51 protein-coding genes and 2 tRNA genes (2 of these 53 cut by a window edge) are annotated in these 56,705 nt (G+C 71.2%); 20 read left to right on the forward strand and 33 right to left on the reverse strand.

Features of this window, described 5'->3' with window-relative positions; all coding sequences use genetic code 11:
• On the forward strand, nt 1–354 hold the 3' portion of the coding sequence (locus OG322_RS11025) for a helix-turn-helix domain-containing protein (RefSeq protein WP_123461555.1). The gene continues 621 nt to the left of window position 1, outside the view; only the last 354 of its 975 coding nucleotides appear in the window; the start codon falls outside the window, past its left edge; its stop codon occupies nt 352–354.
• Between the two features lie 103 nt (nt 355–457).
• Nucleotides 458–2,368, forward strand: a complete 1,911-nt coding sequence (locus tag OG322_RS11030) for a family 20 glycosylhydrolase (protein WP_329306364.1) — start codon at nt 458–460, stop codon at nt 2,366–2,368.
• Nucleotides 2,369–2,420: 52 nt separating this feature from the next.
• On the opposite strand, the gene OG322_RS11035 is transcribed toward OG322_RS11030, so the two are convergent.
• The 9 genes from OG322_RS11035 to OG322_RS11075 form a co-directional block, all read right to left on the reverse strand.
• Nucleotides 2,421–3,152, reverse strand: a complete 732-nt coding sequence (locus OG322_RS11035) for a D-Ala-D-Ala carboxypeptidase family metallohydrolase (protein ID WP_123461553.1) — start codon at nt 3,150–3,152, stop codon at nt 2,421–2,423.
• Nucleotides 3,153–3,320: 168 nt separating this feature from the next.
• The gene (def, locus tag OG322_RS11040) at nt 3,321–3,959 is read right to left on the reverse strand and encodes a peptide deformylase (RefSeq protein ID WP_123461552.1); all 639 of its coding nucleotides are present in this window, start codon (nt 3,957–3,959) and stop codon (nt 3,321–3,323) included.
• A 106-nt stretch (nt 3,960–4,065) separates the two neighbouring features.
• Entirely contained in the window at nt 4,066–5,058 is a 993-nt protein-coding gene (locus OG322_RS11045; RefSeq protein ID WP_123461551.1) for a tetratricopeptide repeat protein, read from the reverse strand.
• Nucleotides 5,059–5,149: 91 nt separating this feature from the next.
• Complete coding sequence (locus tag OG322_RS11050; RefSeq protein WP_398911558.1) at nt 5,150–6,409, reverse strand: HD-GYP domain-containing protein; 1,260 nt, start codon at nt 6,407–6,409, stop codon at nt 5,150–5,152.
• On the reverse strand, nt 6,406–7,830 hold the full coding sequence (locus OG322_RS11055; RefSeq protein ID WP_329306365.1) for an HD-GYP domain-containing protein: 1,425 nt from the start codon (nt 7,828–7,830) through the stop codon (nt 6,406–6,408). Before OG322_RS11055 ends, OG322_RS11050 begins: the two co-directional genes overlap by 4 nt.
• Nucleotides 7,831–7,934: 104 nt before the next feature.
• Nucleotides 7,935–8,255, reverse strand: coding sequence for a mycothiol system anti-sigma-R factor (rsrA, locus tag OG322_RS11060; protein ID WP_123461549.1), 321 nt, complete (start codon nt 8,253–8,255; stop codon nt 7,935–7,937).
• The gene (locus OG322_RS11065) at nt 8,252–8,908 is read right to left on the reverse strand and encodes a sigma-70 family RNA polymerase sigma factor (protein WP_018105559.1); all 657 of its coding nucleotides are present in this window, start codon (nt 8,906–8,908) and stop codon (nt 8,252–8,254) included. Before OG322_RS11065 ends, rsrA begins: the two co-directional genes overlap by 4 nt.
• Nucleotides 8,909–9,181: 273 nt before the next feature.
• Nucleotides 9,182–9,832 carry an alpha/beta hydrolase family protein gene (locus OG322_RS11070; RefSeq protein WP_123461547.1) on the reverse strand — a complete coding sequence of 217 codons (651 nt, stop codon included), beginning with the start codon at nt 9,830–9,832 and terminating at the stop codon, nt 9,182–9,184.
• Nucleotides 9,833–9,882: 50 nt separating this feature from the next.
• Nucleotides 9,883–10,698 carry an SOS response-associated peptidase gene (locus OG322_RS11075; protein WP_123461546.1) on the reverse strand — a complete coding sequence of 272 codons (816 nt, stop codon included), beginning with the start codon at nt 10,696–10,698 and terminating at the stop codon, nt 9,883–9,885.
• Nucleotides 10,699–10,763: 65 nt separating this feature from the next.
• Here OG322_RS11075 and OG322_RS11080 point away from each other — a divergent pair, with 65 nt between their 5' ends.
• From OG322_RS11080 to OG322_RS11095, 4 genes are all read left to right on the forward strand, one after another.
• The gene (locus OG322_RS11080; protein WP_123461545.1) at nt 10,764–11,477 is read left to right on the forward strand and encodes a M50 family metallopeptidase; all 714 of its coding nucleotides are present in this window, start codon (nt 10,764–10,766) and stop codon (nt 11,475–11,477) included.
• Nucleotides 11,478–11,567: 90 nt separating this feature from the next.
• Nucleotides 11,568–12,908: a 3-phosphoshikimate 1-carboxyvinyltransferase gene (gene aroA, locus OG322_RS11085; protein WP_123461544.1), complete on the forward strand. Its 1,341-nt coding sequence runs from the start codon at nt 11,568–11,570 to the stop codon at nt 12,906–12,908.
• A 3-nt stretch (nt 12,909–12,911) separates the two neighbouring features.
• A complete protein-coding gene (rsgA, locus tag OG322_RS11090; RefSeq protein WP_123461543.1) occupies nt 12,912–13,928 on the forward strand; it encodes a ribosome small subunit-dependent GTPase A in 1,017 nt (338 codons plus the stop codon).
• Nucleotides 13,929–14,025: 97 nt separating this feature from the next.
• On the forward strand, nt 14,026–14,349 hold the full coding sequence (locus tag OG322_RS11095) for a DMT family transporter (protein ID WP_123461542.1): 324 nt from the start codon (nt 14,026–14,028) through the stop codon (nt 14,347–14,349).
• 11 nt (nt 14,350–14,360) lie between these two features.
• Here OG322_RS11095 and OG322_RS11100 read toward each other — a convergent pair whose 3' ends face one another.
• Complete coding sequence (locus OG322_RS11100) at nt 14,361–14,990, reverse strand: TetR/AcrR family transcriptional regulator (RefSeq protein ID WP_329306366.1); 630 nt, start codon at nt 14,988–14,990, stop codon at nt 14,361–14,363.
• 122 nt (nt 14,991–15,112) lie between these two features.
• Between OG322_RS11100 and hisN the strand changes: the two genes are divergently transcribed.
• On the forward strand, nt 15,113–15,913 hold the full coding sequence (gene hisN / locus OG322_RS11105; RefSeq protein WP_123461540.1) for a histidinol-phosphatase: 801 nt from the start codon (nt 15,113–15,115) through the stop codon (nt 15,911–15,913).
• Between the two features lie 253 nt (nt 15,914–16,166).
• Nucleotides 16,167–16,568, forward strand: a complete 402-nt coding sequence (locus OG322_RS11110) for a CBS domain-containing protein (protein ID WP_123461539.1) — start codon at nt 16,167–16,169, stop codon at nt 16,566–16,568.
• 114 nt (nt 16,569–16,682) lie between these two features.
• On the opposite strand, the gene OG322_RS11115 is transcribed toward OG322_RS11110, so the two are convergent.
• Nucleotides 16,683–18,152: a catalase gene (locus tag OG322_RS11115; RefSeq protein WP_123461538.1), complete on the reverse strand. Its 1,470-nt coding sequence runs from the start codon at nt 18,150–18,152 to the stop codon at nt 16,683–16,685.
• A 151-nt stretch (nt 18,153–18,303) separates the two neighbouring features.
• Between OG322_RS11115 and OG322_RS11120 the strand changes: the two genes are divergently transcribed.
• The 4 genes from OG322_RS11120 to OG322_RS11135 all read left to right on the forward strand — a co-directional run bounded on the left by OG322_RS11120 (nt 18,304) and on the right by OG322_RS11135 (nt 21,769).
• Nucleotides 18,304–18,723 carry a Fur family transcriptional regulator gene (locus OG322_RS11120; protein ID WP_123461537.1) on the forward strand — a complete coding sequence of 140 codons (420 nt, stop codon included), beginning with the start codon at nt 18,304–18,306 and terminating at the stop codon, nt 18,721–18,723.
• A 177-nt stretch (nt 18,724–18,900) separates the two neighbouring features.
• Nucleotides 18,901–19,725 carry an ABC transporter ATP-binding protein gene (locus OG322_RS11125; protein ID WP_123461536.1) on the forward strand — a complete coding sequence of 275 codons (825 nt, stop codon included), beginning with the start codon at nt 18,901–18,903 and terminating at the stop codon, nt 19,723–19,725.
• Entirely contained in the window at nt 19,722–20,591 is an 870-nt protein-coding gene (locus OG322_RS11130) for an ABC transporter permease (protein ID WP_123461535.1), read from the forward strand. The genes OG322_RS11125 and OG322_RS11130 overlap by 4 nt, the downstream gene beginning before the upstream one ends.
• Before the next feature lie 32 nt (nt 20,592–20,623).
• A complete protein-coding gene (locus tag OG322_RS11135; RefSeq protein WP_329306367.1) occupies nt 20,624–21,769 on the forward strand; it encodes an ABC transporter substrate-binding protein in 1,146 nt (381 codons plus the stop codon).
• 69 nt (nt 21,770–21,838) lie between these two features.
• On the opposite strand, the gene OG322_RS11140 is transcribed toward OG322_RS11135, so the two are convergent.
• The 4 genes from OG322_RS11140 to OG322_RS11155 form a co-directional block, all read right to left on the reverse strand.
• Nucleotides 21,839–21,912: transfer RNA gene (locus OG322_RS11140), tRNA-Met, on the reverse strand.
• A 202-nt stretch (nt 21,913–22,114) separates the two neighbouring features.
• Nucleotides 22,115–24,172 (reverse strand): tetratricopeptide repeat protein, encoded by a 2,058-nt coding sequence (locus tag OG322_RS11145; RefSeq protein ID WP_185095393.1) that lies wholly within the window; start codon nt 24,170–24,172, stop codon nt 22,115–22,117.
• 213 nt (nt 24,173–24,385) lie between these two features.
• Nucleotides 24,386–24,459: transfer RNA gene (locus OG322_RS11150), tRNA-Met, on the reverse strand.
• Nucleotides 24,460–24,511: 52 nt separating this feature from the next.
• Nucleotides 24,512–27,445, reverse strand: coding sequence for a UPF0182 family membrane protein (locus tag OG322_RS11155; RefSeq protein ID WP_206432401.1), 2,934 nt, complete (start codon nt 27,443–27,445; stop codon nt 24,512–24,514).
• A gap of 128 nt (nt 27,446–27,573) precedes the next feature.
• On the opposite strand from OG322_RS11155, the gene OG322_RS11160 reads away from it, so the two are divergent.
• Nucleotides 27,574–28,143 (forward strand): PPA1309 family protein, encoded by a 570-nt coding sequence (locus OG322_RS11160; protein WP_241200130.1) that lies wholly within the window; start codon nt 27,574–27,576, stop codon nt 28,141–28,143.
• Nucleotides 28,144–28,173: 30 nt separating this feature from the next.
• Here the strand turns inward: OG322_RS11160 and OG322_RS11165 are convergent, their stop codons facing one another.
• From OG322_RS11165 to OG322_RS11180, 4 genes are all read right to left on the reverse strand, one after another.
• Complete coding sequence (locus OG322_RS11165; protein ID WP_123461531.1) at nt 28,174–29,262, reverse strand: YlbL family protein; 1,089 nt, start codon at nt 29,260–29,262, stop codon at nt 28,174–28,176.
• A 145-nt stretch (nt 29,263–29,407) separates the two neighbouring features.
• A complete protein-coding gene (locus OG322_RS11170; RefSeq protein ID WP_123461530.1) occupies nt 29,408–29,596 on the reverse strand; it encodes a hypothetical protein in 189 nt (62 codons plus the stop codon).
• A 128-nt stretch (nt 29,597–29,724) separates the two neighbouring features.
• Entirely contained in the window at nt 29,725–30,186 is a 462-nt protein-coding gene (locus OG322_RS11175) for a molybdenum cofactor biosynthesis protein MoaE (RefSeq protein WP_123462458.1), read from the reverse strand.
• 123 nt (nt 30,187–30,309) lie between these two features.
• Complete coding sequence (locus tag OG322_RS11180) at nt 30,310–31,452, reverse strand: SDR family oxidoreductase (protein WP_124284992.1); 1,143 nt, start codon at nt 31,450–31,452, stop codon at nt 30,310–30,312.
• Between the two features lie 190 nt (nt 31,453–31,642).
• Between OG322_RS11180 and OG322_RS11185 the strand changes: the two genes are divergently transcribed.
• Nucleotides 31,643–33,127, forward strand: a complete 1,485-nt coding sequence (locus tag OG322_RS11185) for a zinc-dependent metalloprotease (RefSeq protein ID WP_329306368.1) — start codon at nt 31,643–31,645, stop codon at nt 33,125–33,127.
• Complete coding sequence (locus OG322_RS11190) at nt 33,124–33,672, forward strand: NUDIX hydrolase (protein WP_329306369.1); 549 nt, start codon at nt 33,124–33,126, stop codon at nt 33,670–33,672. The genes OG322_RS11185 and OG322_RS11190 overlap by 4 nt, the downstream gene beginning before the upstream one ends.
• A 118-nt stretch (nt 33,673–33,790) precedes the next feature.
• On the opposite strand, the gene OG322_RS11195 is transcribed toward OG322_RS11190, so the two are convergent.
• The 4 genes from OG322_RS11195 to OG322_RS11210 all read right to left on the reverse strand — a co-directional run bounded on the left by OG322_RS11195 (nt 33,791) and on the right by OG322_RS11210 (nt 37,615).
• Nucleotides 33,791–34,546, reverse strand: coding sequence for an AIM24 family protein (locus OG322_RS11195; protein WP_124284990.1), 756 nt, complete (start codon nt 34,544–34,546; stop codon nt 33,791–33,793).
• Nucleotides 34,547–34,563: 17 nt separating this feature from the next.
• Nucleotides 34,564–35,244: an AIM24 family protein gene (locus tag OG322_RS11200; RefSeq protein ID WP_123461525.1), complete on the reverse strand. Its 681-nt coding sequence runs from the start codon at nt 35,242–35,244 to the stop codon at nt 34,564–34,566.
• 11 nt (nt 35,245–35,255) lie between these two features.
• The gene (locus tag OG322_RS11205; RefSeq protein WP_329306370.1) at nt 35,256–36,884 is read right to left on the reverse strand and encodes a TerD family protein; all 1,629 of its coding nucleotides are present in this window, start codon (nt 36,882–36,884) and stop codon (nt 35,256–35,258) included.
• Between the two features lie 107 nt (nt 36,885–36,991).
• On the reverse strand, nt 36,992–37,615 hold the full coding sequence (locus tag OG322_RS11210; RefSeq protein ID WP_123461523.1) for a M48 metallopeptidase family protein: 624 nt from the start codon (nt 37,613–37,615) through the stop codon (nt 36,992–36,994).
• Between the two features lie 186 nt (nt 37,616–37,801).
• Between OG322_RS11210 and OG322_RS11215 the strand changes: the two genes are divergently transcribed.
• Together OG322_RS11215 and OG322_RS11220 are read left to right on the forward strand one after the other, a co-directional pair.
• Nucleotides 37,802–38,947, forward strand: coding sequence for a ThiF family adenylyltransferase (locus OG322_RS11215; RefSeq protein WP_124284988.1), 1,146 nt, complete (start codon nt 37,802–37,804; stop codon nt 38,945–38,947).
• 41 nt (nt 38,948–38,988) lie between these two features.
• Nucleotides 38,989–40,509 carry an ABC1 kinase family protein gene (locus tag OG322_RS11220; RefSeq protein ID WP_266410994.1) on the forward strand — a complete coding sequence of 507 codons (1,521 nt, stop codon included), beginning with the start codon at nt 38,989–38,991 and terminating at the stop codon, nt 40,507–40,509.
• Nucleotides 40,510–40,521: 12 nt separating this feature from the next.
• On the opposite strand, the gene OG322_RS11225 is transcribed toward OG322_RS11220, so the two are convergent.
• From OG322_RS11225 to OG322_RS11245, 5 genes are all read right to left on the reverse strand, one after another.
• On the reverse strand, nt 40,522–40,725 hold the full coding sequence (locus OG322_RS11225; protein ID WP_123461520.1) for a hypothetical protein: 204 nt from the start codon (nt 40,723–40,725) through the stop codon (nt 40,522–40,524).
• A 211-nt stretch (nt 40,726–40,936) separates the two neighbouring features.
• Entirely contained in the window at nt 40,937–41,260 is a 324-nt protein-coding gene (locus tag OG322_RS11230; protein ID WP_123462456.1) for a hypothetical protein, read from the reverse strand.
• A gap of 32 nt (nt 41,261–41,292) precedes the next feature.
• Nucleotides 41,293–41,661 (reverse strand): WhiB family transcriptional regulator, encoded by a 369-nt coding sequence (locus OG322_RS11235; RefSeq protein ID WP_123461519.1) that lies wholly within the window; start codon nt 41,659–41,661, stop codon nt 41,293–41,295.
• A gap of 172 nt (nt 41,662–41,833) precedes the next feature.
• Nucleotides 41,834–42,169: a hypothetical protein gene (locus tag OG322_RS11240; RefSeq protein ID WP_123461518.1), complete on the reverse strand. Its 336-nt coding sequence runs from the start codon at nt 42,167–42,169 to the stop codon at nt 41,834–41,836.
• 166 nt (nt 42,170–42,335) lie between these two features.
• On the reverse strand, nt 42,336–44,525 hold the full coding sequence (locus tag OG322_RS11245; protein ID WP_329306371.1) for an ATP-dependent DNA helicase UvrD2: 2,190 nt from the start codon (nt 44,523–44,525) through the stop codon (nt 42,336–42,338).
• Nucleotides 44,526–44,744: 219 nt separating this feature from the next.
• Here OG322_RS11245 and OG322_RS11250 point away from each other — a divergent pair, with 219 nt between their 5' ends.
• Entirely contained in the window at nt 44,745–45,002 is a 258-nt protein-coding gene (locus tag OG322_RS11250) for a mycoredoxin (protein ID WP_123461516.1), read from the forward strand.
• A gap of 224 nt (nt 45,003–45,226) precedes the next feature.
• Here the strand turns inward: OG322_RS11250 and nudC are convergent, their stop codons facing one another.
• From nudC to OG322_RS11265, 3 genes are read right to left on the reverse strand one after another with little or no spacing between them, the layout of a single operon-like run.
• Nucleotides 45,227–46,171, reverse strand: a complete 945-nt coding sequence (nudC, locus tag OG322_RS11255) for an NAD(+) diphosphatase (RefSeq protein WP_123461515.1) — start codon at nt 46,169–46,171, stop codon at nt 45,227–45,229.
• Nucleotides 46,172–46,214: 43 nt separating this feature from the next.
• Nucleotides 46,215–47,609 carry a dipeptidase gene (locus tag OG322_RS11260; RefSeq protein WP_329306372.1) on the reverse strand — a complete coding sequence of 465 codons (1,395 nt, stop codon included), beginning with the start codon at nt 47,607–47,609 and terminating at the stop codon, nt 46,215–46,217.
• Nucleotides 47,610–47,619: 10 nt separating this feature from the next.
• The gene (locus OG322_RS11265) at nt 47,620–51,102 is read right to left on the reverse strand and encodes a UvrD-helicase domain-containing protein (protein WP_329306373.1); all 3,483 of its coding nucleotides are present in this window, start codon (nt 51,100–51,102) and stop codon (nt 47,620–47,622) included.
• A gap of 291 nt (nt 51,103–51,393) precedes the next feature.
• Between OG322_RS11265 and OG322_RS11270 the strand changes: the two genes are divergently transcribed.
• The gene (locus tag OG322_RS11270) at nt 51,394–52,326 is read left to right on the forward strand and encodes an SAM-dependent methyltransferase (RefSeq protein ID WP_123461512.1); all 933 of its coding nucleotides are present in this window, start codon (nt 51,394–51,396) and stop codon (nt 52,324–52,326) included.
• 42 nt (nt 52,327–52,368) lie between these two features.
• On the opposite strand, the gene OG322_RS11275 is transcribed toward OG322_RS11270, so the two are convergent.
• A complete protein-coding gene (locus tag OG322_RS11275) occupies nt 52,369–55,764 on the reverse strand; it encodes an ATP-dependent helicase (protein WP_266410996.1) in 3,396 nt (1,131 codons plus the stop codon).
• 236 nt (nt 55,765–56,000) lie between these two features.
• Nucleotides 56,001–56,408: an MGMT family protein gene (locus tag OG322_RS11280; RefSeq protein ID WP_123461510.1), complete on the reverse strand. Its 408-nt coding sequence runs from the start codon at nt 56,406–56,408 to the stop codon at nt 56,001–56,003.
• 222 nt (nt 56,409–56,630) lie between these two features.
• Here OG322_RS11280 and OG322_RS11285 point away from each other — a divergent pair, with 222 nt between their 5' ends.
• Nucleotides 56,631–56,705, forward strand: the 5' end (the start) of a protein-coding gene (locus OG322_RS11285; protein ID WP_123461509.1) for a lysylphosphatidylglycerol synthase domain-containing protein. Its footprint extends 2,655 nt past the window's final position; only the first 75 of its 2,730 coding nucleotides appear in the window; the start codon lies at nt 56,631–56,633; the stop codon falls past the right edge of the window.

Raw genomic sequence — 56,705 nt, forward strand, 5'->3', positions numbered from 1 at the left:
CGCGACCGCTGCGACACGGTCGGCGACACCCTCGCCTGGATGGAGCGGCACCTCGACCGGGAGATGACCGTCGAACAGCTGGCCGCCCAGGCGCACATGTCGCCGCGCACCTTCGCCCGGCGCTTCCAGCAGGAGACGGGCACCACGCCGTACCGCTGGCTGTTGCGCCAGCGGGTGCTGCTGGCGCAGCATCTCCTGGAGACATCGGATGAAACGATGGACACCATCGCCGGGCAGACCGGCTTCGGTAACGCTGCCGCGCTGCGCCATCAGTTCGTACGTTCGTTGGGCACCACGCCACATGCGTACCGGCGGACCTTCCGGGGCCCTTCCGCCATCACCGAAGTCGCCTGATCCTCCATGGAGACGACCTCCGATCATTCGTCCAACGGTTTCCCTCACCTGTCCATGGACCGGGCCCCGGCGAGGCACCAGGGTCTGACGCATGGACATCCGGATGGCAAGACGAAGGACCATCGGAGCCGTGGTGGCCGCGCTCGCCGCCGCTCTGCTGCCCTGGCAGAGCGCCGCGGCGGTGGACGGAGCCGCGGCGGCGCCTGGGCCCGAGGTGCTGCCCTCGCTGCGGCAGTGGCAGCCCGGTGAGGGGGAGTTCACCCTCACCGACCGGGCCAGGATCGTGCTGGACGGGGTGCGGGAGCAGCGCACCAGCGCCGACGCGAAGAGGTTCGCGGGTGAGCTGAACGGGCACCCCTCGGTGTCGCGGGGCCGGTCCACCGCCCGGTCCGGGGATATCGTGCTGCGCCAGGACGCCTCCCTGAGGGGGTCGTTGGGCGCGGAGGGCTACCGGCTCGAAGTCGGCGACCGGATCACGGTCACCGCCGCGACCTCCACGGGGGTGTTCTACGGTTCGCGCACCGTGCTCCAGCTGCTGAACGACGACGGCCGCGCGGCACGGGGCTCGGCGACCGATGTGCCCGCGTACCGCGAGCGCGGGGTCGGGGTCTGCGCCTGCTACATCAACGTCTCGCTCCCGTGGTTCGAGCGGCTGATGAAGGACATGGCCTCCCAGAAGCTCAACCAGCTCTGGATCGAGGCGAAGGTCAGGAGCGACACCGACCCGGAGTCGGCGTTCTGGGGCTACTACACCAAGCCGCAGATCCGCACCCTGGCCGCGATGGCGAAGAAGTACCACATCGACCTGGTGCCGGAGATCAACTCCCCCGGCCACATGGACACCTACCTGGAGAACCACCCGGAGCTCCAGCTCAAGGACAAGGACGGCGTCGCCTCGCCGCCCCGGCTGGACATCTCACGGCCCGAGGCGCTGACGTACTACACGTCCCTGGTGGACGAGGCCCTGAAGGTGTGGGACACCCGCACCTGGCACATGGGCGCCGATGAGTACATGATCGGCTCCTCGTATCCGGACTACCCGCAGCTGCAGACCGCCGCGACCGCGAAGTTCGGCGCGTCGGCCACCCCCGACGATCTCTTCGTCGACTTCATCAACCAGGTCAACGCGCAGGTGAAGGCCGGCGGCCGGTCGCTGCGGATCTGGAACGACGGGCTGGTCGGCCACAACGGCATCGTGCCGCTGGACCGCGACATCGCTGTCGAGCACTGGCTGGGCGGCGGCGCCATCCAGCAGCCGTCCGAGCTGCTGGCCGAGGGCCGTCCGGTGATGAACTCCGCGTACTCCCTCTACCTGGTGCGCGGCGGCTACACGACGCAGACCCAGAAGCTGTACGAGAGCGACTGGACGCCCCTGCGCTTCGAGGGCCAGACGCTGCCCGCCACCGCGGCGAACCTGACCGGCGCGAAGATCAGCCTGTGGCCCGACAGCGCGGCGGCCGAGACCGAGAACGAGGTCGAGGCGAAGGTCTTCATGCCGCTGCGCTTCATCGCACAGGCCACCTGGGGCGGCCCGAAGCCCAGTGGGACGTACGCCGGTTTCGAGGCCCTGGCCCGTCGGATCGGTCACGCGCCCGGCTGGGAGAACACCGACCGCACCCCGCTCGCCGACGGCACCTACCGGCTGACGGCCGGCGCGAAAGCGCTCGCGCCCGGCGCGGACTCCGGGGTGTCCCTGACCCGGGGCCGGGCGGCCTCCTGGACGCTGACGGCGACCGCCGACGGGTACTACACCGTCCGCTCCGCGGAGAACGGCCTGTGCCTGGACGCGGTGCGCGGGAAGAAGTACCTGGGCGCCCCGCTGGAGGTGGGGGCCGAGCTGTCGCTCGGGGCCTGCTCGGCGGGCGCGCGCACCCAGCGCTGGCAGCTGGACGCCGGGACCGGCGCACTGGTCCTGCGCAACGCCGTCTCGCAGCTGCGGCTGACGGAGCGGGCCGCGGACGGAGCCGCGGTGCAGACGACGGGCGGGACGCGCCTGACGGCGAAGTCCGCCTGACGCGCGACTGTGGGGCCCGCCGGTGCGGCGGGCCCCACACGTGTGCCGGAGGTCAGATACCGCAGTTCGGCGCCGACCAGAAGTGGCTCGGCCCCTGGTTCACGTGGATGTGATCGCCGTGGTCCGGGTAGCCCGGGCCGAGGATCCCGTTGAACCCGTGGTTGCGGGCCTGCTGGGCGATGGTGCACAGGGGGAGTCCGCCGAGATCGGCCGCGTCGCCGTACAGATGGCGGCTGCCGGCCGCGCCGCCGACCGCGCTGTTGCAGGCCGTGGAGCGGAAGCCGCTGTTGATCCTGATGGGGTGGTCACCGAGCGCGTGGCGCAGCGCCTCCAGCTTCCACATGGTGCTCAGCGCGTTGGCTTTCGCCGTGCCTGCCGCGACGGCACCACCCGCCCAGGTGCTGTTGCAGGTGTTGTGCTCGGCATAGGTGAAGTGGACGGGCGTGCAGTCGTCGTCCTGGAGGGCATAGAGCTTGGCCTGGGTGGCCGGGCCCGCGACGCCGTCGGCGGCCAGTCCGTAGGCGGCCTGGAAGCGCTTGACGGCAGCCGTGGTGGCCGGTCCGTAGGAGCCGTCGACGGCGAGTACGGAGTTGTATCCGGGATATCCGGCGACCCTGATCTGGAGCTGGACGACATCGTTGCCGGTGGCGCCCGGGGACAGGGTGCGGGTCCAGGTGTAACAGCCGTCGGCCTGTGCGGTGCCGGCCGTGGCCACGGCCCCGCCCAAGGCGAAAGCCATGGTCATGACAAGGCCGAGCAGAAGTCTTGCGGAACGTCTGAGCATGGGGGGGGCTCCCTACCACGACGAAGGTGTGGACAGAGAGACTGTCGGACGAGTCGACGCGCGTCAACTATGCACAGGAGAAGGGCTGTTGACGGTCCGGCGACGCCGCGGGGGCCCTGCCCCGGCGTACCGGTACAGGGCCCCCGCGCGGCTGCGCGCTCAGCCGGTTCAGCCGTTCGGCACGATCTCGTAGCGCGGGGTGTTCTCCTCCATCTGCCGGAGCGCGTCCTTGCGGTCGCGCTTGGAGAGCCGGTCGATGTACAGGTAGCCGTACAGGTGGTCCGTCTCGTGCTGGAGGCAGCGGGCGAAGTAGCCGTCGCCCCGCACCTTGACCGGGTTGCCCTTCGCGTCCTGTCCGCGCACCACCGCGTAGTCCGGGCGGGCCAGCGAGGCGTACGCCGTCGGGACCGAGAGGCAGCCCTCGTTGGCGTCGTCCAGCACGCGCTGCTCGGGCGGGAGCTCGTCCAGCACCGGGTTGCAGATGACGCCGGTGTGCCGCACCCCGTCGTCGTCCGGGCAGTCGTAGACGAAGACCTTGAGGTCGACCCCGATCTGGTTGGCGGCCAGGCCCACGCCCTCCGCCGTCCGCTGGCTGGCGAACATGTCGTCGATCAGCGTGGCCAGCTTGTCGTCGAACACGGTGACGTCCTTGCACTCCTTGTGCAGGACGGGGTTGCCCACGACCGTGATCGGGTGCGAGGTGCCGCGCTCGCGGTATGCCGCCTCACGCGCCTCACAGTCCTCGGTGTCGACGAGGAAGCCCTCGTCGTCGACGCTGATCTGCTCGTCCGTCTCCTGCTGCGCCATGTCCGCCGTACGCCTTCCTCACAACGTGAAACCCGGGGTCCGCGGCTCGCGAGAACCCGGGCGCCCGAGCACCGGAATCGGTGCCCGTACAGCCTACGGGCACCGGTCAGCAGACTTCTTCGAGATCCCGCCACTCACGGCTGTCCGGGCTGTCCGCCACCCAGCCGTCCAGCAGGCCGCGCACCAGCCCGGCGGGCGCCGCCAGGCCGCACTCACGCTCCGGCACCCACAGCTCACCGGCGGTGCGGTGCCTCAGCGGGCCGGGGTGGCCCGGCTCACTGTGGTCGTGCGGGTCGAGGTGCTCGCCGTCGCCCTCGTCGCTCTCCATCCGGCTCTCCGAGCAGGCCCGGCAGAGCAGCCGGACGGACGAGGACCAGTCCTCGGCGGCGAAACCGGCGTCGGACGCCAGCTGCTCCAGGGCGTCCCGGTCCGCCTCGGTGGCAGCTTCGAGGAGCACCACCCAGGTCGGCACGGGGGACGGCGCCCACAGCTCGATCTCGTCGAAGACGGGGTACGAGGGCCCCGCCGCGGTGATCCGCTCGCCGTTCGGCACCCCGTCGTGCAGCACGACCTCGCCCCAGCGCCGCCCGGAGGACGGCAGCGGGATCGACAGCACCTCCATCCGCGCCGGGTCCAGCCTGCGGCCCCACACGACCTCGGCCTCGCCCTCGGGCGACAGCCGCACGGCCGCGCTGCCCAGCTCCATCCCGACCGGCTCGCTGTTGGACGCCGGGGTCTGCTGCCCGCCGCCGGGCACCTTCAGCCCGTACGCCTGCCAGGCCCGGCGCGCCAGCGGCCAGTCCTGCAGCGCGGTGGCGGCGATCCCGACATTCCACCAGTCCGGGGCGCCGGACTCCTTGTCGAGCAGCGCGACGGCCCGCAGGCCGGCGGCCCGCGCCTGCTCCCAGTCATGCCGGAACTTGTGCAGCAGCGCCAGGTTGAACCATGACTCGGAGAGCCAGGGCTCCAGGTCCGCCGCACGTGTCAGCAACGCGCCCGCGTCCTCGTACCGGCCGTCGCCGATCAGCGTGAACGCGCGGTCCGTGGCCTGCCGCCAAGAGGCGGACGGCCGATGCCGTACCTTCCCGAAGATCCTCACGATTCCCGCCTGTCCCGACTGGACACCCTCGTTTTCCGCTCTCCTTCGCATCCAACCATGCCCGGCCGGACGCTCGCTCATTACCCATGGGTTACCCAGGTGGGACGGGGGTCAGACCGCCCCTGGCCAGAACCCGGGCGAGCGATTCCACGACCTGGGGCTGGTAGTCGTGGCCGGTCCCGAGCCTGAGCTGTTCCAGCGCGCCGAGCGGCCCGCCGATACTTTCCCCGCACAGGTCGTCGTATGCGTTGACCGCCCTGACGATCCTGGCCGACAGCGGCTGCTCGCGGTAGGGGTCCGCCTGCCGCTCCACCACGACGGCGACCTTCGCGTCGACCCCGGTCTGGCGGACCACGGCCCCGCCGAGCAGCGCGATCCGGCGCTGCTCGGCGGCGGGCAGCGTGGCGGTGGCCCCCTCCGGGACCGGGTCGACGAGCGAGAGCTGGCCGATGTCGTGCATCAGGGCCGCGTACTCCAGGACCGTGAGCTCGGGCCCGGAAAGCCCCAGCTCGCGGCCGACGGCCGAGCAGAGCGCCGCCACCCTGCGGGCATGGCCGTGCGGGGTGTATCCGGCGATCTCCGTGCAGCGGGCGAGCGAGGTGATGGTCTGCCGGTAGATGGTGCGCACGGCGACGAAGCGGCGGAACGACAGCTGGGTGAGCAGCAGCGGTACGCACAGGACGGGCAGCGCCCACAGCCCGGCCGCGGCGACACCGAGCGCCATGACCGCGCCGGTCGCGCAGACCGCCGATCCGATGCCGATCAGGGCCCGCAGCTCGTCGCGGAGCAGCGGGCCGTACGGGACGGGCGTGCCGGCCCTCAGCAGCAGGGCGCCCAGAACGGCGTCGCACAGCGCGGTGAGGCCGAGCAGCAGGAGCAGGAAGGCCGCGTAGTACGGCCCGTCGCCGAACCAGCTCTCGGACCGGCCGGAGTTGTACAGCGGCTGGAAGCACACGGCCGCGAAGGCGACGGTCAGGATGCGGCGGGCCACCTGGTCCGGGCCGGGCCCGCTGCCGCGTGCCACATGGGGCACGGAGGCGACGAGCTGGGCGGCGACGAGCACGGCGATCACCTGGAGGGCGTCCTGGCCGGTGGGCTCCCCGCCGCTGCGGCCGAGCAGGGCGTACGCGAGGGCTCCGGCAGCGCCGAGGGGCGCGGGCTCCCGTTCCCCGGGGAGGGCGCCCCAGCGGGCCAGCTCGCCGATGGTGATGAGCACCCCGAAGGCGAGGGCGTGGCCGGGGCCGTGGACCCCGTGCCACAGGGTGTGTCCCAGCGCGGCGCCGGTGAGCGCGAGGGCGGCGCCGCGCACCGCCAGGGTGGCCGGGGGCAGCCGGGGCCGCTGCCGGCTCACCGGGAACGGCCCCCGGTCCCGTCCGGCGGCCGAGGACGGACCGGCCCCCGGGCGGCCACCGCATCCGCGTCCCGCCCGGTACCCCCGCCCCGTGACACCGGCACCGGCAGCCGCCCGTCGTCCGCCGTCACGGCCGACGCCGCCCCCGACCACCCGTGCCGCTCCAGGCCGCGCGCCAGCGCCCGCACCATCTGCGGATCGAACTGGGTACCGGCACACCGCTTGAGCTCCTCCACGGCGACCGGCACCGGACGCCCCCGCCGGTAGGACCGGGTCGAGGTCATCGCGTCGAAGGCGTCGGCGACGGCGACCACGCGGGCGAACTCGGGGATCTCGCGGCCGGCGAGCCCGTACGGGTACCCGCTGCCGTCGAGCCGTTCGTGGTGGTGCAGGATCGCGGCGCGCGCCTCGCCGAGGAAGCCGATGCCGCGGACGATCTCGTGCCCGTACTCCGGGTGCAGTTCGATCACCCGCCGCTCCTGGGGTGTCAGCGGCCCGTCCTTGCGCAGCACCCGGGTCGGCACGCCGAGCTTGCCGACGTCGTGCAGGATGCCGGCGAACCGGAGCACTTCGACGCGGTCCCGGGCCATGCCCAGCTCATGGGCGATCAGCACGCAGGCGCGCCCCACCCGCTCGCTGTGGCCCCGGGTGTAGGTGTCCTTGATGTCGACGGCCTGCACCAGGGCCCTGATCGTGGCGCGGTGCGCGGCGTGCTGGCGGTGGTACTGGGCGAAGGCCCAGCCGGAGATGTACATCGGCAGCAGGACGAAGAGCGCGGCCAGCGGCCCGTACGAACTGCTCCACAGGACCGCCATCATCAGTCCGGCGAGGCCGTGCACGAGGTGCGGGCCGAGCGAGCGCGGCAGCAGCCCGCTCCAGGCGCGCCGGACGGGCAGGTGCTCGGCGGCGGCCAGGATCGAACCGTCCAGCGCGCTCAGCACGAGGCTGAAGGCCAGAGCCGCCGCGCAGGCGGGCAGCAGCGCGTACGGGAGTTCGGGCAGCCGCCCGGGTCCGGAGCCGCCGAGCGCGGCGGGACCGCCGAGCAGGGCGTGGACGCCGGAGGCGACCCGGACGGTGAGGACGAGCTGCGCCGCCCGCCAGACGCGGCGGGCGGCGACCGGGGGTTTCTCCACCCGGCCGACGAGCGAGCCGGGTATCGCGACCAGCGCCGCGGCGGCCGGCGGCAGCAGAAAGGCGGCGGCGAGCAGCAACGGGAAGAACGATCCGGCACTGACCGGCACGGAGCTGCCGAAGAAGGGGCGGCGGCCGGGAAGTTCGCAGACCAGGTAGAGCCCGGTGAGCAGTCCGAGGGTGGTCCACGGGGTGCCTGCGCCGGGACGCAGCGCGGGCAGCACGCACAGGGTGGCGCAGAGCGAGACGGCCAGGATGTACGCCCGCGCCGCGCCGCGTGAGGCTCTCACCCGTTCCGCCCGCCCCCCAGCATCGCCAATGGATGCGCCAGGCTAGCGAGTTGGGCGTCCCGGCTGAGGGCCGACGGCCGCGATTAGCACGTTCGGGTGATGCGTCATTCCTTGGCGGTGGCCGGCAGCTCGGCGCCGGAGACCGACACGTCCTGCTCGGGCACCGCCTGGCCGGAGCGGATCAGGTCGATCCGCCCCATCACCTTGGAGCGCAGGTCGGTCGGCACGTCGTCCTGACCGCAGCAGCGCTTGACCAGCTTCTTCACGGCCTGCTCCAGCCCGTACTTCTCCAGGCAGGGGGAGCACTCACCGAAGTGCGTCTCGAACTTGGTGCAGTCGCTGTCCGGCATCTCCCGGTCGAGGAACTCGTAGAGGTGGTCAAGGACCTCTGAGCAATCCGTCTCGTGCGGCTCTCCGCAGCTCATGAGCCCGAGCCTTTCCGATCGTCCGACTCACCGGCACCCGCCGGGACGAGCCCGCGGTCACGGGCGTAGTCCTCCAGCATGCCGCGCAGTTGACGGCGGCCCCGGTGCAGTCGGGACATCACCGTACCGATGGGAGTCCCCATGATGTCCGCGATCTCCTTGTAGGCAAAGCCCTCTACATCGGCGAGATAGACCGCGATGCGGAACTCTTCGGGAATCGCCTGCAGAGCAGACTTCACATCGGAGTCGGGCAGGTGGTCGAGGGCCTGGGACTCGGCGGAGCGCAGACCGGTCGACATGTGCGACTCGGCGCGGGCCAGCTGCCAGTCCTCGATCTCCTCGGCGGCACTGCGCTGGGGTTCGCGCTGCTTCTTGCGGTACGAGTTGATGAACGTGTTGGTGAGGATGCGGTACATCCACGCCTTGAGGTTGGTTCCCTCACGGAACTGGTGGAAGGAGCCGTATGCCTTGGCGTACGTCTCCTGGACCAGGTCCTCGGCATCCGCGGGGTTGCGCGTCATGCGCAGCGCGGCCGAGTACATCTGGTCGAGGAAACCGAGGGCATCGCGCTCGAAGCGCGCGTTGCGCTCGGCGGTCGTCTCCTGCGGGCGGCCGTCGTCGGTCCCTGTGTCGGTCCCAGTGACCGGACCCACCTCCTCCAACGCTGTGGCGGTGCCGAAACCGGACCCGCTCGAATCGGAGAATAGTCGACCTTGGTCCGGCGCGGGCTGTCGATCCGATCCGCTCAGTGCCCGCTCGGATGTGGTCTTGGCCGCATGCAGCACTGTCCACTCCAGGTCAGCGGCGTTCGAGCGACGCGGGCAGATGGTCGAACCCATGCGACGGACTCCCTCTCCACAGACGACGTTGGTGTACCGACATCCCACACAACAGTGGCCCCCCGCCCAACATTCCCGGGCCGTACGTCACACGATTCCGGCCAGCCATCCGGTCACGGCCGAGGTGAGGATCTCCATCGCCTGATCCTCGGTCACCCCCGACCGCTTCGGTACGGCGAAGCCGTGGTCCCCGTGCGGCACCTCGGCGATCCGGTACTCCCCCGGGGGGAATTCGGCGGGCCTGCCGAACGGGTCGTTGCCGCCCTGGACGACGAGGGTGGGTACGCCGGAGGCCAGGAGTTCGTCCTTGCGGGACTTCTCCGGCCGGCCCGGGGGGTGCAGCGGGAAGCTGAGTGCGAGGACCGCACGGGCGCCGAGTCCGGACGCCGTGCGGCAGGCCACCCGGGCCCCGGCACTGCGTCCCGCGGCGACGACCGGGAGCCCGGAAGCCGCCAGGACCGGCCACAGGCCGCGCCAGCCGGTGTCCAGGGTCTTCGGGGCGGGCGCGAGCTTCTTCCCGGCGACCCGCCAGGGCTGCTCCACCAGAGCGACGCTCACCCCGTGGGCGGGCAGCGCGGCGGCCAGCGCCCGCAGGTCACGGGCCTCGATGCCGCCGCCGGCGCCGTGGCCGAGGGCAAGCAGGAGGCGGGGTTCGCGCGCGGGCAGCCAGCTGATCCGGGCGGTCCCGGCCTCGGTGTCGACCGTTTCGGTGCGTGGGGCTGTCTCGGTGGCTTTCACGGGCCCATCCAACCAAGGCCGGTGCGGCCGGCACCGGTACGACCCGGGTCTCAGAAGAGCGTGCTGACCTCGGGCGCGGCCAGCTCGTCCAACAGCTCGGGGCCGTTGTTGCGGACGTTGCTGACGGCGGTGGCCACCGGGTAGGCCCGCATCAGCCCGCCGGGCGGCGGTGCGAGCAGCCCCCGCAGCTCCTCGATGTCGGTGTGCGAGGGGTCCAGCCAGTCGTCCCAGCGGTCCGGGGTGAGCATCAGCGGCATCCGGGGGTGGATGTCGGCGAGCGTGGCCGGGCCCTCGGCCGGGGCGACGGCGAGCGGGCTCGTCTCCGCCTCGGTCGTGATCACCGAGCAGGTCACCCACCAGGCCTGCGGATGGTCGTCCGGCAGGGTCCGGTCGCGCCAGAACTCGTACAGACCGGCCATGGCGAAGACCGATCCGTCGGCGGGGGTCACGAAGTACGGCTGCTTGCGGGGCCGCTTCCGGCGTCCCTTCTCCTCCAGCTGCCGTTCCTCGCTGCCGGTCACCCACTCGTAATAGCCGTCGGCCGGCAGGATGCAGCGCCGCGAGACGAAGGGACGGCGGAAAGACGGCTTCTCGTGCACCGTCTCGGCGCGGGCGTTGATCATCCGGGCGCCGCCCTCCGGCGATTTGGCCCAGGAGGGGACGAGCCCCCATTTCAGTGCGCGCAGCTGGCGAACCGGACGCTGGTCATCCGCGTCTTTCACCGGACGCTCCAGTACGGCGTAGACCTCCTTGGTCGGCGCCACGTTGTAATCGGGCTCCAGCGTCTCGGCCGGTTCCCACTTCTCCACCTGGAAGAGTCCGGTCAGATCCTCGGGCCGCCGACTCGCTGCATACCGTCCGCACATAAGTGCCAGACTGCCACGACCGTCATCCCGACCGGACGTCAATACCGCAAGGAGCCGCCCGCGCCATGGACAGCACCGATCTCGGCAATCTGTGGGACCGCGTCTTCGGCACCCAGCCGGCCCCCGAGCAGTGGCTGGTCGTGGTGACCGCCACGGCCGCGCTCATCGCCGTCGTGCCCAATTTCATATGGCGGCTGACCCGCAACGCGATCACCATCGCCCACGAGGGCGGTCACGGGCTGGTCGCGCTGCTCACCGGGCGGCAGCTCTCGGGCATCCGGCTGCACTCGGACACCAGCGGGCTGACGGTGAGCCGCGGCAAGCCGACCGGCATCGGCATGGTGCTGACCGCGGCGGCGGGCTACACCGCGCCATCGCTGCTGGGGCTCGGCGGCGCGTGGCTGCTGGTCAACGGCCGGATCACCCTGCTGCTCTGGCTGGCCACGGCGCTGCTCGCGGTGATGCTGGTGATGATCCGCAATGTGTACGGGGCGCTGACGGTGATTTTCACCGGTTCGCTCTTCCTGCTGATGTCGTGGCTGGCCTCGCCCGCCTGGCAGTCGGTGTTCGCGTACGGCGCGGTCTGGTTCCTGCTGCTGGGCGGCGTGCGTCCGGCGTTCGAGCTGCAGTCCAAGCGGCGGCACGGCGGTGCGCCGGACTCGGACGCGGACCAGCTGTCACGGCTGACGGACGTACCGGCCGCGCTGTGGCTCTTCCTGTTCCACGCCGTGTCGCTCTGCTCGCTGATCGGCGGCGGGCGCTGGCTGCTGGGCCTGTGACCTCGCTTCCCTTACCACTGCCGCGTTACATCCCGGTTTCGGCATGTTTGATCAAGATCCGGGTTTGCGGAGAGCCATTAAAGTGACCCCATGACCGAAAGTTCCGTGCACCCCGCCCTCTGGCCCGCCCCTCACGCGAGCGGAGCCGTCGACGCGACCGTCACCGTGCCCGGATCGAAGTCGGTCACCAATCGCGCGCTGGTGCTGGCCGCGCTCTCCTCGGAGCCGGGCTGGCTGCGCCGCCCGCTGCGCTCCCGCGACACCCTGCTGATGGCCGACGCGCTGCGCGCGATGGGCGTCGGCATCGAGGAGACGGTGTCCTCCAGCTCGTCGGCCGCGGGCGGCCCGGACGGCTCGGGCGAGGCCTGGCGGGTCATCCCGGCCGGTCTGCACGGCCCGGTCACCATCGATGTCGGCAACGCCGGCACGGTCATGCGCTTCCTGCCCCCGGTCGCGGCCCTCGCCGACGGCCCGGTCCACTTCGACGGCGACCTGCGCTCCTACGAGCGCCCGCTGAACGGGGTGATCGACGCCCTGCGGGTGCTGGGTGCCCGGATCGACGACGACGGCCGCGGCTCGCTGCCGATGACCGTGCACGGCGGCGGTGCGCTGGACGGCGGCCCGGTCGCGATCGACGCGTCCTCGTCCTCCCAGTTCGTCTCGGCGCTGCTGCTGTCGGCGCCGCGCTTCAACCAGGGTGTGGAGGTGCGTCACACCGGCGCCCGGCTCCCGTCCATGCCGCACATCCGGATGACGGTCGACATGCTGCGGGCCGTCGGCGCCCAGGTCGACGAGCCGGAGACGGGCGGCGAAGCGAACGTCTGGCGGGTCTCCCCCTCGGCACTGCTCGGCCGCGACCTGACCATCGAGCCGGACCTCTCCAACGCCCAGCCGTTCCTGGCCGCGGCGCTGGTCACCGGCGGCCGGGTCACCGTGCCGGACTGGCCGCTGCGCACCACACAGCCCGGTGACGCGCTGCGCGACATCTTCACCGCCATGGGCGGCAGCTGCGAGCTGACCGAGCACGGACTCACCTTCACCGGCTCCGGCCGGATCCACGGCATCGACGTCGATCTCGGCGAGGTCGGCGAGCTGACCCCCGGCATCGCGGCGGTCGCGGCCCTGGCCGACTCCCCCTCCACCCTGAGCGGCGTGGCCCATCTGCGGCTGCACGAGACGGACCGGCTGGCCGCGCTCACCAAGGAGATCAACGAGCTGGGCGGCGAGGTCACCGAGACCGCGGACGGCCTCCACATCCGGCCGCGACCGCTGCACGGCGGTACCTTCCATACGTACGACGACCACCGGATGGCCACCGCTGGGTCGGTCATCGGCCTTGCCGTCCCCGGAGTGGAGATCGAGAACGTGGCGACCACCGCCAAGACCCTGCCGGACTTCCCGCAGATGTGGACCCGAATGCTCGGGGCCTGAGACATGCGCCGCTACGGCAAGAACCCCGACGAGGACGACATCCGGGTCCGCCCCAACCGCAAGGGCAACCGGCCTCGTACGCATATCCGCCCCAAGCACGAGGACGCCGAGGACGGCATGGTCCTCACCGTGGACCGCGGCCGCCTCACCTGTCTCGTCGAGGGCCGCACGGTCGTCGCGATGAAGGCCCGTGAGCTGGGCCGCAAGGCCGCGGTGGTGGGCGACACCGTCTCCATCGTCGGTGATCTGTCCGGCGACAAGGACACCCTCGCCCGGATCGTCCGCATCGGTGAACGCCGTTCGGTGCTGCGCCGGACGGCGGACGACGACGATCCGTTCGAGCGGGTGGTCGTCGCCAACGCCGACCAGCTCGCGATCGTCACCGCGCTGGCCGATCCGGAACCCCGTCCGCGCATGATCGACCGCTGTCTGGTCGCCGCGTACGACGGCGGGCTCTCCCCTCTCCTGGTGCTGACCAAGTCCGATCTGGCCTCGCCGGACAAGCTGCTGGAGGCGTACACCCCGCTGGGTGTGCCGTTCATCGTCACCAACCGCGAGGAGCTGGAGAACGGCGACGCCGCGGAGCGGGTCCGCGAGCAGCTGAACGACCGGATCACGGCCTTCGTCGGGCACTCCGGCGTCGGGAAGACCACGCTGGTCAACGCCCTGGTGCCGAAGGACAGGCGGCGTACGACCGGAGTGGTCAACGCGGTCACCGGGCGCGGCCGCCACACCACCACCTCGGCCCTTGCGCTGCCGCTGCCGGACTACCGGGGCTGGGTGGTCGACACCCCCGGCGTCCGCTCCTTCGGCCTGCACCACATCGACCCGTCCCGGGTCATCAACGCCTTCCCCGACCTCCAGCCCGGCACCGAGGGCTGCCCGCGCGGCTGCACCCACGACAGCCGGCAACCGGAATGCGCGCTGGACGCCTGGGTGGCGGAGGGGCACGCCGATCCGGCCCGGCTGGACTCGCTGCGCCGGCTGCTCTCCACCCGGGAGCGACGCGAAGGCGACTGATCGCGCACGTTTGCGATCACTCGCCACTGGTAAATGCATAATCACGAATCACGCCCAGCGGTACGAGGCGGTCACCGATGCGGGAGGGGCACTGACGATGGCGTGGCTGCTGGTCGTGGTCGCGGGACTTCTGGAGACCGGCTTCGCCGTCTGCCTGAAGCTCTCCCACGGCTTCACCCGGCTCTGGCCGACCATCGCGTTCTGCGTCTTCGCGCTCGGCAGCTTCGGTCTGCTGACCATGTCGCTGAAGAAGCTCGACGTCGGGCCCGCCTACGCGGTGTGGACCGGCATCGGCGCGGCGGGGACCGCCATCTACGGCATGATCTTCCTCGACGACGTGGTCTCCACGCTCAAGCTGGTCTCGATCTCGCTGGTGATCCTCGGCGTGATCGGGCTCCAGCTCTCGGGGTCCTCGCACTGAGACCGGCCGGCTCACGTCACGGAATCCGGAGCCCGCTCCACCACATCCCGCACCAGCGGCGCCCCGTCCCCCGCCACTTCGGGGTGCGGGGGTACCAGTGTGTACGACAGAGCGAGCCGCAGCGCGAGTTCGCAGGTCACGGCCAGGGCCGCCGGGTCGTGCGGCCAACATCCCCCGTCCAGGGCGGCCACCGCGCGGTCCCTGACCTGGCCGAGCAGTTCGGCGGGCGTCGGCGGTCCGGCGTCGGCCCGGCGCTGCGCCGGTACGGGCGAGCCGGGCGGCCGGACCGGGCGCGCGGAGCAGGCGGGGCGCGGTAACCGGTCCTCCCAGCAACCCGTGAGCAACCCTCTGACCAGTGCGTTCGTCCGGGTGGCCCGGACCGTCCAAGCGGCGGTGGCGGCCAGTCTGTCGCCGGTGCCGCCGGCCGTTCCCAGCGCCCGCTCGACGCCGGCCAGATAGGCGTCGGCGGCCCGTCGGACCAGGGCGCGGGCCAGTCCGTCCTTGCTGCCGAACTCGTTGTAGAGGGTCTGCCGGGAGACCTCGGCGGCAGCTGCCACATCGACCATCCGCACGGCCGGCCAGGGCCGGGTGGCCAGGGCCGCGTGGGCGGCGTCCAGCAGTGCTTCTCGCGCTGTCGGCATCGTTGCCTCCCACGCCGGGGCCTGTGTTTCAGAGTTGACGCGCTCCCCGGCGCTGTCAAGGGTCCAGGCGGCGTCCGGGGCCCTGGTGGCTCTGTTCACCTGCGGTCGATACTGTGACGGTCATGCCCGATTACCACGATGATCTGCGCCTCGCCCACGTGCTGGCGGACGCCGCCGACGCGACGACGATGGACCGGTTCAAGGCTCTGGACCTGAAGGTCGAGACGAAGCCGGACATGACGCCGGTGACCGAGGCCGACAAGGCCGCCGAGGAGCTGATCCGCGGCCACCTGCACCGGGCCCGCCCACGCGACGCGATTCTGGGCGAGGAGTACGGCATCGAGGGGACCGGCCCCCGGCGCTGGGTGATCGACCCGATCGACGGGACCAAGAACTACGTACGCGGTGTGCCGGTCTGGGCGACGCTGATCTCGCTGATGGAGGCCGGTGAGGACGGTTTCCAGCCGGTCGTCGGCCTGGTGTCCGCGCCCGCGCTGAACCGGCGCTGGTGGGCGGCGAAGGGCGCGGGGGCGTTCTCCGGCCGCAGCCTGACCTCGGCGTCCCGGCTGCACGTGTCGAAGGTGGAACGGATCGCGGACGCGTCGCTCGCGTACTCCTCCCTGACCGGCTGGGAGGAGCAGGGCCGGCTCGACGGCTTCATGGATCTGACCCGGGCCTGCTGGCGTACCCGCGGGTACGGGGATTTCTGGCCGTACATGATGGTCGCCGAGGGATCGGTCGACATCTGTGCCGAGCCGGAGCTCTCGCTCTGGGACATGGCGGCGAACGCGATCATCGTGGAGGAGGCGGGCGGCCGGTTCACCAGCCTGGACGGGGTCTCCGGACCGGGCGGCGGCAACGCGGCGGCCTCGAACGGGACGCTCCACCACGAACTGCTGGGATATCTGAACCAGCGCTACTGACCCCGGCCCGAGCGGAATCCGCCGGAGAGAACCCCGCCGGTACGGGCCAACCGCCTGAACAGCAACGGCGATACAGGGCGCCTCAGCGGGCGCGCCGGAACCACGAGGGGCGTGCCGCACCACCGCACGCCCCTCGAACGATCTTCACCACCCCTTGTTGCCGCTCCTCAACAGTGCGACTCTAAGAGTCCCCCCACTTGTGAACTTGTGAATCGGCTCACGCAGTCGCTTCACGAAGGAGGTGGCTCCCTTCATGCTCGTCCGTGACGCCATGAGCACGGTGGTCCTCACCATCGGCCCGACCCACACCCTCCGCCAGGCAGCCCGGCTGATGTCGGTACGCCGCGTAGGAGCAGCCGTCGTCCACGACCCGGACACCTGCGGTCTCGGCATTCTCACTGAGCGCGACATCCTCAACGCGGTCGGATCGGGCCAGAACCCCGACGTCGAGACAGCCGCCACCCACACCACCACCGACGTGGTCTTCGCCGCGCCCGCCTGGACCCTGGAGGAGGCAGCCGCGGCCATGACGCACGGCGGCTTCCGGCATCTGATCGTGCTGGACGACATCGGCCCGGTCGGTGTCGTGTCGGTGCGCGACATCATCCGCTGCTGGGCGCCGGCCGGGCGCCACCCCGTGGAGCTGGTCGGCTGAACGACCCTGCGGACGACCGGTCCGCCCCCGCGCACGGCAGCGGACACGCGGGCGCGGGGCGGGACCGCCGGTGCGCCGCCCCACCCCGCGCCCGCCCACGACCGGCGGCGGTCCTCAGCCGCGCAGGGCCTGGACCGCGGCTTCGAGCCGCTTGCCGAAGTCGCCGTCGGCCTGGCGGAAGTTGCCGATGGCGCGCTCGGCGATGTCGTCGCGCGAGACCTTCGAGATGAACCCCGCGAGGTTGTCGATCAGCCGGGCCTTCTCGTCCTCGGAGTAGAGCCGGTAGAGGTTGCCCGCCTGGACGAAGTCGTTGTCCTCGGCGTGCACGGCGGCCTCGTGGGTACCGGTGTCGCCGTTGACCGGGACGGGCTGCCACAGCGGCCTGTCCGTCTGGACCGGACCGCCGAAGCTGTTCGGCTCGTAGTTCTTCGCACCCTTGTGGCGGCCGTCGTACAGGTGGCCGTCCCGGCCGTGCGTCCGCGCCTCGGCGGCGTGCGGGCGGTTCACCGGCAGATGGTCGGCGTTGATGCCGACGCGGTAGCGGTGCGCGTCGCCGTACGCGAAGAGGCGGCCCTGGAGCATCTTGTCCGGGGACGGGCCGATGCCGGGCACGAAGTGCGCGGGGCTGAAGACCGACTGCTCGGTCTCCGCGAAGACGTTCTCCGGGTTCCGGTTGAGCTCCAGCCTGCCGATCTCGACCGGCGGGTAGTCCTCGTGCGGCCATACCTTGGTGAGGTCGAACGGGTTGAAGCGGTACGTGGCCGCCTCGGCCGCCGGCATGATCTGGACCTGCACGGTCCAGGACGGGAACTCCCCGCGCTCGATGGCCTCGCGCAGATCGCGCTGGTGGCTGTCCGGGTCCTCGCCGGCCAGCTTGTTGGCGTCGTCCTGGGTGAGGTTCTTGATGCCCTGGTCGGTCTTGAAGTGGTACTTGACCCAGAAGACCTCGCCGGCCTCGTTGTTCCACTGGTAGGTGTGCGAGCCGTACCCGTTCATGTGGCGCAGCGTGGCCGGGATGCCGCGGTCACCGAAGAGCCAGGTCACCTGGTGGGTGGACTCGGGCGACAGACCCCAGAAGTCCCAGACGTTGTCCGCCTCCTGCGAGCCGGTGTACGGGTCGCGCTTCTGGGTGTGGATGAAGTCGGGGAACTTGATGGCGTCCTTGATGAAGAACACCGGGGTGTTGTTGCCGACGAGGTCGTAGTTGCCGTCCTCGGTGTAGAACTTCAGCGCGAAGCCGCGGGGGTCACGCACCGCGTCTGCGGAGCCGAGGTTGCCCGCGACGGTCGAGAAGCGCAGGAAGGTCTCGGTCTGCTTGCCGACCTCGGAGAGGAACTTCGCACGCGTCCACTGCGAGACGTCGCGGGTCAGCGTGAACGTGCCGTACGCACCGGCGCCCCGGGCGTGCACGATGCGCTCCGGAATGCGCTCACGGTTGAAGTGCGCGAGCTTCTCCAGCAGCGACTGGTCCTGCACCAGCACCGGACCGCCGACGCCAGCGGTCTGGCTGTTCTGGTTGTCGGCGACCGGTGCTCCGGCCTCCGTGGTGAGCGGTCCCTGCGTCACGTGCGCCTCCTGCGTCATTCCTGCACATTCGTCATGTCGTCCCGGCGTGCACAGCCTGTCCCTTGGCCTACGCCGTTTCCGATCCTACAATGGACTTAGTCCAAGTCAAGCAGACATCCAAAGTCACACCAGTTCGGAACACGGCCCCTCCACTGTTAGGCTTGTCCTCATGAGTGACCTGCTGGAACGACTTCGTGGACGCGGCTGGCGCATGACTGCGCAGCGGCGCGTCGTGGCCGAGGTACTCGACGGGGAGCATGTGCACCTGACGGCCGACGAGGTCCACGCACGGGCCGTCGCCAAGCTGCCCGAGATCTCCCGTGCCACCGTCTACAACACGCTGGGCGAGATGGTGACGCTCGGCGAGGTCATCGAGGTCTCCACCGACCGCCGGGCCAAGCGGTACGACCCGAACGCGCACCGCCCCCACCACCACCTGGTCTGCGCGACCTGCGGCGCCATCCGCGACGTGCACCCGGCGGGTGACCCGCTGGCCGACCTGCCGGCCGGCGAGCGCTTCGGCTTCATGATCTCCGGCGTCGAGATGACGTACCGCGGCATCTGCCCGAACTGCGCCGCGGCCGCCTGACCCCGTCCACCCCCGAGCCCCGCACCGGAGACTCCCGGCGCGGGGCCTCTTCGCGCCGTCCCGGGCACCGACTCCCGCGCACCCCCTTCCCGAATCTGACGGGTCGTCATATCGTCATCGGCGATCACCGCCGCCCCGCGGCGGCTCCGCACCTCGATTGCGCACGAGGAGAGACCCGTGGGAGACCCGCACCCGAACCCACCCCCCGCAGCACCGTCACCGCCCTCCACCGACGCCCCCAAACTCCGCGCCCGCTCCCTCGCCCGCTCCTTCGGGCGGGGAGCCAAGGCGCTGGCCGCCCTCGGGCCGGTCGATCTCGACATCGTGCCGGGCGAGTTCGCCTGCATCGTCGGCCCCTCCGGCTGCGGCAAGTCCACCCTGCTCAGGATTGCCGCCGGACTGCTGCGCCCCAGCGCCGGTGAACTGTCCATCCGTACGACAGCGCCCCGGCCGGCCGCGATGATCTTCCAGGACTACGGGATCTACGACTGGAAGACCGTCCTCGCCAACGTCCGCTTCGGCCTCGACATCCAGCGCGTACCGCGCAAGGAGGCCGATGCCAGGGCGCACGACTGGCTGTCCCGGATCGGGCTCGCCGAATTCGCCGGGGCCTACCCCGCCGCGCTCTCGGGCGGGATGCGCCAGCGGGTGGCGATCGCCCGCGCACTCGCCGTCGAGCCCGAGATCCTGCTGATGGACGAGCCGTTCGCGGCGCTCGACGCCCAGCTGCGCACGATCCTCCAGGACGAACTGCTGGAGCTCACCCAGACCACCCGCACCACCACGCTCTTCATCACCCACAGCCTGGAGGAGGCGATCGTGCTCGGGGACCGGGTGCTCGTGATGTCCGCCCGGCCCGGCCGGATCATCGCCGAGCGCCGCCCGCCGTTCGAGCGGCCGCGCACCGGCGGCATCCGCTCGACGCCGGAATTCACCGCGCTGAAGAGCGAGTTGTGGGATCTGCTGCGCGGCGAGGTCCGCGGAGAGGCGGCCCTGGTATGAGCACCGTCGTGAAGTCCGCGGGCGGCGACGAGCAGGTGCTGGTCCGCAGGCCGGGCCCGCAGGAACTGCATCCCGTACGCACCCACCGCAGGCGCCGTACCCTCGAAATCGCGCTCGCCGTCGCCGTACCACTGCTCCTGGTCCTGCTCTGGCAGCTGGCCGCGGCCAGGTCCTGGATCGACGACCGCGTCTATCCCGCGCCCTCCACGATCTTCGCGGACGGCTGGGACCGGGCCGCCGACGGAGATCTGTGGCCGGATGTGTGGGCAACGCTCAAGCGGGTCCTCGGCGGCTACGCGATCGGCACGGTCGCGGGCTACGCGCTCGGCCTGCTGATGGGTTCGCTCGCCCTGGTGCGGGCGGCGCTGGAACCGTTGCTCGACGCCCTGTACGTCGTACCGAAACTGGCCCTGCTGCCGGTCTTCCTCAATATGTTCGGCCTCGGCGAAGGGCCGCAGATCGCCCTGGTCGCCGCCACCGTCTTCTTCTTCGTCTGGATCTCGACCATGGCGGCCGTGCTCGCCGTACCGGTCGGCCACCGGGACGCGGGGCAGGTCTTCGGCGCCTCGCCCTGGCAGATGTTCCGGCACGTGCTCCTGCCGGCCTCGCTGCCCGCGGTACTGGTCGGCGCGCGGATCGCGGCCGGGGTGGCGGTGCTGGTCATCGTCGCGTCGGAGCAGATCGCGGCGGCCGACGGACTGGGCCACCTCATCTTCGACTCCCGGGCGCTGTTCCAGAACGATGTGATGTTCGTCGGCATCGTCTGCGTGGCGGTACTCGGTGTCGTCTTCTCCGAAGTGGTGCGGATCGCCGGCCGGCTGCTCACCCCCTGGGCCCCGCGCGACCGCGGCCGCAGCCAGTCGTGAACGGCCCACCCCGCTCTTCGTACGGAGGCACTGTGCGCACACGTACCCCCTTCACCTGCACCGTCGTGCTCGTGGCGGCATCCCTGCTCGGCGCGGCAGGCTGCGCCGGGAACGACTCGTCGGGCGGCGACACCGCCGACGCCGCGCCCCGCACCGTCAAGCCGGTCGCGGGCTGCGGCGCCGGGAGCTGGACCGATCCCTCGGACCTGGCGCCCGACCGCAAGCCCGCACGCTGCGACAAGGGCGCCCCCGCCGCCCGGCCGCTGGCGAAGAAGCGGAAGATCGTCCTGGCCACCGGCACGCTGAGCGCGGAGTACGTCGCACCCCTCCAGGTCGCGTTGGCCAAGGGCGAGTTCGCGAAAGAGGGCCTGGACGTCCAGCTGAAGGTGCTCCCGACCCCGGACGCCCTGCCCCTGCTCGCCAAGGGGGACGTCGACGCCCAGTGGGCGGCGCCGGAGGCCGCGGTGATGAACGGCATCAACGGCGGCTTCGACATCAAATGGGTCGCGGGCAACTTCTCCCCCGACCCGACCTCCAAGAGCGGCCTGTGGGTGCGCCTCAAGGACGGCGAGAGCGCCGGTCACGTCGATATGGCCGGCCGGAAACTCGGCACGATGATCGGCAAGGGCTCGGTGATCGCCTATCCGATGGACACCTCGCTGAAGAAGCACGGCGGCGGCCTCGACAAGATCAGTTTCCAGCAGCTCGGCTCCGCGGACGTACTGACCGCCCTGCAGAACGGGGGCGTGGACTCCGCCTGGCTGCTCGACCCGATCTGGCGCAAGGTGGACGGCGACAAGAAGTACGCTTTCCTCGGCGGCCAGCCGGTCGGCGAACCGCTCGGCGGGCTCCTGTTCGGCCCGACGCTGCTGAACAAGGACCCGGACGCGGGCGTCGCCTTCCTCCGGGCCTACATCCGCACGGTGAACACCTACTTCGCCGGCGACTACAAATCCGACCCCGCCTTCGTCACCGAACTCGCCGGGCTGATGAAGACCGACGAGGCCACCCTGCGGTCGACGCCGTCGATGCGGATGGACTGGGAGATCAGGAAGGGCACCACGGACCGGGTGCAGAAGGCGTACGCCGACTCGGGCGTCTCGACAGGCACGCCGGTACCGGAGGAGAAGGCCGTGGACCGCGCGATGTACAGCGAAGCGGTGGGCCACAAGCCCTGAGCCGGACAGCCTCGTGGGGCGCATGCACAGAGGGCCGGATCCTCAAAGGATCCGGCCCTCTGTCTTAAGTAGCGGGGACAGGATTTGAACCTGCGACCTCTGGGTTATGAGCCCAGCGAGCTACCGAGCTGCTCCACCCCGCGTCGTTGTGATCCCCACACTACGTCACCCCTCCGGACCAGCGCAAATCACTTCCCAGCCGCCACTTCGGGGACGAGCCCAGCCGGCGATTCAGCACACCGGCCGGCGCCCGAGAACGCCGGGCGAATCAAGTCCGTCCGGCGGTTGAGGACGCGGCGGGGCCGAAGGCACCGCGCCCGCCCCGTGCGCCCGCCCCGCACCCGCCTACGCGGTCAGCTCCTGATGCAGCGCCTCGCGCAACCGCGCAGCCCGCTCCGAGACCTCCGCCGGCCCCAGCTCGACCGCCCGCGCACACCACCGCTGCCCCTCGGTGAGCTCACCGCGGCGCGCGGCCAGCAGGGCGAGGCGCAGGGCCGCCCGCCCGTGCCCGTCGTTCGCGGCGCGGCTCCACCACAGCGCGGCCTCGCGCTCACTGCCCTCGCGGGCGAGCAGCAGACCGAGGTTGAAGGCCCCGTTGCGGCTGCCCGCCTCGGCCGCCTCCCGGTACCAGTGCCCGGCGCTCTCCACGTCGCCCCGGGCCGCGGCGAGCATCCCGACGCGCACCTGGGCCCGGCGGTGGCCCTGCTCGGCCGCACGCTCGTACCACTCCTCGCACTCGGTCTTCTCCGGCATCGGCTCGCCCAGGGCGGGCGGTCCCGGCGGCGGCTGCCGCGAGTCCAGCACCCCGGCCAGCCGGAAGGCCGCTTCCGCGCTGCCGCCACCGGCGGCGCAGCGCAGATGCCGCTCCGCCTCCCGCTCCTCGCCGTGGTGGAGCAGCGCCATGCCGACCTGGAGCGCGGCCTCGGTGTGGCCGGCCGCCGCGGCGCGCTCGTACCAGAGCAGGGCGGCCCGGTCCTCGTCGCGCCCGGCGTGCAGGATGCCGAGGTTGAAGGCGGCGTCGACGCTGCCCGCCTCGGCCGCCTTGGAGAACCAGGGCTCCGCGCCGGTCGCGTCGCCCGCCTGGAGCAGGAGCACGGCCAGTGCGTTGGCGGCCTCCCGGTGACCGGCGTACGCGGCGCGCCGGTACCACTGCTCGGCCTGCGCCGTACGGTCCTGGGCCGCACAGAGCAGCCCCAGGTTGTACGCGCCGTTGACGTCACCGGCGTCCATGGCCGCGCGGTACCAGCGCTCGGCGGTCTGCTGCTCCCCCCGGGCCGCGTGCAGCGCACCGAGCGCGTTGGCGGCGTTGCCGTCGCCCTCCTGGGCGGCGCGGAGCCACCACACGGCCGCGCTCTCCCGGTCGCCCGCGTCACGGAGCAGGAAGCCGAGGGCACACGCGGCCCGCGCCTCGCCCGCCTTGGCGGAGATGAGATACCAGCGGCCGGCCTCCTTCAGCTCGCCGCGCTGTTCCAGGATGGCCCCGAGGTGCAGGGCGGCACGCCGGTGGCCGCGCGCGGCCGCCTGCCGGTACCACTGCTCGGCCTCGCCGACCCGACCCGTCCCGGGTCCGGCGACGGGGCTGTCGTCCTTGCGCACGGCCGCCCGGCCCCGGCCGGTGGCGGGCGCCTTGCCGTCCGTTCCGGTGCGGGGACCCAGTCCGGGGCGGCCGAACGCGTCGTGCGCGTCGTCCGCCGCGTTGCGCTCCACCATGCGTGCCAGCCGGTACGCGGCTTCGCGGTGCCCCTGCTCGGCCGCGGCACGCAGCCAGCGCTCGGCGCCGACGTCGCTGCGGTGCTCCAGCAGGTCGGCGAGGGCGTACGCGCCCAGCGCGTGGCCCTGCTCGGCGGACTGGCGCAGCCAGTACTCGGCGCCGGGCTCGTCGCCGCGCTCGCGGTAGTGGCGCCCGAGGGCGTGCGCGGCGGCGGCGGAGCCGGCGACGGCCGCGATCCGCCACCAGTCGGCCGCCTCGTCCGGATACCCGCGCTGATGCAGGAGCACGCCCAGGTTGTTGGCCGCGGCACGGTCGCCGTCGGCAGTGGCCGCACGCAGGTAGGCTTCGGCGCCGGCCAGGTCGCCCCGGCGCAGCAGCAGCGCGCCGAGGACGCTCATCGACGCGGTGTCCCCGGCGTCGGCGGCACGGCGGTGCCGCGCCTCGTTCTCGGCGTTGTCCGCACTCTCTGCGGTCTCCGCGCCCTCGGCGTTCTCCACGCCGTCCGCGGACTCTGCGGTCTCTGCACTCTCGACGGTCGCGGCACACTCCGCAGTCTCGGCGGTCTCGATGTAGTCGTTGTACCGTGCGGCGGCGGCAAATGCCACATCCATCACGTTTTCCGCCGGATGGGCGTGACGCTGAACAAACCGCCCTGTCTCCAACAGAGTTGCCCTGTCCCCCATAAATACCATCGTCGCACCACCTGTAACCCGCGTACACCTGGTATATCGCGGCCAGTGAGGTCACTTCAGCGTTTTGTCGACTTGCCCACAGAGAGACAAGTCAAGCATGTCCTTCTCCAACTCGTGCCCCGTAAACCGCACTTCACGCCCACTGCACAGAAAAGTCACGGCGACACGGCGAAGGCCCGGATCCTCGAAAGGATCCGGGCCTTCGTCTTTCAGTAGCGGGGACAGGATTTGAACCTGCGACCTCTGGGTTATGAGCCCAGCGAGCTACCGAGCTGCTCCACCCCGCGCCGTTGTGTTCAAACCGTACCACGGCGCGAAGGTGAAGCTTTACCGGGTTACTCAGCCGCCGCTGTCGGCACTCGCGGTGCTGTCAGGCTTATCGGCCTTGTCCGTCTTATCGGTGCTGCCGGCCTTGGGCTGGGCGGCAGCCGCCCGCTGCAACGCGTCCTGCAGATCCGTCTGGGCCTTGCCGTAGGCGGCCCAGTCCTGCTTCTTCAGGGCTGCCTCGCCTTCCGTATAGGCCTTCTGCGCATCGGCGATCGCCTTCTTCAGCGCGGCGTCGCCGGTGGCCGGCGGCTCCGTGGTGTCGCCCGGTGGCGGCGTGGTCTCGGCCGGTGGCTGGCTCGTGTCGGAGCCGTCCGCCCCGAAGACCGCGTTGAGCGCCTCACCGAGGCTGTTCTCGAAGACGATCTTCGACCCGTACGAGGCGGCGACCTTGCGCAGCAGCGGATAGTTCTGCGTGCCACCGCGCGTGTACACCGGCTCGATGTAGAGGAAGCCCCCTTCGAGCGGCACCGTCAGCAGGTTGCCGTACTCGATGTCGGAGTCGGTGCCCTTGAGGTTTCTCACGAACTCGGCGACGTCGTCGTTGCCGTTGAGCTCACTCTGTACCTGGCCGGGGCCCTTCACCGTGGTGGTGACTCTCAGCAGTCTTATCGTGCCGTAGTCCTTGCTGGACGCATCGGCGTCCACCGCCATGAACGCCCCGAGGTCGGGCCGCCCCTTGGGAGTGAACGTCGTCGTCAACGAGAACTTCTGAGCCGCCTGATCCGGCATCTTTATGCTCAGGTAGTACGGCGGGACCGCACCGGACTCCTTGTTGGTCGGGTCGTCCGGGACCTGCCACGCGTCACTGCCGCTGTAGAACTGGGCGGGGTTTTCCACGTGGTAGCGGGTCAGCAGCTCGCGCTGCACCTTGAACAGGTCCTGCGGGTAGCGCAGGTGGTCCATGAGGTCCTGCGGGATGTCCGTCCTGGGCTGCACGGTCCCCGGGAACGCCTTGCGCCAGGTCTTGAGGATCGGGTCCTCGGTGTCCCACTCGTAGAGCTTGACCTTGCCGTCGTACGCGTCGACGGTGGCCTTCACCGAGTTGCGGATGTAGTTGACCTGGTTCTGCTGGGCGACGACCGCACGCTGGTTGGTGGTCAGCGAGTCGGCCGTGGTGTCACCCAGGGTCGTGCGCGAGGCGTACGGGTAGCCGTTGGTCGTGGTGTACGCGTCGACGACCCACTGGATGCGGCCGTTGACGACGGCCGGGTAGGCGTCGCCGTCGATGGTCAGCCAGGGGGCGACCGCCTCGACCCGCTCCTTGGGGGTGCGGTTGTACAGAATCCGCGAGCCGTCGCCGATGGCTCCCGAGTACAGGATCTGCGGTTCGCTGAACGCCACCGCGTAGGCGGCGCGGTTGAACGCGCTGGAGAGGCTGACCCCGCTCTTGCCCTTGTAGCTGGTGGTCTTCTCGCCGTCCTCCTCGTAGTCGAGCTCCTTCTGGGGCCCGCCGACGATGGAGTACTGCTCGGTCTTCTCGCCGTAGTAGATCTCCTGCTGGTACGAGCCCAGCTCACCGGTGGTCGGCAGTCCTGACTCGGTGAAGTCGGGAGATCCCTTCGGGTTCTTGCCCGTCGTGGTACCCCGGGCGGCGATCGCACCGTAGCCGTGGGTGTAGGTGAAGTGGTCGTTGATCCAGTTGCGCTTGGGGATGCCCTGCAGGTTGAGCTCGCGCAGACCGATGACCGTGTCCTGCTCCTTGCCGGACTCGTCCTTGTAGCGGTCGACATCCAGCGTCTTGGGGAACTGGTAGTAGTTCCTCTTCTGCTGGAGCTGCTGGAAGGCCGGGGAGACGACGTTGGGGTCCATCACCCGGTAGCTGGCCGCCGCGTCCGCACTGGCACGGAGCTTCGTCTCGTCATCCGTGGTGCTCTTGCCCGTGTAGTCGTCGACCTGCGCGTTGTCGATGTCGTAGGCGTCCCGTGTGGCCTCGATGTTCTTCCGGATGAACGGGGCTTCCTTCGCCTGCTCGTTCGGCTGGACCTGGAACTTCTGGACGATCGCCGGGTAGAGCCCGCCGATCAGGATCGCGGAGAGGACCATCAGCCCGAATCCGATCACCGGAAGCTGCCAGGTGCGGCGCCAGAGCGTCGCGAAGAACAGCACGGCACAGATCGCGGCGATGCAGAACAGGATGGTCTTCGCCGGCAGGTAGGCGTTGGCGTCGACGTAGCGAAGGCCCGTCCAGTTGTCCGTGGCCTTGAAGTCGCTGGACTTCACCGCGAGCCCGTAGCGGTCGAGCCAGTAGGCCACCGCCTTCAGCGCGACGAAGATGCCGAGCAGCACCGAGAGGTGACCGGTGGCCGCCCCCGTCGCCCGCGCGCCGGGGCTGGTGATGCGCAGCCCGCCGTACAGGTAGTGGGTCAGCGCGGCGGCGATCAGCGAGAGCACCGTGGCCGCGAAGCCGAAGCCCAGCAGGAAGCGGTACCAGGGCAGGTCGAAGGCGAAGAAGGACACGTCCAGATGGAACTGGGGGTCCTTCTGCCCGAACGACACGCCGTTCACGTACATCAGCCAGGTGCGCCACTGGCCGGAGGAGGACGCTCCGGCGATCAGACCGACGAGCGCGGTGATCGCGAGCAGCACCCACTTCTTGTACGGGGCGAGGCTCATCCGGTAGCGGTCCAGGCTCTGCTGCTCCAGCGACATCGCGCTCAGCGGCGGCCGGAGCCGGTGTGCGAGCCAGATGTTCACGCCGACGGCGACGGCCATCAGCAGTCCGAAGACGAGGAACAGTCCGATCTTGGTCCACAGGGTGGTGGTGAAGACGGATGAATACGCGACCGACCTGTACCAGAGCCAGTCCGTCCAGAACCCCGCGAACATGACGAACGCCATGGCGAGAATCGCCAGGACGCCCAGTGTCATGAGCAGGGTTCGGGCGCGCCGGGACGGGCGGCCGACTCTGATCCGTGGCCCTGTCGGGCCTCCGCCGCGGTCCGGCATCTGGAAAGCCAACGTGCGCACCTCAAAGTTCGCGGTCGTGTTGAAGGGGGCCCCGCGATCGTAGAGCCCACCTATGCAACTTACTGAGGCTTTACCTAGTTCCCGTTCCCGGGGCGGAAGGAGGCAGGATGTTGTCCATGTCCAACGTTTCCCCCTCAGGCCCTCCGATGGCCGCGAGCCCGCTCACTGTCGCGGTGCTCGAAATCGACGAATACATCTCCGGTCTCGGCTGGGATCAGCCCGCCCGGCTCTTCGCCCTCGTCGACACCGCCCGGCTGCGGGTCCAGGAGCCGGGCCTCGCCGCCCAGCTCGGCCTCGACGGCGACGGCTCGAAGGCCGCCGCACTCACCCCTATTGAGCAGGAGGAGCTTCCCGCAGGTACCGCGCTGGACGAGTTCCTCGCCACGATCGCCTGGCCGGACGCGGTGGTCGGGTGCGCGATGACGGTGGAGCGGCTGATGCTGCCGCCGTCCGCCGAGGCCTCCGTCCCCGAAGGCCTCGACGACACCCAGCTGACCAAGTGGGTCGCCAAGCACCCCGACCGCCAGGAGGTGCGGATGACCGTGGCCGTCCTGCGCGACGGCGCTCGGGAGTCGGCCGTGCGTCTGCGGGAGAAGGACTCGCCGAACGACGTGCTGACCGGGGCCGGCCTGGTGCCGGGGCTGGCCGAGGCACTGTCCGCGACCTTCGAGTCCTGACCTCGCCGGTCCGCCGGTGCGGGGACGCGGTCAGCCTGTCGAGCAGCTCGGCAGGCCGGCCGTGTCCCCCGAGCGGATCTTCTCCAGCGACTTCTTGGCGTCGTCGATCGTCTTGACCCGCACCAGGGTGAGGCCGTCGGGGGTGTCGGAGGCGGCCGACTTGCAGTTGTCGGTCGGGGTCAGGAAGTACCGCGCGCCGGCGTTGCGCGCGCCGACCAGCTTCATGTTGATGCCGCCGATCGGGCCGACCTTGCCCTTGTCGTCGATCGTCCCGGTGCCCGCGACGAACTTGCCGCCCGTCAGCTGTCCCGGGGTGAGCTTGTCGACGATGCCGAGGGAGAACATCAGACCGGCGCTCGGGCCGCCCACGTCGGCGAGCTTGATGTTGATCTCGAACGGGAAGGTGTGGTCCGTCCCCGCCTGGATACCGACGATCGCGCGGTTCTCCTTGGGGGCCTTCTCGGTGGTGAGGGTGATCTTCTCGGTGCCCTCGGGCTCCTTGCCGGCCTTCTCGGCCGCCGCCGCGGTCTTGGCCGGGATGACCGTGAAGGTGACGTCCTGGCCGGGCTTGTGCCGGGTGACGAGCTTCGCGACGTCCTCGGGCTGCTTGACCGCCGTACCGTCGACGGCCTTGATCACGTCGCCGGCGTGCAGCTTGCCCTGTGAGGGGCTGTCCTTGATGACCGTGGAGACCACGACCCGTGACGACACCGGAATGCCCAGTTCGGTGAGGGCCGCGACCTTGGCGCTCTCCTGGGACTGGCTGAACTCCTCGGCGTTCTCCTGCGTCGACTGCTGCTCGGTCTTGCCGTCCGGGTAGAGCGTGTCGTGCGGTACGACGAGGCTGTCGTGCCCCAGCCACCCGTAGACGGCCTCCACGAGGTTCATGTTGTAGTCGGCGCCGGTCACCCTGACCGTCGTCATGTTGAGATGGCCGGACGTCTTGTACGTCTTGCGCCCGGTGATCTGCAGGACCGGGTCGCCGTCGACCTCGCCGAGCGTGTTCACGGTCGGCCCGGGGGACATCTCCGCGTACGGCACTTTGATCAGCACACCTGCGCAGAGCAGCGCGATCAGAACCAGGGTGGAGGCGAGCATCGTCGCGGTGCGGCGTGGCATGGAACGACAGTACGGGAAGCGTCCGTCTGTGCACCGCCGGGGCCGGTCCGTACGGGGCCGGGGCGAGGGCGCGAGGGGTGCGCCGGAGAGTCTCGGCGGGCGGTGCCGTGGTGCGGATTGGCGACCGCGTACGTTCGTCGCGGCGTCAGACGTTCGATATCTGCTCGACCGGTTCCGAACCGGAGTGCGACTTCTCCATCGCTTCACGGAACCGGGCATAGCCGGCGAGCTCGGTGCCATCGCCGGTCGTGCGATTACGGGCGGCCCAGCTTCCCCATATCGCTGCGCCGATCGCAGCAAAAAGCGGAATCAACAACCAGGCGAGTGCTGCCATGACGACCTCCCTGCACCATGAGCAACCGCAACTGACCGATCAGCAGATTAACCATCTGCAGAGCCAACGCTCACGGCAGGGGTGCGGTTACGCAAATCGGGGCAGATTTCCGCCCGACCGGTTTGCGCTCAGCAGGCGCCGACCCACTCCTCCGTGCCGTCCGAAAAGCGCTGGTGCTTCCAGATCGGAACCTCGCGCTTGAGGTCGTCGATGAGCTTGCGGCAGGCCTCGAAGGCCTCTGCGCGGTGCGGGCAGGATACCGCCACGACCACGGCGAGGTCGCCCACCTCCAGTTCACCCACTCGGTGGACAGCGGCCAGCGCCCGGACCGGGAAGGCGGCGACGACCTTCTCCGCCACCCGGCGCATCTCGTCCCGCGCCGAGGGGTGGCACGAATAGCCGAGCGCCCCCACGTCCTGGCCGCCGTCGTGATTGCGCACGGTGCCGACGAAGAGTGCGGTGCCGCCGGCGGCGTCGTCGCCGACGGCACGGAAGATCTCGTCCACCGACAGCGGCGTGTCGCGGATCTCCAGCAGCCGGATGGGGTCCTGTGCCGTCTGCTCGCCGGGGTGGTCGTGCGTGGATGCCATGCCAGCCATCGTGCCGTACCGCGCCGGCATCACGGAATAGCGCTTTCCGCTGGTGGGCCGCAGTCCCCCTTGGAGCCTCCTACAGACGCCGTCCCGTGCTCGGCATCCTTCCCGGCAGCGGTACTAGATACGGCGGCGCGCCTTGCGGGCGCGTCGCACCAGGGCAGCAGTACCGAGCAGGGCCACGGTCGCACCGGCGGCACCGGCCGCGGTGGCGTCCTTGCGGCCGAGCCGGCGGCCGGCGACGGTGTGCCGTCCCTCCACCTCTTCGAGGAGCGCGGCGAGCACCTCCTCGTTGGTCCAGCTCGGGCGCCAGCCCGCGTCGTGCAGCCGGCTCACACTCACCACCCAGGGGTGCATCGTGTACGCCAGATCGCCCGCCGGGGACGGGGTGAGGCCGATCCGGTGCAGCCGGGCGGCGGCGCCGAGCGCGACGGCGGAGGGCAGCTCCATCCGGCGGACGCCGCTGATCTCCTCGACCTCCTCCTGTTCGAGCCAGCCGTCGCAGCCGACCGCGAACTCTCCGTCGATCTTCTCCAGCGCCGCGTACTCCAGCGCCGTGACCAGGTCGTCGACATGGCAGAACTGCCAGGTGGGACGCGATCCGGCGACAACGAGGAGGCGCGGTGACTCGAAGTAACGGGTCAGTGCCGTGTCGGTGCCGCCGACGAGCACCGTGGGACGGACCACGGTGACGTGGAGTCCGGGGTGGGCGCGGGGTGCGCGGCGGCCGAGCCGTTCGATCTCCAGCAGGTCGCCGACGCCGGTCGCCTCCGCGGTGGCCCGCAGTTCGGCGTCCTCGGCCAGCGGGATGTCGTTGTCGGGCAGTGCGCCGTAGACCATCGCGGAGGTGCACAGCACGACCCGGTGGACGCCGACGGCCGCTGCGGCGGTCAGCACGGTCTGGGTGCCGCGCACGTTGTAGGCGGTGCGGGCGGCGGGATCGGTCTCCAGGTCGAGATCGAGCGCCAGGTGCACCACGACGTCCGCGCCTCGCAGCTTCTCCGCGATGGCCGGGTCACGGACGTCGAGGACGTGCCAGGTCGCCTCGGAGACCTCCCCGCGGCGTTCGTCGATGGCGATGACCTGCTTGATCTCCTCGGAGGCCGCGAGCCGGGCCGCGAGCAGCTCGCCCACACCCGTCGCGGCTCCGGTGACGGCCACGACGGGGCCACGGCTTCTGGAGCGGCTCGGGACAGTCTTGTTCTCGGGCAGAGGGTCGGCCAGGTTTCGCGCTGCGCGAACCTGAGGATCTGGGGAACTCACCGGGCGTCTCCAGCGGTTGTCTTCAGTACGTACCCGAATGACGCGTACGTACCAGGTGGCGTCCATCCTGCCGCAGGCCGGGAGCCGACGGAGCACTGAGGCCCTGAGCGGACTTGGTGTCTACGCTGGATGGTGATGTCGGGCAGTCGCCGTCGGTTCGATCCGGCGGCCCTACGAGCCGAGGAAACCCGTGAGTGACACCCCATTCGGATTCGGCCTTCCGCCGGAGGAGCCGGACGACGGCGACCATGGCAAGAAGAAGGACCCCACCGGAGGTGGGCAGGGTTCGGGCGGTCCGGCGAACCCGCTCGGCTTCGGCCCCGGTGCGGGCGGTGACAACCCGTTCGCCGCGATGTTCGGTTCGATGAACCCGAACGACCTGGGTGCCGCCTTCCAGCAGCTCGGCCAGATGCTGAGCTACGAGGGCGGTCCCGTGAACTGGGACATGGCCAAGCAGATCGCCCGCCAGACCGTCTCGCAGGGCAATGCGGACGGCACCAAGGACGCGAGCGTCGGTCCGTCCGAGCGAGCCGCGGTCGACGAGGCGCTGCGGCTGGCGGACATCTGGCTGGACGGCGCGACGTCGCTGCCGTCCGGTTCGGTCTCGACCGTGGCCTGGAGCCGTGCGGAGTGGGTCGAGGCGTCCCTCCCCGCGTGGCAGAAGCTGGTCGACCCGGTGGCCGAGCGTGTCGGCCTCGCCATGGGCGATGTGCTGCCCGAGGAGATGCAGGCGATGGCCGGCCCGCTGATCGGCATGATGCGGTCGATGGGCGGCGCGATGTTCGGCCAGCAGATCGGGCAGGCCGTCGGTGTGCTGGCGGGCGAGGTCGTCGGCTCGACCGATATCGGGCTGCCGCTGGGCCCGGCCGGCAAGGCCGCGCTGCTTCCGCTGAACGTCGAGCGGTTCGGCAAGGACCTGAGCGTGCCGCAGGACGAGGTGCGGCTGTACCTGGCGCTGCGCGAGGCCGCTCACCAGCGGCTCTTCGCCCACGTGCCGTGGCTGCGCTCGCATCTGTTCGGTGCCGTGGAGGGCTATGCGCGCGGCATCAAGGTCGACACCAGCAAGCTGGAGGACGTGGTCGGCCAGTTCGACCCGTCGCAGCCCGAGCAGCTGCAGGAAGCTCTTCAGCAGGGCATGTTCCAGCCGGAGGACACCCCGGAGCAGAAAGCCGCCCTGGCCCGGCTGGAGACGGCGCTCGCGCTGGTCGAGGGCTGGGTGGACGCCGTGGTGCACGAGGCCTCGAAGTCCCGGCTGACCTCGGCGGACGCGCTCCGCGAGACGATGCGCAGGCGCCGCGCGTCCGGCGGTCCCGCCGAGCAGACGTTCGCCACGCTGATCGGTCTCCAGCTGCGTCCGCGGCGGCTGCGTGACGCCTCGCGGCTGTGGGCCTCGCTCACGGACGCACGGGGTCTCGACGGACGCGACGCGCTGTGGGAGCACCCCGACATGCTCCCGACCGCCCACGACCTGGACGACCCGGACGGGTTCGTGCACCACGAGCAGCTGGACTTCTCCGAGCTGGACAAGATGCTCGGCGAGGCCGCGAACGGGCCGCAGAAGCCCGCGGCCGGCACCGACGGCAAGGCCGGGCCCGGCCCGGACGAAGCCGACGACAAGGGCAGCAACGGTGCGGACGGCGCCGACGGCGACAGCAAGGACGACACCGACAAGTGAGCCTGCACGACGACGCCGTTCTCGTACTGAAGAGCTACGGGAGCGGTGCGGGCGACGCCCAGGAAGAGTTGCGCCGGGCCTATCTGGACCATCTGGCGCTGCATCCCGACGGTATGTGGAAGGCCTGCGGGACCGGGCACCTGACAGCCAGCGCGCTGGTCGTGGACCCGGAGCGCGGCAAGGTGCTGCTCACGCTGCACCGGAAGCTGCGGATGTGGCTGCAGATGGGCGGTCACTGCGAGCCCGGGGACGCCACGCTGGCCGGGGCGGCGCTGCGCGAGGCCGCGGAGGAGTCCGGCATCGCCGGTCTGACGCTGCTGGCGAGCGGCCCGGTCACCCTGGACCGCCACCTGATCCCGGCGCCCTGCAACTGGCATCTGGACGTCCAGTACGCGGCACTGGCACCGTCGGGTTCGACGGAGCGGATCAGTGACGAATCGCTGGACCTGCGCTGGTTCACCTACGACGAGGTCGCCGGGGTCGCCGACTCCTCGGTGGTGCGTCTGGTGGAACGTACGCGGGCGGCACTGGACGGCGTCCGGTAACGGGAACGACGACAGCACGGGTAAGGGGCGGCCTCCTGAGAGGCCGCCCCTTACCCGTCCGCCCACCGCACTCACCGCACCCGGCCGCCCGGTCTGCGCCGGGTCGGTGTGCCGTGGCTCAGTTCCAGGCGTTGTTCTGGTTCTGGGCGTGAACCCCCTGCTGGCCCATGCCGAACTGGGCAGCCATCCCCTGGCCGATCTGGGCGCCCTGCGGCGGCAGCACCTCGCTCGGCTGGACCAGGGCGAAGCCCTGCCCGAGGAAGCTGAGCTCCCAGCCCTCGCCGGTGTTGCCGCGTCGGCGCATGACACCCGAGGAGTGCGTCTGGGCCTGCATCTGCACGCGCAGGGAGCTGGACCAGGCGACGACGGCGTCCGCGTCGGCGTTGACGTATTTGTCGGGCGTGACCTGCATCATCAGCGGCTGGCCGGAAGTCATCAGAGCGACCTTGCCGCTGCCGGAGATGTTGAGCTGGTACTTGCCGGTACCCGAGATGCCGTACTGGCTGTCCACCGCGATGACCTCGGTGTGGAGCGACGAGTCGAGCGCCAGGACATAGGCGCTGTCCACCGTCATGCCGTCGCGGTCGACATCCACCACGTGGACGTACTGCGCCAGGTTGGCGAGATAGACGGTGCCCTGCCCGGAGCAGCGCATCAGGTCGAGGCCCTCACCGGTGCTCGCGCGGGCCCGGCGCTGTCCGTGCGACTGGTACTCGCCGTCGAACTCCATCAGCCCCTGGTACGCGACCATGGCCCCCTTGCGGGCGAGGACGTCGTCGTGGCCGGTCAGCGAGACCCGCAGGAGCTGCGGGTTCTGAACCGCGTACCGGTCCTGGGACTGCTGTTCCGTGTAGCTGAAAAGCGAACTCTGCATGGTGTGTTCTCCCCCCGTCAGTTCCGGACCCGCAGGCGGTCGGTACTGTCCTCGCTCGGCTGGACGACGACGATCCCCTGGCCGGAGAAGGCCATCTGGAACGCCTCTCCGCTGCCCCGCCCTATGAGAGAGGAGGCCTTGAAGCTGCGCTTGCCCTTCACCTTCAGGTTCGGGGACCACGCCACCAGGGCGTCCGGGTCGACGTACGTCTCGTCCTCGCCACGCCCGCAGTCGACGACGATCGGCGTGCCGCGGGAGGTGATGGCGACCCAGCCGGTGCCGGAGATGCAGACGTTCCACAGCCCCTGGCCGGCGAACTTGGCCAGCCCCTTGACCCGTTCGACGCCCCAGGTGAGATGGCCGTCGAAGGCGAGGACATTGGTGCCGTTGACCGAGAGGGAGTCGTTGTTGAGATTGATGACGACCACATCCGCGCCGTAGTCGGCGAGGTAGAGCAGTCCGTCGCCGGCGCACTTCATCAGGGGCGTGCCCTCGCCGGTGATCCACTGCGAGGCGATCTGGCGGACGGCGGGCGGGTTGGGCTCGTACTGGATGAAGCCCTCGTACGCCACCATCGAGCCGGTGCGCGCGTACAGGTCCTGGCCGGTGGCCATGGCGACCTTCAGCATCGAATGGCCGTGGTTCTCCATCCGGGCCGTGACGGGGGTCGGGGCGTAGCCCGCGAGTTGCTGATTCATGACGGGCTCCCTCAGACCTCGTAGGGCTGGACGACGATGAAGTTGCCGGGTGCGCCCCGGAACTGGAGGTTCACGGTCTCTCCGCTGTGTCCGGGGTAGGCGTTGCGGCGCAGCCGGACCTGGCTGGAGACGATCACCTGGGACGCCGACGACCACGCCACCACGGCGTTGCAGTCGGCGAAGGTGGTCGGGGTGACCGGCAGGACGACCGGCACACCGTGGGTCTTGACGACGACGGTGCCGGTGCCCTGGAACTGCATGGTGAACAGGGCGCCTCCGGGGATGCCGTGGCCCTCGATCCTGCGGACCTCGTGCTGCAGCGACTCGTCGAAGGCGAGGACGTTCTCCGCGGAGACGCAGATGCCGTCGCCCTGGAGCTCGACGGCGTGCAGATGGGAGCCGTCCTCGGCGAGGAAGACCTGCCCCCGGCCGGTACAGCGCATCAGCTGCATTTCCTGCCCCGTGGCGTTGCCGACGATCCGGCCGGCGAAACCTGCGCCCTTGTAGCCGAAGTCGACCTTGCCCTGGTACATCACCATGCTGCCCTGCCTGGCCAGCACTCCCCCGCCGCCGTTGGTGAGGTCGACACGCATGAGCTGCTGGTTCTGCGCGGTCCAGCGCTGGCCGGTGGCCGTCTCCTTGTACGGCTGGAGCGCGGCCAGGAGACCTGCCCCGGTCTGCGGCGCCCCTTGCGGCACACCCTGCGGCATGCCGGGGGGCTGCTGTCCGTACGGGGCGGGAGCCGGCTGTCCGTACGGGCCGGGAGCCTGCTGCCCGTAGGGTGCGGGCGGCTGTCCCGGGACCTGCCCGAACTGCGGCTGCTGGGGCGGCTGCCCCGGCTGGCCGTACGGAGCGGGTGCGGGCGGCGGCGGGGGCGGCGGGGGCACGACGCCGCCCTGCGGGGCCAACGGCGCCACGATGGTGGGCGCGGCATGCATCTGCTGCTGCGGAGTGGGCACCGGCGCGGACGCTGCCGGTCCGCCGAAGGACGGCGCGGGCTGCGGGACCTGCGGTGCGGCCGGGGCGCCGAACGACGGGGCGGGCGCCGACGCCTGGGCGGGAGGGGCGAACGACGGGACGGCGGACTGCGGCTCCGGAGCGGCGGGCGCCTCCTCGGCGACCTCGCCTCCGAAGTTCTTCAGCAGCGCGTCGAGGCCGCCGTCGAAGCCCTGGCCGACGGCGGCGAACCGCCAGACGTCCTTGAGGTAGAAGTCACCCAGCATCACCGCGCGTTCGGTGGTGAACTCCGAGCCGGTGAAGGAGTACCTGACGACTTCTTCGCCACCCGCGACGATCCGGATGTATCCGGGGCCGACCTGTGCCATCTGTCCGGCGCCGTCCAGCGTGGCGGTGAACGACAGCTTGTGGATGCTCGCCGGAATGCGGTCCAGAGTCACGCGGAACGACTCGGTGTCACCGGCCTGGGCGCCGAGGAGCTGAATGGACTCCTCGGGCGATTTCGGCTGATTGAAGAAGATGAAATACCGGTCGTCGGAGAGCTGCTCATTGGCATCGAGGCCGAAGCAGCTGATGTCAAAGGTCAGTCCCGGGCCGGCGATCTGCACACCTACGTACAGGTCCGTCCCCGGCGTGAGATCGCTGATCTTGGCCTTGTGGCCGCGTTGGAATTCCCTGGCCATGCGTAACGACCGTCCCCCATCCGGAAGCTAAATGCGTCGCGTCAGGCTAACCGCAAAGTCCGGCCACGGGCCAAGCCGGTACAGACCCGGTACAGAATCGCCGAACGTCACTCGCCGCGGGCGGCGGGCAGGTGCGGCAGCCGGTCGGCCGCCACCACCCCTTCGAGATAGCCGCGGGCCCGCTCCGTACGGGGGTAGGCGTCCAGGAGCCGCCAGAACCGCGGACCGTGTCCGGGCACCAGGAGATGGGCCAGCTCGTGGACGAGCACGTAGTCGACGACGTACTCCGGCATGCCCTGCAGCCGGTGCGACAGGCGGATGCTGCCCTCGGCGGGGGTGCAGGAACCCCACCGGGTGTTCTGATTGGTCACCCACCGCACCGAGACGGGTCTGGCCCTGCCCTGGAGATACTGCGCGGACAATCGCTCCGCCCGCTCGGCGAGTTCGCTGTCGCCGAGAATGCGTCTGCTCTCCTGGGCGGCCAGCTTGTCGAGCATCACACTCACCCAGCGCTGCTCCTCGGCCTCCGACATCCGGGCGGGAATCAGCACAATCGTGCGGTCACCCTCCCGGTACGCGGAGACCGTTCTGCTGCGGCGGGAGCTCCTGCGGACCTCGACCGCGCTCGTCGCCGAGCCGCGGGGCGGGCGGTCTGCCGCGCTGCGCTGATGAATTCCGGCGCTGTGCGCGGGGGTCTCCCCGGCGAAACCGGGTGGCGGGTCGGCGGGCACGGCACGACGTTACCCGCTGCCAGTGGGGGAAGTCCCGTCTCCTGAACGGTTCACACATGATCCACCCCACGGCGTCCACCATTTGAACGACTAACACCCCCGCCTGTGGATAACTTTCCACCCGCTTCCGCGGCCCGTTGCATTCTGGCAATGGATCTCACGCAGCCACACAGACCGGGGGAAGCCGTGCATCCGATGTTGAAGCCCGCACTGCGCCGCGCATGGCGCGGCCGCGGCACCGTCCAATTCGGCGTGACGCCCGCACATGCGGTGAAGGTCGGCCCGATGGATATCGCGACAGGCTGTTTCCTGGGGCTCCTCGACGGAACACGCGGGATGCCGCTGTTGCGCGAAGAGGCCAGGGCGCTGGATCTCACCGAACACCAAGTGGACACACTCGTCGCGCGGTTGCTGGACGCGGGGCTCATCGACGATGTGCGGGCCGGCGGACCGGAAGCCGATGCGCTACGGAACCGGGCGGAAGTCATGGAGCGTCACCGGCCGGACCTGGCGTCTCTCTCCGTCGTGCATCCCGAGCCAGGCGGCGGGATGCGCCGGCTGGCCGCCCGCCGCTCCATGCGCGTCCAGGTACGGGGAGCCGGCCGGGTGGGTGCGGCCATCGCCGCGGTGCTGTCCGGATCCGGGGTGGGGTACGTCGAGGTTCTGGACGGCGGATGCGCCGAGCAGTGCGACGTCTCGCCCGGGGGCCTGCCGCCCTCGGCGGCCGGAGAGCGCCGGGACACCGCGGCCCGGCAACTGGTCCGGCGCTCGGCCCCCGGTCCGGCACCTCGGGCGGCACAGTCGTCGGGCCGGCCCGCGAGCGGCGAGCCCGGCCTGTCCCTGATCGTGGTCGCCCCTCGCGAGAGCCTGTCCGCCTACGTCCCCGATCCGGGCACCGCCGAGCCGTGGATCGCCTCCGGCACACCCCATCTCTACGCCGGGGTGATCGAGGCCACCGGATTCGTCGGGCCCCTGGTGCTGCCCGGAGGCACGGCGTGCGCGGGTTGCCTGGATCTGCACCGGCGGGACCGGGACCCTCAGTGGCCACGGATGCTGGCGCAGTGGCAGTCCGGGCGGCGCACCGCCGTGCAGGCCTGTGACCTGGGCCTGGCGACCGCGGTCGCGGGTCTGGCGGCCGCACACGCGCTGGCCTTCCTCGACGGAGAACTGCCCGCCTGCACCGGGGCCCGATGGGAGGCCGCGCTGCCGCTGTTGGACTGGCGGTCGGAGCAGATCCGGGCGCACCTCGACTGTTCCTGTGGAGCGGGTGGGCACACTGAAGGGGTGCGCACCTCCGGGGCCGGCACGGCGCACGACACAATGGCCGGGTAGCCGCCGCACGCAGCGCGGCAGTCTGGGATTTGGAGGGGCATATGTCTGATCTTCCCCGGAAGGCGGTCACCCGAACCGCCAAGCTGGCCGCGCTGCCTTTGGGGTTCGCGGGCCGCGCCACCTGGGGGCTGGGCAAGCGCATCGGCGGGAAGTCCGCGGAGCTGGTCGCCCGCGAGGTACAGCAGCGCACCGCCGACCAGCTCTTCAAGGTCCTCGGCGAGTTGAAGGGCGGGGCCATGAAGCTCGGACAGGCCCTGTCCGTCTTCGAGTCCGCCCTGCCCGAGGAGGTCGCCGGCCCCTACCGCGCGGCCCTCACCAAACTCCAGGAGGCCGCGCCTCCGATGCCGGACAGCACGGTCCACGCGGTGCTGGCCGAGCGGCTCGGTGAGGACTGGCGGGAGCTGTTCCTGGCGTTCGAGGACAAGCCGTCGGCCGCCGCCTCGATCGGGCAGGTACACCGGGCGGTGTGGCACGACGGGCGGGACGTGGCGGTGAAGGTGCAGTACCCGGGTGCCGGGGAGGCGCTGCTCTCCGACCTGACCCAGCTCAGCCGGTTCGCCCGGCTGCTCGGCCCGCTGATTCCCGGCATGGACATCAAGCCGCTGATCACGGAGTTGCGCGACCGGGTGTCGGAAGAACTGGACTACGAGCAGGAGGCGCAGTCCCAGCGGGAGCACGCCGAGGAGTTCGCGGACGATCCCGATGTCGTGGTCCCGGGTGTGGTCCACCAGTCCGACCAGGTGCTGGTCACGGAGTGGATCGACGGTGTGCCGCTGGCCGATGTGATCGCCGGCGGAACCGCGGAGCAGCGGGACCGGGCGGGACAGCTGCTGGCCCGGTTCCTCTTCTCCGGCCCCGCGCGCACCGGGCTGCTCCACGCCGACCCGCACCCGGGCAATTTCCGGCTGCTGCCCCCGGACCCGGCCGGCACGGCGGACACCGGCGGCGCCGACTGCACCGGGGCGGCTCAGTGGCGGCTCGGTGTCCTCGACTTCGGGACGGTGGACCGGCTGCCGGGTGGGCTGCCGCAGACCATCGGGGACTCGTTGCGGCTGACGCTCCAGGACGACGCGGACGCGGTGTACGAGCTGCTGCGCGAGGAGGGCTTCGTCAAGGATTCGATCGACCTCGCACCGGACGCGGTGCTCGACTACCTCCGGCCGATCATCGAACCGGCGCTGGTGGAGGAGTTCGCCTTCAGCCGGAGCTGGATGCGCAATCAGGCCGCCCGGATAGCTGATCCGCGCTCCCCCGCCCACCAGCTGGGCAAGCAGCTGAATCTGCCGCCCGCCTATCTGCTGATACACCGCGTGACGTTGAGCACGATAGGGGTGCTGTGCCAGCTCGGCGCGACGGTCCGGCTGCGCGAGGAGCTCGAATCCTGGCTGCCGGGGTTCCTGCCGCAGGAAGAGCGGGAAGAGCAGGAAGCGGAGGAGCAGGCCGAGGAGGAATGGCCCGAGGATGCTCCGGCCGAGTTCGAGGCGGCGGAAGAATCGGTGGACGGGTTCGACGCGGTGGACGAGCCCGTGGAGGGCGCCGCGGCCGGCGCGGAGGTCAAGTAGCGGCCGGTCGGGTCACCACCAGGCGGAGTCGAGGCGGCTCTCGATGGCCCTGATGTGGGTGCGGGCGCAGTTGTCACAGAAGTAGCTGCGGCTGCCGTTCTCCACGGAACAGATCCAGGTCGGCGGTGCCTTGTCGCTCCCGGCTCCGGTACCGCACAGGGCACATACGACGCCCTCGGTGCCCGCCGTTTCGGGGCGCTGCGTCTCCTCGTCCACCTCGTGACGATAACTCCACCACCGCGGTCCGGCACGGCACCACACAGGACGGCCTCGGGGCCGGTCCGAGTGGGCCGGCCCCGAGGCAGGGGTGGTGATGTGGGTGCTGGGTACTGCTTGCTGCGGGTCAGAGAGCGGCTGCCCCGCGGCGGTCCTGCTGATATTCGGTACTGCTGGTGATCGGTACTGCTGGTGTTCGGTCCTGCTCGGCTCAGTGCATGACCGCCATGGCCAGCGCACGCCGGGCACGCATCGAAGCGCGCTCGGCCCGGCGCTGCATCCGCCGCGCGTTGATCAGGCGCATGGCCTGACGTTCCGCGTCGGCTTCCCGCAGGCGGTCGTGCATATGAGCACGAGCCAGGGCTTCTGGGATGAGTTGCATCTCACGGGTCCTGTTCTGACGCGAGTCGTTCGCGCCGATGATGGTGACGTCCGGTGTCGCGGAGCCGACGGGCTCCCTCGTGGGGATGGTCATTGGTTCCTGGTTTCGGGGGTCGTGGGTCTGGGGACGGTCGATGGTTCCGATGCGCTTCATGGGTTTGGGGGCCAGAACCCCCAGGTCGGCGATCACGCCGCGACCGGGTTCTTGCGCGGACGGCCACGCGGCCGCTTGCGAGCAACGACGACGCCCTGGATGAAGAGCTCGCCACCCCAGACACCCCACGGCTCGCGGCGCTCCTTGGCGCCGGCGAGACATGCCTCGACGAGCGGGCAGGTGCGGCAGAGGGACTTGGCGTGCTCGACGTCGGCCGGGGACTCGGCGAAGAAGACCTCGGGGTCGTAGGAGCGGCAGGGGACGGGCACGCCGAGGTTCTCGATGGCGTCGTCGAGCGCGGTGAGCGCAGTGAGCGGGGTCAAGGTGGAGTCCTCCGTGAGGCCGGGCGGGGGGATCGTTTCGGAAGGCGGTACGGACGGGGCGTGCGCTTCGAGTTGCACGGTGGTGGTGTCCTCGTCTGGTCGTTTCCGGCCTGTTGGCCGGGGGCGGCTGGTACCAGGTGTTGCTTGTCCCGAGGCCCCTTCGAGCTGTCTCGTCCGTTCGGACAAAACAAAAGGGCCGCGGATCCCGAGTGGGGTTCCGCGGCCCTGAAGGCGCCGGCCTGATGGTCGATCAGGCTGGATCTCTCCAGGGTTCAGGCCCACGGAAGGCCCACATCGTGTGGTGGTGCGTCGTCTGCTTCTTGGCTCCGGCTTCCGCTCCCGCACCGACGGCCGCAAAGGCATAGGCCTGGGCCTGTCCCTTCACTACTGCTGCTGCCGGTGCCTGGATCGGTCGCTCATTACGCTCCCGCTCGGGAAGGCTCACCAGGGACAGCGGGCTGACGGCGGAAATGCCGGACATACCGGTGCCACGCAGGGAAGACGTCGAAGAGCAGGCGAGGCCGAGCGAGCAGGCGGAGACGACCGAGAGATCGGTCATTTTGTTGGTCTCGATGATGCTGATCACTTCAATCGCCTCCTCTCGGCGTCTCGGGGGGACCGGCATAGCCGGTCCTACGTATTTGGATAAGTACAGCACAGGATCAGGGCTTCAGAGAAGTCGCTGTTCCCGTGGTTAAGAACCTATGGTGACGACTGGGGCGGGCGCAAACTATTTTTGCGACGAGTTTTTCTCACATCTCCTCGTCGGCCTCCGCGGGCTCCTCCACCCCGTCCCCACCTGCGCAGATGTCCAGCACGGCGGCGCCGAACCGGCCCAGCTTCCGCGCGCCGACCCCAGGGATCCCAGCCAGTTCGCCCTCGCTGCCGGGCACCGCCTCCGCGATGGCCATCAGCGTCTTGTCGGTGAACACGCAGTAGGCGGGCTGGCTGATCTCCTGCGCCCGCACCGCGCGCCAGTCGCGCAGCCGCTCGTACAACGCCTCGTCCATGTCGGACGGGCAGTCGTCGCAGCGCATCAGCTTCATCTCACCGGCGTCGGTGAGGGTCCTGCCGCACACCCTGCACAGCGCGGGCCCGCGCCGCTTGCGCCGGGCCGCCACCGGGCGCTCGATGCCGCCGCTGCCGCCTGCCGCGCCCCTGGAGCCCGGCGCCGCCGAGCCGGGACGCAGCCCGTTCAGGAAACGGCTGGGACGGCGGCCGGCCCGGCCGCCGGGCGAGCGGGCCAGCGACCACGACAGCGAGAGGTGGAAGCAAGCCCGGGTGACGCCGACGTACAGCAGCCGGCGCTCCTCCTCGATCTGCTCGTCCGTCTTGGCGTAGGTGATCGGCATCATGCCCTCGGTCAGTCCGACCAGGAACACGGCATCCCACTCCAGGCCCTTCGCCGAGTGCAGCGAGGCCAGGGTGACTCCCTGGACCGTGGGGGCGTGCTGGGCCGCGGCCCGCTCGTCCAGCTCGGCGACCAGGTCGGAGAGGGTCGCGCCCGGTCTGGCCTGTTCGAAGTCCTCGGCGAGCCTGACCAGTGCGGCCAGGGACTCCCAGCGGTCGCGCACCGCCCCGGACCCGGTGGGCGGCTCGCTCCGCCAGCCCTTGGTGGAGAGCACCGCGCGGACCTCGGCGGGCAGCCCCTGCGCATCGTCCAGCAGGGAGTCGTTGCCCCCCGCACGGGCCGCGCCGCGCAGAGCGACGCCCGCCTCCCGCACCTCCGCGCGCTCGAAGAACCGCTCCGCGCCCCGCAGCTGGTACGGCACCCCCGCGTCGGCCAGGGCCTGCTCGTAGACCTCGGACTGGGAGTTGACCCGGTAGAGCACGGCGATCTCGCCCGCCGGGACGCCCGCGGCGATCAGGTCGCGGATGCGGCGGGCGGTGCCCTCGGCCTCGGCGGGCTCGTCCGCGTACTCCGTGTAGGCGGGCTCGGGGCCGCGCTCGCGCTGCGAGACCAGTTCGAGCCGGTGCTCGGCGGCCCTGCCGCGGGCCTGGCCGAGCAGCCCGTTGGCCAGGTGGACCACCTGGGGCGTGGAGCGGTAGTCCCGGACGAGCTTGACGACGGTGGCCCGGGGGTGACGGGTGCGGAAGTTCAGCAGGTGGTCGGGGGTGGCTCCGGTGAAGGAGTAGATCGTCTGGCTGGCGTCACCGACGACGCAGAGGTTGTCCCGGTCGCCGAGCCAGAGGTCGAGCAGCCGCTGCTGGAGCGGGCTGACGTCCTGGTACTCGTCGACGACGAAGTGCTGGTACTGACGGCGCACATGGTCGGCGATGTCGTGCCGGTCCTGAAGGATGCCGACGGTCAGGAGCAGCACGTCCTCGAAGTCGATCACCGTGCGGTCCCGCTTGAGCTGCTCGTACATCGCGTAGACCTGTGAGATCTCCGCGGGATCGCGCGGGGCGTCCCGCTGGGACTTGGCGACCACGGCCGGATAGTCGGCGGGCACGGTCTGGGTGACCTTGGCCCACTCGATCTCGCTCGTGACATCGCGCAGCTCGTTGCGGTCGAGCCGGATACCGCAGCGGGCCGCCGCCTCGGCCACCAGCTGGACCTTGCGCTCCAGCAGCCGGGGCAGATCGCCACCGACTGCTTTCGGCCAGAAGTACTGGAGCTGGCGAAGGGCCGCGGAGTGGAAGGTCCGCGCCTGCACCCCGCCGGCTCCGAGCTGGCGCAACCGTCCCCGCATCTCGCCTGCGGCCCGGTTGGTGAACGTGACGGCAAGCACACTCGTCGGCTGGATTATCCCGGCGCGCACCCCGTAGGCGATGCGGTGCGTGATGGCCCGCGTCTTGCCCGTACCGGCTCCGGCCAGCACGCATACCGGGCCCTGCAGGGCCATGGCGACCTCGCGCTGCTCGGGGTCGAGCCCGTCGAGGACGGCGTCGGCGGAGTCGGGGACCTGGGGGAAGAGGGTGGAATGCGTTGCTGATGTCACCCCGCCATGCTGCCAGGTCGAAAGGGGCGGACGCCGAAGTTGTCCACAGGGGTGCCGCATCCGTCGTATTAATCGGGACCGGCGCCGGGAATGGTGGCCAGGTCACGTACGTTTCCCTGTCGTGCGGCAACGCGCGTCCCGGCTTGTCCGTGTGACGGAAGAGACCGAGACGGGATGTGGCGGGATTGCCGAGACCGATGAGACCAAGGAGCCGAAGACATGCCGGGCACTGTGACGATGTACAGCACCACGTGGTGCGGATACTGCCGTCGGCTCAAGAGCCAGATGGACCGCGAGGGCATCGCGTACACCGAGATCAACATCGAGCACGACCCGGAGTCGGCGGCCTTCGTCGAGAAGGCGAATGGCGGGAACCAGACGGTCCCCACAGTTCTGGTCACTCCCGCCGGCGGTGGTGAGAACGTCGTCATGACGAACCCGAGCCTGGCCCAGGTGAAGCAGTCCCTCGCGGCCTGACACTCGGCGCGCACCGCCCCCTCCGGTCGAGACCACCGGAGGGGGCGGTGCTGTGTCTTGGGGGTGGTACTGAGGGTGCGTCTTGAGGGTGGTGCTGAGGGTGTCGGCCAGCGGGCCGGGCTGTTCGAGGCTCTGTTATATGGAGTGCGCGAGGAAGGGGATCGTCCAGCCGCTCCGGGACGGCGGCGGTCGCCGCGTCGAGGCGTCCCGGGCGCCGGGCCGGGTCAGCTCGCGCGGACCGGCTTCGGTAGGGGCTTCCCGTACCAGATCTCGATCAGCCGGGCCGCGATCGAGATGCCGAACGGGGGCAGGATCTCGCCCGACTCGAAGGCGGCGGTCAGCTCCTCGCGGGAGAACCAGCGCGCCTCCTCGATCTCCTCGCCGTCGACGTTGATCTCGTACGTCGTCGCCCGTGCCATGAAGCCGAGCATCAGGCTGGACGGGAAGGGCCAGGGCTGGCTGGCGATGTACTCCACCTCGCCGACCGTGATGCCCGCTTCCTCGAACACCTCGCGCGCCACGGACTGTTCGATCGATTCGCCCGGCTCGACGAAACCGGCCAGGGTGGAGAAGCGGCCCTCGGGCCAGTGGACCTGGCGGCCCAGCAGGGCGCGGTCCTGGTCGTCGGTGACCAGCATGATGACGGCGGGGTCGGTACGCGGGTAGTGCTCCGCGCCGCAGGCCTGGCAGCGGCGAATGTGTCCGGCCGCCGCGATCACCGTGCGTTCGCCACAGCGCGAGCAGAAGCGGTGCAGCCGTTGCCAGTTCTCCAGCGCCACCGCGTGCACCATCAGACCGGCGTCGCGGGCGCCGAGGAGCAGGCCCGCCTCGCGCAGGCCCGCGGGACGGGCCGACTGGTCCATGCGGCCCGGCAGCGAGTCCTTCTGGAGGGCGAAGTAGCTGACTCCGCCCTCGTCGGTGCCGAGGAAGTAGCGGTGGGTCTCGGTGACGGGCGCCTCGAAGGCGGGGGTCATCACGAGTTCGGTGCCGTCGGCGGTGTCGTCGATCAGCACCTGGCCGCCGGAGACGACGAAGACCCGGGTCGTCGGGTGGCTCCACGCGGCGGCCAGCCAGGCCTCGTCGAGGCGGTGGTGCGCGGCGCGGTCGATGCCGCTGGGCGCGGTCAGACCGATGGGCCGGTCTGCGGTGGCGTTGTCGAAGGTGCTCACAGGTGCTTCCTACTCCCCCGGGATGGATCGGGTGTTCAGAGATTCAGCGGAGTGCGGCTGCCAGTTCGCCCCAGAGGTGGGCGGTGGTCTCCACGCCTTTGAGCAGCAGGTCGAGTTCGACCTTCTCGTTGGGGGCGTGCCAGCCGTCGGACGGTACGGAGATGCCCAGGAAGAGGACGGGTGCGCCGAGGACGTCCTGCAGGTCGGCGGCGGGTCCCGAGCCTCCTTCGCGGGTGAAGAGGATCTTCTGGCCGAAGGCCCGCCCCATGGCGCGGGCCACGGCCTGCAGGGCGGGGTGGTCCAGCGGGGTGAGGCAGGGGCGGGTGGCGGGGAGGAAGGTGATCCGGTGGCGGACCCCAGCCGGGATCCGTGCCTCGGCCCAGGCCTGCACGGCCTGTTGGACGCGGTCCGGGTCCTGGCCCGCGACCAGGCGGAAGCTGATCTTCACCAGGGCGGAGGACGGGATGACCGTCTTGCTTCCGGTGCCCTGGTAGCCGCCGCCGATGCCGTTGACCTCGGCGGTGGGGCGGGCCCAGATCCGCTCCAGCGTGGAGTAGCCCGCCTCGCCGGACGCGGCCTGCGACCTGGCGGTGCGCAGCCAGGTGGCCTCGTCGAACGGCAGCTCGGCGAAGAGGGCGCGTTCGGTGGCGGTGAGTTCGGCCACGCCGTCGTAGAAACCGGGGACCGCGACCCGGCCGTCCGCGTCGTGGAGCGCCGCGACGAGCCGGGCGATCTCGGTCGCGGGGTTGGGGACGGCGCCGCCGAACGATCCGGAGTGGATGTCCTGGCCGGGGCCGTGCAGCTCGATCTCGCACTCGGCGAGGCCGCGCATGCCGGTGCAGACGGTCGGGGTCGCCTCGTCCCACATACCGGTGTCGGAGACGATCACGGCGTCGGCGGCGAGGCGTACGGCCTGCTGCTCGACCAGGGCGCGGAAGTGCGGGGAACCGGACTCCTCCTCGCCCTCGACGAGGAGCTTGAGGTGCACGGCGGGGCTGGTGCGGCCTGTGGTGGCGAGGTGGGCCTTGACGCCGAGGGTGTGGAAGAACACCTGGCCCTTGTCGTCGGCCGCGCCGCGCCCGTACATCCGGCCGTCCCGGATCACCGGCTCGAACGGGTCGGTGTCCCAGCCGTCCTCGCGGGCGGCGGGCTGCACGTCGTGGTGTCCGTACACGAGGACCGTGGGGGCGTCCGGGTCCTCGGACGGCCACTCGGCGAACACGGCGGGCGCCCCGTCCGTCTCCCAGACCTCGGTGACCGGGAAGCCGGTCTCCTTCAGCTTGGCGGACAGCCACTCGGCGCTGCGCCGTACGTCCCCGTCGTGCTCCGGCTGAGCGGATACGGACGGGATACGCAGCCACTCGGCGAGGTCGTCGAGGAAGGCGGTGCGGTGCTGCTCGGTGTACGTACGGACGGCGCTGTCCGGGGTGTCGCTCATGACCTTCAGCTTATCCGGCCGCAGGAGGTGGCTCGTCCAGGAGGATGCGCTCCAGCTCCGGGCGGCCCGGGAGGCGGGTCGGACGGACGCTCTCGCCGCTCCGTACGAAGAGGAAGGTGGCCGTGACGTCGGTGAGCGGCAGACCGTGCAGTTCGGCCCAGGCGAGACGGTAGACGGCGAGCTGGAGGGGGTCCGCGGTATTGGTGCGGCTGGTCTTCCAGTCGACGATCTCGTACGTGTCCCCGGTGCGGTACACCGCGTCGATACGGCCCCGGATCACCCGGCCGGCCAGGGTGATCTGGAACGGCGTCTCGACGCGGTACGGGGTCCGGCGGGCGTACGGGGTGCGCTCGAAGGCCTCCTTCAGCTCGGCGAGATCGCGTTCGTCGGCGATCTCGGTATCGCTCTCGTCACCGCCGGGTAGTTCGTCGGGGCCGAGCATGGGCAGCGGCAGTTCCTCGAAGCGGGACTCGACCCAGGCGTGGAAGCGGGTGCCGCGGCGGGCGGCCGGCTGCGGAGGGCGGGGCATGGGGCGGGCCAGCTCCTGGGCGAAGCCGTCGGGGTCGTCGGCCAGGCGCAGCAGCTGGGTGGCGGAGAGCGAGGCCGGTACGAGGACGTCGCGCACGCCGGCGCGGGCCCGGCGCAGCTCCCCGGCGAGGGCGTCGAGGTCGCGGTCCCAGGAGGCCAGGGTGCGGGACTCCTCGGGGGTGGGACGCGGGGGGACCCGCTCGGGCGCGCGGGCTGCGGGGACGTGCGGGGCGGCTGGGAGCCCGTCGCCGGGGACGGGGGGCTCGTCCGGGAACGGCCCGTCGTCCGGGAACGGCGCCTCGTCCAGGAAGGGGTCGTCCTCGGGGAACGGTGCGTCGTCGAGGGGCGGCTCTTCCGGCGGAGGCGTCGGCTCCGCCGCTCCGGGCGACGCGTCGTACGCGTCCGGGGCCGCCGCGGCCAGGTACCGCTCCGGTTCCGGGCCTGCCGCGGCCAGCGCCTTCAGGTGGGCCATCACCGTGTCAGCGGCGGCCCTGCGACGGGCCAGCGCGGTGTCGTTCAGGGGCAGCGGCCAGGCGTGGTCGGCCGCCGCCCCGGCCAGGGCCGGGTTCTCCTCGTCCTCGGCCGGCTCGTCCGCCCACGCCTCGATCTCGCCGTGACCGGCCGCGCAGTGCTCGTACAGCGCGTGCAGGAAGCCGGACGGGCCGCGCGGCTTCTTCTGGCTCGGCCCCCACCAGTGGCCGGAGCCGAGCAGCAGGGTGCGGGGCCGGGTGAAGGTGACGTATCCGAGGCGCAGCTCCTCGGTGTGCTGGTGCTCCTTCATCTCCTCCTTGAAGCCCTTGAGGCCCTTGGCGTCGAAGGAGTGGATGACGGGCAGGGTGGCCGTGTCGCCGCGCAGGGCGTGCGGGAGGACCTTGGACTGGGAGGTCCAGGCGTCGCGGGACTGGCCGCTGGGGAACTGACCGGTGACCAGGCCCGGCACGGCGACGACGTCCCATTCCAGGCCCTTGGACTTGTGGGCGGTGAGGACCTTGACGGTGTTCTCGCCGCCGGGCAGCGCGTTGTCCAGGCCCTTCTCGTACTGCGCGGCGGTGCGCAGGAAGCCGAGGAAGGCGAGGAGCGTGGCCTCCCCGTCGACAGCGGCGAAGCGGGCCGCGACGTCGAGGAAGTTGGCGAGGGTCTCACGGCGGCGGGCGGCCAGGGCCTGTGGGGACGCGGAGAGCTCGACTTCGAGTCCGGTGGCGGTGAGGACCCGGTGCAGCACGTCCATCAGGGGGTCGGCGAGCGAGCGGCGCAGCTCGCGCAGTTCGGTGGCGAGCCGGGCGAAGCGGATGCGGGCCTCGGTGGAGAACGGCAGGCGGTCGTCCTGCTCACCCCCGGAGTCGAGGAAGGTGTCCAGGGCGTCGGCCAGCGAGATCACCTCGGCCGGGTCGACGCCCTCGACGGCTTCGGCGAGCCGTCGGTCGGGGTCGAAGTCGTCGTCGTCGCCATGGGCCGCGCGGTGGACGAGGAGGCGGGCCCGGCGGCCGAGCAGTGCCAGGTCGCGGGGGCCGATCCGCCAGCGGGGGCCGGTGAGCAGCCGGACCAGGGACGCGTTGGCCCCCGGGTCCTGGAGTACCTCGCAGACCGCGACGAGGTCGGCGACCTCGGGGAGGTGGAGCAGCCCGGAGAGACCGACCACCTCGACCGGGATGTCCCGGGCCACCAGGGCGGCCTGGATCTCCGGGAAGTCGCCCGCGGTGCGGCACAGGACGGCGATCTCGCCGGGTGCCCTGCCGGTCCGCACGAGGTGGGCGATCGAGTCGGCGAGCCAGTCGATCTCCTCGGTGTGGGTGGGCAGCAGGGCGCAGCGGACGAGGCCGTCGCGCTCGGCGCCGGGCGCGGGGCGCAGGGCCTCGACGCCCTCGTGCATGGCGCGCAGCGGTTCGGCCAGACCGTTGGCGAGGTGGAGGAGGCGGCCGCCGCTGCGGCGGTTCTCGCTGAGGGAGTAGCGGGTCGCGGGGGCGCCGTCGGCCTGCGGGAAGTGGCTCGGGAAGTCGTCGAGGTTGGCTACGGAGGCGCCGCGCCAGCCGTAGATGGCCTGGCAGGGGTCGCCGACCGCGGTGACCGCGTGCCCGGACGCGATGCCGTCGGGGCCGCTGCCGAAGAGGGCGGAGAGCAGGAGCCGCTGGGCGACGGAGGTGTCCTGGTACTCGTCGAGCAGGACGACCCGGTACTCCTCGCGCAGGACCGCCCCGACCTCGGGGCGGGTGAGGGCGAGCTGCGCGGAGAGCGCGATCTGGTCACCGAAGTCGAGGAGGTCGCGGCTCCGCTTCGCCTCGCGGTAGCGCCGGGTCAGGGAGAGCAGCTCGCGGCGGGCCTCGGCGGTCTCGGGAATCTTGCGCAGTTCGGCGTTGCTGAGCTTGGCGCTCTCCAGCGTGCGGAGCAGTTCGATGTCGTACTCCGCGAGCTGTCCGGGGCGTACGAGGTGTTCGGCCAGCTCGGCATCGAGGGCCAGCAGATCGCTGACCAGGGTGGGGAACGACCTGGTCAGCGCCGGGTACGGGCCGGGGGCCTCGCGCAGTACGCGGGCGGCGAGCTGAAAGCGGGTGGCGTCGGCGAGGAGGCGGGTGGTGGGTTCGAGCCCGATCCGCAGCCCGTGCTCGGTCAGGAGCCTGCCGGCGAACGCGTGGTAGGTGGAGATGCTGGGCTCGCCCGGCGGGTTGTCCGGGTCGATGGCGTCCGGGTCGGTGACGCCGGCGGCGACCAGGGCCTTGCGGACGCGCTCCGCCAGCTCACCGGCCGCCTTGTTGGTGAAGGTGAGGCCGAGCACCTGCTCGGGGGCGACCTGTCCGGTCCCCACGAGCCACACCACGCGGGCCGCCATCACCGTGGTCTTCCCCGACCCGGCTCCGGCGACGATCACCTGCGGGGCGGGCGGCGCGGTGATGCACGCCGTCTGCTCCGGGGTGAAGGGGATCCCGAGGAGCTCCTTGAGCTGCTCGGGATCGGTGAGGTGTGAGGACACTCCACAGAGGCTAACCGGACGCGCTGACAACCCGCGAAGCCGTGAGCGGCACTGTGCCGGGCACGAGGTGACCGTCCACGAACGGTGTGCGGAAACGCACGAGCCCTGGAGAGGGAGAGGGGGTGCACGGAAACCTGAGGAGGCCGGGATGTGTCTCGTCCGGGGCCCGGTGCCCGGTCTAGGTTGAAGTCGATCACCGTCGATCACCTGCGGTCAGCGACACCGCCGGCCGCACCCCCTGAACACAGCAGCGCGACCTGAACGCATCAGCATCCTCAAGAGGACGGTCACATGAGCGCCGACGCCACCGCACCCGCCCCCGGCTCCCTGGACGCCACCGCCGCCACCGCCGAGCTCAGGAAGCGGATAGACACCACGAAGGCGCACCCGGCCCGCGTCTACGACGTCTTCCTCGGTGGCAAGGACAACTACCCGGCCGACCGCGAGGCCGCGGCCATGGCCCTGGCGGCCAATCCGCGCGGGTATCTCACCGTGCGGCACAACCGGGACTTCATGCGGCGCGCTGTGACGCTCGCCGCCGAGAACGGCACCCGGCAGTTCCTGGATGTCGGCACCGGGCTGCCGACCCAGCAGAACGTCCACCAGATCGTGCAGGCCATCGCCCCCGATTCGCGGGTCGTGTACGTCGACAACGACCCGGTCGTCCTCGTGCACGCACAGGCCCTCCTCACCAGCGGACCCCAGGGCAGCACCGACTACATCGAGGCGGACCTGCGCGACCCCGCCAGGATCCTCGAAGCAGCCCGCCGCACCCTCGACTTCGACCGCCCCATCACCCTCGTCCTCGCCGCCGTCCTCCACTTCATCGAGGACGACGAGGCCTACCCCATCGTCAGGCAGCTCATCGACGCGTTGCCGCCGGGCAGCCATCTCGTGCTGAGCAACGTCAGCTCGGATCTCAACCCCGAGCAGGTCGGCCAGGTGACGAAGGCCTTCAAGGAGCGCGGCTTCGCCATGGTCCGCCGCTCGCGCGCCCAGGTGGAGCGTTTCGTGACCGACAACGGTCTGGACATGCTCGACCCCGGCGTCGTCCCGGTGCACCGCTGGCGTCCGGAGCAGGTCACCGATCTGCCCGAGGCCACCAACCCCGACCAGGAGTTCGTGGCGAGCCTGGACGAGCTGGACAGGACGCGCTACCGGGGCATCAACGACGTCACGGACGCGGACGTCAGTGTGTACGGAGTGATGGCCCGCAAACCGTGACAGCCCGACAGCCCCGGGGCGGGGCCACCCGGCCGGGCCGGTTCACTCCAGGACGTGCCGGCCCTCGGGCTGGGCGCTGCACGAAGCCCTGAAGGTGCAGTGGGTGCAGTGCTGGCCGGTCGTCGGGGTGAACCGTTCGTCCAGGACGCGGCCCGCCGCGGTCGCCAGCAGGTCGGAGACCCACTCGGTGTCGGGCGGCTGCTGGGCCTGCACCTTGGGGACGGCGTCACCGCCCTCCTTCTTCGGGGCGGGCTGGCGCAGCTGTACGAGTTCGGCGCCGCCGGACTCGGGGCGCCGGCCGTCGAAGACCTCGTCGACCGCCCCTTCCCGGACGGCCAGCTGGTAGACGGCGAGCTGGGGGTGGCGGGCGACCTCGTCCTTCGTCGGGGACTGCTTGCCGGTCTTGAAGTCCACGACGTAGGCCCGGCCCTCGGCGTCCCGCTCCACCCGGTCCATGGAGCCGCGGATGCGCACCTCGTACTCGCCCGCCTCCAGCGTCACGTCGAAGTCGTGCTCGCTGGCGGCCGGGGTGCGGCCGGTGCGGTCCATGACGTGCCAGCGCAGGAAGCGTTCGAGTGCGACGCGCGCCTGTTCCTTCTCCTGGTGCGACTTCCAGGGGGCGTCGAAGACCAGCCCGTCCCAGACCGAGTCGAGCCGCTCCATGAGGACGGCCAGGTCGGCGGGCGTACGACCGGAGGCCACCTCGTCGGCGAGTACGTGGACGACGTTGCCGAAGCCCTGGGCGGCGGTCGCCGGGGCATCGGCCTTCACCTCGCGGCCGAGGAACCACTGGAGCGCGCAGGTGTTGGCGAGCTGGTCGAGCGCGCTGCCGGAGAGGGCCACGGGCTGGTCCCGGTCGCGCAGCGGGACGGCCGAGCGGGTCGGCTCGTACAGGCCCCACCAGCGGTAGGGGTGGGCCGACGGTACGAGCGGCTGCCCCTCGTCGTCGGTGAGCGCGGCGAGCCGGGCGAGGCGGTGGGCGGCCTCCTCGCGCAGGATGTCGGACGCGTCGGGGTCGACGGTGGTGGCGCGCAGCTCCGCGACGAGGGCCGCGACCGCGAGGGGGCGGCGGGGACGGCCGGTGACGTCGCGGGGTTCGACGCCGAGTTCGGTGAGGAAGCGGGACGGCTGGTCGCCGTCGTCGGCGGGTGCCTTGACGGCGGTGACGACGAGGCGTTCGCGGGCGCGGGTGGCCGCGACGTAGAAGAGCCGGCGTTCCTCGGCGAGAAGGGCGCCGGGGGTGAGGGGTTCGGCGAGACCGTCGTGGCCGATCCGGTCCGCTTCGAGCAGCGAGCCGCGGCGGCGCAGGTCGGGCCAGAGGCCTTCCTGCACCCCGGCGACGACGACCACGCGCCACTCCAGCCCCTTGGACCGGTGCGCGGTCATCAGCCGTACGGCCTCGGGCCGGGCGGAGCGCCGGGAGAGGGTGTCGGCGGCGATGTCCTGGGCATCGACCTCCTCCAGGAAGTTGAGCGCGCCGCGGCCGCCGGTGCGCTCCTCGGCGCGGGCCGCGGTGTCGAACAGGGCGCAGACCGCGTCGAGGTCGCGGTCGGCGTTGCGGCCGCCCGCACCACCGCGCAGGGCGGCGCGCTCCAGCCTGCCCGGCCAGGGGGTGCCGGACCACAGCTCCCACAGGGCCTCCTCGGCGGTGCCGCCGCCTTCCAGGAGTTCGCGGGCCGTGCGCAGCAGTGCGCCGAGGCGCTGGGCGCCGCGGGCGTACGCCGGATCGTGCGCGACGAGCCGCTCCGGCTCGGCCAGGGCGAGGGCGAGCAGGTCGCCGGAGGGCGCGGGCACCCGGTTCCCGGCGGCGCGCTCCTCGTCGCGCAGGGCCCGGCCCAGGCGGCGCAGATCGGCGGCGTCCATGGAGCCGAGGGGCGAGGCGAGGAGGGCCAGCGCGGTCTCGGTGTCGAGCCAGGCCTGCGGCCCGGCGGGAGCCTCGTCGGCGGAAGCCTCGTCCGGATGCGCGCTGCCAGCGGCGGCAGCCTCCGCGAAGTCAGCAGCACCCGCGCCCCGGTGCAGTGCCGCCGTCGCCACCGTGCGCAGGGCGGTCAGGAGCGGGGCCACCGCGGGTTCGTGGCGCAGGGGCAGGTCGTCGCCGTCGACCTCCAGCGGAACGCCCGCCGAGGTCAGGGCGCGGCGCACCGCGGGGATCGAGCGGCCGCCGGCCCGGACCAGCACCGCCATCTCGTGCCACGGCACCCCGTCCTCCAGATGCGCCCGGCGCAGCAGGTCGGCGATGTTGTCGAGCTCGGTGGAGGCGGTCGGGTAGGTGTACGTCTCGACGCCGCCGCCCTCGCGGACCGCGCCGAGCTCCCGGTGGGCGCGGACCTTCGCCGAGGGCAGCCGGGTCAGCGGCATCCGCCGGGTCAGCAGCCGGGTGGCCGCCAGCAGCCCGGCGCCGGAGCGGCGGGAGGTGGTGAGGACGCCGACCGGGGCCGGAGCGCCGTCCGCCCGCCGGAACACCTCGGGAAAGTCGAGGATGCCGTTCACATCGGCGCCCCGGAAGGCGTAGATCGACTGGTCCGGGTCGCCGAACGCGATCAGGTTCCGGCCACCGCCGCCGCCCGGGGCGCTCCCCCGGTTCCCGGCGAGTGCGTGCAGCAGCCGTACCTGCGCCGGGTCGGTGTCCTGGTACTCGTCGACGAACACCAGGTCGTACTGGCCGGCCAGCAGCGCCGACACCTCGGGCCGCTCGGCGAGCAGCACCGCGCGGTGGACCAGCTCCGCGTAGTCCAGCACCCCCTGGGCGTCCAGCACGTCGAGGTACTCGGCGAGGAATTCGGCGGCGGCGCTCCAGTCGGGGCGGCCGGTGCGCCGGGCGAAGTCGGCGAGGGCGTCCGGGCCGAGGCCCAGCTCACGGCTGCGGGCGAGCACCGCGCGTACCTCGTCGGCGAAGCCGCGCGTGGTCAGGCAGGCCCGCAGCTCGTCGGGCCAGCGGATGTGGGCGTGGCCCTGCTTCTCCAGATCGAGCTGGCCGGCCAGCAGATCGCGGACCGTGACGTCCTGCTCCGGCCCGGAGAGCAGCCGCAGCGGGTCGGCGAAGAGATCGGCGTCCTGGTGGGCGCGGACCAGGGCGTAACAGAAGGAGTGGAACGTGGTGGCCTGCGGGCCCCGGACGGCGCCGAGCCGGGCGGCCATCCGGTCGCGCAGTTCGACGGCGGCCTTGCGGCTGAAGGTGAGGACCAGGATGCGGGCCGGGTCGGCGCCCTGCGCGACGCGCGCGGCGACGGTCTCGACGAGCGTGGTGGTCTTGCCCGTGCCCGGTCCGGCGAGGACCAGCAGCGGCCCGCCGGAGTGGTCAACCACCGCGCGTTGCGCCGCGTCCAGGAGAGGGGGATCCACGGAGCCCGGCAGGGTACGCACCAGCCGGTACGCGCCCGTGGTCCCCCGCCGTGCCTGACGGTGCGGACTGTGCCGGGTGGTGGAGGAGGAGCTCACGTGGGTCGCCGGTCCTGGTGGGTGTGCTGATGGTGAGGGCGCGGCACCTGCCGCGAACTGACGACGCTACTCCGGCGGCGGGCCCGATTGCGGCGGGAGCACTGCGTGGATCGTCACGTTCCGCCCGGACGGCGACCGCCGTGGGGACAGCGGGGCCCGCACCGTACGCGCGTCACGCTTCCTGTACGCCGTACGGGCCCGGCTCCGCCCGATGCGCCACCGGATGGCCGAGTCTGTCAGGTGTGAGCACCCCCGCCGCCGTCCGCTCCCGGACCGCCCGTCCTGTCGCCCGCCGCTCCGTCGGCCACGCCGTCCCACCGCGCGCGTCTCATGTCCAGACGCGGAACGTGACCGTCCGCATTCCGCGGGGCCTCGCGCAGCGGAGTGCTCTCCTCACGGTAGTGATTCAGCGCACGCAGCTCGTGGCCGGGCAGCAGCGCCCCGTCGGCGCGCACCACACGCCACCACGGCACCGCTCCCCCGTACAGCGCCATGACCCGCCCGACCTGACGCGGGCCGCCGTCCCCCAGCCACTCCGCGATGTCGCCGTACGTCATGACGCGGCCGGGCGGGATCAGCTCGGCGACATCGAGCACGCGCTCCGCGTACTCCGGCAACGCGTCGCTCGTCGGGTTTTCGCTCATCCGGCTCATCCTGCCCTACGCCACCGACAGCACGGCCGATTCCGTGTCCGGCCGGACACGGAGCGTGCGCCCAGCGGAAAAGGGGCGTATCTTGCGCTTCGCAGCGCCCCTGCATCACACCCTGATGCCCTCCTCCGCCCGCGGGCCGTGCCACCATCATCCGGGCGGTGACCGGTGATACGAGAACACGAAGACCAATCAGAGGCGACGAAGGAGCAGGGCGTGCAGCCACCGAAGGCGGCCGACGCCTCTGATGCCGAGCCACGCCCGGAGGGGCCCCGGCCGGACGCGGACACC

Source organism: Streptomyces sp. NBC_01260, from assembly GCF_036226405.1.
Lineage (GTDB): Bacteria > Actinomycetota > Actinomycetes > Streptomycetales > Streptomycetaceae > Streptomyces > Streptomyces laculatispora.

Excerpts from the sequence above, each read along its gene's own strand:
- OG322_RS11030 (WP_329306364.1), top strand. The coding sequence starts at position 458 with ATGGCAAGACGAAGGACCATCGGAGCCGTGGTGGCCGCGCTCGCCGCC.
- OG322_RS11035 (WP_123461553.1), bottom strand. The coding sequence starts at position 3,152 with ATGCTCAGACGTTCCGCAAGACTTCTGCTCGGCCTTGTCATGACCATG.
- def (WP_123461552.1), bottom strand. The coding sequence starts at position 3,959 with ATGGCGCAGCAGGAGACGGACGAGCAGATCAGCGTCGACGACGAGGGC.
- rsrA (WP_123461549.1), bottom strand. The coding sequence starts at position 8,255 with ATGAGCTGCGGAGAGCCGCACGAGACGGATTGCTCAGAGGTCCTTGAC.
- OG322_RS11075 (WP_123461546.1), bottom strand. The coding sequence starts at position 10,698 with ATGTGCGGACGGTATGCAGCGAGTCGGCGGCCCGAGGATCTGACCGGA.
- OG322_RS11080 (WP_123461545.1), top strand. The coding sequence starts at position 10,764 with ATGGACAGCACCGATCTCGGCAATCTGTGGGACCGCGTCTTCGGCACC.
- aroA (WP_123461544.1), top strand. The coding sequence starts at position 11,568 with ATGACCGAAAGTTCCGTGCACCCCGCCCTCTGGCCCGCCCCTCACGCG.
- rsgA (WP_123461543.1), top strand. The coding sequence starts at position 12,912 with ATGCGCCGCTACGGCAAGAACCCCGACGAGGACGACATCCGGGTCCGC.
- OG322_RS11095 (WP_123461542.1), top strand. The coding sequence starts at position 14,026 with ATGGCGTGGCTGCTGGTCGTGGTCGCGGGACTTCTGGAGACCGGCTTC.
- OG322_RS11100 (WP_329306366.1), bottom strand. The coding sequence starts at position 14,990 with ATGCCGACAGCGCGAGAAGCACTGCTGGACGCCGCCCACGCGGCCCTG.
- hisN (WP_123461540.1), top strand. The coding sequence starts at position 15,113 with ATGCCCGATTACCACGATGATCTGCGCCTCGCCCACGTGCTGGCGGAC.
- OG322_RS11110 (WP_123461539.1), top strand. The coding sequence starts at position 16,167 with ATGCTCGTCCGTGACGCCATGAGCACGGTGGTCCTCACCATCGGCCCG.
- OG322_RS11115 (WP_123461538.1), bottom strand. The coding sequence starts at position 18,152 with ATGACGCAGGAGGCGCACGTGACGCAGGGACCGCTCACCACGGAGGCC.
- OG322_RS11120 (WP_123461537.1), top strand. The coding sequence starts at position 18,304 with ATGAGTGACCTGCTGGAACGACTTCGTGGACGCGGCTGGCGCATGACT.
- OG322_RS11130 (WP_123461535.1), top strand. The coding sequence starts at position 19,722 with ATGAGCACCGTCGTGAAGTCCGCGGGCGGCGACGAGCAGGTGCTGGTC.
- OG322_RS11145 (WP_185095393.1), bottom strand. The coding sequence starts at position 24,172 with ATGGTATTTATGGGGGACAGGGCAACTCTGTTGGAGACAGGGCGGTTT.
- OG322_RS11155 (WP_206432401.1), bottom strand. The coding sequence starts at position 27,445 with ATGCCGGACCGCGGCGGAGGCCCGACAGGGCCACGGATCAGAGTCGGC.
- OG322_RS11160 (WP_241200130.1), top strand. The coding sequence starts at position 27,574 with ATGTTGTCCATGTCCAACGTTTCCCCCTCAGGCCCTCCGATGGCCGCG.
- OG322_RS11165 (WP_123461531.1), bottom strand. The coding sequence starts at position 29,262 with ATGCCACGCCGCACCGCGACGATGCTCGCCTCCACCCTGGTTCTGATC.
- OG322_RS11170 (WP_123461530.1), bottom strand. The coding sequence starts at position 29,596 with ATGGCAGCACTCGCCTGGTTGTTGATTCCGCTTTTTGCTGCGATCGGC.
- OG322_RS11175 (WP_123462458.1), bottom strand. The coding sequence starts at position 30,186 with ATGGCATCCACGCACGACCACCCCGGCGAGCAGACGGCACAGGACCCC.
- OG322_RS11195 (WP_124284990.1), bottom strand. The coding sequence starts at position 34,546 with ATGCAGAGTTCGCTTTTCAGCTACACGGAACAGCAGTCCCAGGACCGG.
- OG322_RS11200 (WP_123461525.1), bottom strand. The coding sequence starts at position 35,244 with ATGAATCAGCAACTCGCGGGCTACGCCCCGACCCCCGTCACGGCCCGG.
- OG322_RS11205 (WP_329306370.1), bottom strand. The coding sequence starts at position 36,884 with ATGGCCAGGGAATTCCAACGCGGCCACAAGGCCAAGATCAGCGATCTC.
- OG322_RS11220 (WP_266410994.1), top strand. The coding sequence starts at position 38,989 with ATGTCTGATCTTCCCCGGAAGGCGGTCACCCGAACCGCCAAGCTGGCC.
- OG322_RS11230 (WP_123462456.1), bottom strand. The coding sequence starts at position 41,260 with ATGAAGCGCATCGGAACCATCGACCGTCCCCAGACCCACGACCCCCGA.
- OG322_RS11250 (WP_123461516.1), top strand. The coding sequence starts at position 44,745 with ATGCCGGGCACTGTGACGATGTACAGCACCACGTGGTGCGGATACTGC.
- OG322_RS11260 (WP_329306372.1), bottom strand. The coding sequence starts at position 47,609 with ATGAGCGACACCCCGGACAGCGCCGTCCGTACGTACACCGAGCAGCAC.
- OG322_RS11270 (WP_123461512.1), top strand. The coding sequence starts at position 51,394 with ATGAGCGCCGACGCCACCGCACCCGCCCCCGGCTCCCTGGACGCCACC.
- OG322_RS11280 (WP_123461510.1), bottom strand. The coding sequence starts at position 56,408 with ATGAGCGAAAACCCGACGAGCGACGCGTTGCCGGAGTACGCGGAGCGC.